At 62.9% G+C, this 55456-nt stretch carries 57 protein-coding genes, 2 tRNA genes and 1 pseudogene (1 of these 60 cut by a window edge); 35 read left to right on the plus strand and 25 right to left on the minus strand.

Annotated elements, in window-relative coordinates:
• The first annotated feature begins 276 nt into the window (after window positions 1-276).
• The 6 genes from NKH19_RS19320 (at window position 277) to NKH19_RS19345 (ending at window position 5546) form a co-directional block, all read left to right on the plus strand.
• Window positions 277-1716, plus strand: a complete 1440-nt coding sequence (locus NKH19_RS19320) for an FAD-binding oxidoreductase (RefSeq protein WP_352870601.1) — start codon at window positions 277-279, stop codon at window positions 1714-1716.
• Entirely contained in the window at window positions 1713-2456 is a 744-nt protein-coding gene (locus NKH19_RS19325; RefSeq protein WP_352870600.1) for a FadR/GntR family transcriptional regulator, read from the plus strand. The genes NKH19_RS19320 and NKH19_RS19325 overlap by 4 nt, the downstream gene beginning before the upstream one ends.
• Before the next feature lie 2 nt (window positions 2457-2458).
• The gene (locus tag NKH19_RS19330; RefSeq protein ID WP_352870599.1) at window positions 2459-2896 is read left to right on the plus strand and encodes a VOC family protein; all 438 of its coding nucleotides are present in this window, start codon (window positions 2459-2461) and stop codon (window positions 2894-2896) included.
• A 66-nt stretch (window positions 2897-2962) separates the two neighbouring features.
• Window positions 2963-4021 (plus strand): ABC transporter substrate-binding protein, encoded by a 1059-nt coding sequence (locus NKH19_RS19335; protein ID WP_352870598.1) that lies wholly within the window; start codon window positions 2963-2965, stop codon window positions 4019-4021.
• A complete protein-coding gene (locus NKH19_RS19340) occupies window positions 4021-4794 on the plus strand; it encodes an ABC transporter ATP-binding protein (RefSeq protein ID WP_352870597.1) in 774 nt (257 codons plus the stop codon). The genes NKH19_RS19335 and NKH19_RS19340 overlap by 1 nt, the downstream gene beginning before the upstream one ends.
• Complete coding sequence (locus NKH19_RS19345) at window positions 4791-5546, plus strand: ABC transporter permease (RefSeq protein WP_352870596.1); 756 nt, start codon at window positions 4791-4793, stop codon at window positions 5544-5546. Before NKH19_RS19340 ends, NKH19_RS19345 begins: the two co-directional genes overlap by 4 nt.
• Before the next feature lie 75 nt (window positions 5547-5621).
• On the opposite strand, the gene NKH19_RS19350 is transcribed toward NKH19_RS19345, so the two are convergent.
• Window positions 5622-6800 (minus strand): M24 family metallopeptidase, encoded by a 1179-nt coding sequence (locus NKH19_RS19350; protein WP_352870595.1) that lies wholly within the window; start codon window positions 6798-6800, stop codon window positions 5622-5624.
• Window positions 6801-6991: 191 nt separating this feature from the next.
• On the opposite strand from NKH19_RS19350, the gene NKH19_RS19355 reads away from it, so the two are divergent.
• From NKH19_RS19355 to NKH19_RS19380, 6 genes are all read left to right on the plus strand, one after another.
• Entirely contained in the window at window positions 6992-8158 is a 1167-nt protein-coding gene (locus tag NKH19_RS19355) for an ROK family transcriptional regulator (protein WP_352982642.1), read from the plus strand.
• Window positions 8155-8919: an ATP-binding cassette domain-containing protein gene (locus tag NKH19_RS19360; RefSeq protein WP_352982644.1), complete on the plus strand. Its 765-nt coding sequence runs from the start codon at window positions 8155-8157 to the stop codon at window positions 8917-8919. Before NKH19_RS19355 ends, NKH19_RS19360 begins: the two co-directional genes overlap by 4 nt.
• A gap of 41 nt (window positions 8920-8960) precedes the next feature.
• The gene (locus tag NKH19_RS19365; RefSeq protein WP_352870592.1) at window positions 8961-10001 is read left to right on the plus strand and encodes a sugar ABC transporter substrate-binding protein; all 1041 of its coding nucleotides are present in this window, start codon (window positions 8961-8963) and stop codon (window positions 9999-10001) included.
• Window positions 10002-10150: 149 nt separating this feature from the next.
• Complete coding sequence (locus NKH19_RS19370) at window positions 10151-11146, plus strand: ABC transporter permease (RefSeq protein ID WP_352870591.1); 996 nt, start codon at window positions 10151-10153, stop codon at window positions 11144-11146.
• 13 nt (window positions 11147-11159) lie between these two features.
• Window positions 11160-11945: an SDR family NAD(P)-dependent oxidoreductase gene (locus tag NKH19_RS19375; protein ID WP_352870590.1), complete on the plus strand. Its 786-nt coding sequence runs from the start codon at window positions 11160-11162 to the stop codon at window positions 11943-11945.
• 167 nt (window positions 11946-12112) lie between these two features.
• Window positions 12113-12340 carry a hypothetical protein gene (locus NKH19_RS19380; protein ID WP_352870589.1) on the plus strand — a complete coding sequence of 76 codons (228 nt, stop codon included), beginning with the start codon at window positions 12113-12115 and terminating at the stop codon, window positions 12338-12340.
• Between the two features lie 31 nt (window positions 12341-12371).
• On the opposite strand, the gene NKH19_RS19385 is transcribed toward NKH19_RS19380, so the two are convergent.
• A tRNA-Val gene (locus NKH19_RS19385) sits at window positions 12372-12447 on the minus strand.
• A 215-nt stretch (window positions 12448-12662) separates the two neighbouring features.
• Here NKH19_RS19385 and NKH19_RS19390 point away from each other — a divergent pair.
• Window positions 12663-12739 (plus strand) — tRNA-Asp (locus tag NKH19_RS19390).
• A gap of 125 nt (window positions 12740-12864) precedes the next feature.
• Here the strand turns inward: NKH19_RS19390 and NKH19_RS19395 are convergent.
• The 4 genes from NKH19_RS19395 to NKH19_RS19410 form a co-directional block, all read right to left on the minus strand.
• On the minus strand, window positions 12865-13182 hold the full coding sequence (locus NKH19_RS19395; protein WP_352870588.1) for a hypothetical protein: 318 nt from the start codon (window positions 13180-13182) through the stop codon (window positions 12865-12867).
• Between the two features lie 412 nt (window positions 13183-13594).
• Window positions 13595-14524, minus strand: coding sequence for a ribokinase (gene rbsK, locus NKH19_RS19400; RefSeq protein ID WP_352870587.1), 930 nt, complete (start codon window positions 14522-14524; stop codon window positions 13595-13597).
• Window positions 14525-14528: 4 nt separating this feature from the next.
• Window positions 14529-14981: an RbsD/FucU family protein gene (locus tag NKH19_RS19405; RefSeq protein WP_352870586.1), complete on the minus strand. Its 453-nt coding sequence runs from the start codon at window positions 14979-14981 to the stop codon at window positions 14529-14531.
• 27 nt (window positions 14982-15008) lie between these two features.
• The gene (locus NKH19_RS19410) at window positions 15009-16067 is read right to left on the minus strand and encodes an ABC transporter ATP-binding protein (protein ID WP_352870585.1); all 1059 of its coding nucleotides are present in this window, start codon (window positions 16065-16067) and stop codon (window positions 15009-15011) included.
• A gap of 288 nt (window positions 16068-16355) precedes the next feature.
• Between NKH19_RS19410 and NKH19_RS19415 the strand changes: the two genes are divergently transcribed.
• From NKH19_RS19415 to NKH19_RS19425, 3 genes are all read left to right on the plus strand, one after another.
• Window positions 16356-18032, plus strand: a complete 1677-nt coding sequence (locus tag NKH19_RS19415) for an ABC transporter substrate-binding protein (protein WP_352870584.1) — start codon at window positions 16356-16358, stop codon at window positions 18030-18032.
• 88 nt (window positions 18033-18120) lie between these two features.
• The gene (locus tag NKH19_RS19420) at window positions 18121-19242 is read left to right on the plus strand and encodes a carbohydrate ABC transporter permease (RefSeq protein WP_352870583.1); all 1122 of its coding nucleotides are present in this window, start codon (window positions 18121-18123) and stop codon (window positions 19240-19242) included.
• Window positions 19243-19287: 45 nt separating this feature from the next.
• Window positions 19288-20205 (plus strand): carbohydrate ABC transporter permease, encoded by a 918-nt coding sequence (locus NKH19_RS19425; protein WP_352870582.1) that lies wholly within the window; start codon window positions 19288-19290, stop codon window positions 20203-20205.
• A 30-nt stretch (window positions 20206-20235) separates the two neighbouring features.
• Here NKH19_RS19425 and NKH19_RS19430 read toward each other — a convergent pair whose 3' ends face one another.
• Both NKH19_RS19430 and NKH19_RS19435 read right to left on the minus strand, forming a co-directional pair.
• Window positions 20236-20979, minus strand: a complete 744-nt coding sequence (locus tag NKH19_RS19430; protein WP_352870581.1) for a creatininase family protein — start codon at window positions 20977-20979, stop codon at window positions 20236-20238.
• 3 nt (window positions 20980-20982) lie between these two features.
• On the minus strand, window positions 20983-21621 hold the full coding sequence (locus NKH19_RS19435; RefSeq protein ID WP_502910983.1) for an SIS domain-containing protein: 639 nt from the start codon (window positions 21619-21621) through the stop codon (window positions 20983-20985).
• 105 nt (window positions 21622-21726) lie between these two features.
• Here NKH19_RS19435 and NKH19_RS19440 point away from each other — a divergent pair, with 105 nt between their 5' ends.
• On the plus strand, window positions 21727-22749 hold the full coding sequence (locus NKH19_RS19440) for an aldo/keto reductase (RefSeq protein WP_352870580.1): 1023 nt from the start codon (window positions 21727-21729) through the stop codon (window positions 22747-22749).
• Window positions 22750-22894: 145 nt separating this feature from the next.
• Here the strand turns inward: NKH19_RS19440 and NKH19_RS19445 are convergent, their stop codons facing one another.
• The 4 genes from NKH19_RS19445 to clpP all read right to left on the minus strand — a co-directional run bounded on the left by NKH19_RS19445 (window position 22895) and on the right by clpP (window position 28383).
• Window positions 22895-23167: an HU family DNA-binding protein gene (locus tag NKH19_RS19445; protein ID WP_027143628.1), complete on the minus strand. Its 273-nt coding sequence runs from the start codon at window positions 23165-23167 to the stop codon at window positions 22895-22897.
• A gap of 298 nt (window positions 23168-23465) precedes the next feature.
• On the minus strand, window positions 23466-25877 hold the full coding sequence (gene lon / locus NKH19_RS19450; protein WP_352870579.1) for an endopeptidase La: 2412 nt from the start codon (window positions 25875-25877) through the stop codon (window positions 23466-23468).
• Window positions 25878-26182: 305 nt separating this feature from the next.
• Window positions 26183-27457, minus strand: a complete 1275-nt coding sequence (clpX, locus tag NKH19_RS19455) for an ATP-dependent Clp protease ATP-binding subunit ClpX (RefSeq protein WP_352870578.1) — start codon at window positions 27455-27457, stop codon at window positions 26183-26185.
• Between the two features lie 296 nt (window positions 27458-27753).
• Entirely contained in the window at window positions 27754-28383 is a 630-nt protein-coding gene (gene clpP / locus NKH19_RS19460) for an ATP-dependent Clp endopeptidase proteolytic subunit ClpP (protein WP_111545684.1), read from the minus strand.
• 330 nt (window positions 28384-28713) lie between these two features.
• Here clpP and NKH19_RS19465 point away from each other — a divergent pair, with 330 nt between their 5' ends.
• The gene (locus NKH19_RS19465) at window positions 28714-29304 is read left to right on the plus strand and encodes a hypothetical protein (protein WP_352870577.1); all 591 of its coding nucleotides are present in this window, start codon (window positions 28714-28716) and stop codon (window positions 29302-29304) included.
• 18 nt (window positions 29305-29322) lie between these two features.
• Here NKH19_RS19465 and NKH19_RS19470 read toward each other — a convergent pair whose 3' ends face one another.
• The gene (locus NKH19_RS19470; RefSeq protein ID WP_352870576.1) at window positions 29323-30426 is read right to left on the minus strand and encodes an NAD(P)/FAD-dependent oxidoreductase; all 1104 of its coding nucleotides are present in this window, start codon (window positions 30424-30426) and stop codon (window positions 29323-29325) included.
• Window positions 30427-30530: 104 nt separating this feature from the next.
• On the opposite strand from NKH19_RS19470, the gene NKH19_RS19475 reads away from it, so the two are divergent.
• Window positions 30531-31781 (plus strand): cytochrome P450, encoded by a 1251-nt coding sequence (locus tag NKH19_RS19475; RefSeq protein WP_352870575.1) that lies wholly within the window; start codon window positions 30531-30533, stop codon window positions 31779-31781.
• A gap of 156 nt (window positions 31782-31937) precedes the next feature.
• Here the strand turns inward: NKH19_RS19475 and NKH19_RS19480 are convergent, their stop codons facing one another.
• From NKH19_RS19480 to NKH19_RS19505, 6 genes and pseudogenes are all read right to left on the minus strand, one after another.
• Window positions 31938-32288 (minus strand): cupin domain-containing protein, encoded by a 351-nt coding sequence (locus NKH19_RS19480; RefSeq protein WP_352870574.1) that lies wholly within the window; start codon window positions 32286-32288, stop codon window positions 31938-31940.
• A gap of 2 nt (window positions 32289-32290) precedes the next feature.
• Window positions 32291-33571: an O-acetylhomoserine aminocarboxypropyltransferase gene (locus tag NKH19_RS19485; RefSeq protein ID WP_024504598.1), complete on the minus strand. Its 1281-nt coding sequence runs from the start codon at window positions 33569-33571 to the stop codon at window positions 32291-32293.
• Window positions 33572-33717: 146 nt separating this feature from the next.
• Window positions 33718-34239, minus strand: a complete 522-nt coding sequence (locus tag NKH19_RS19490) for a CoA-binding protein (protein ID WP_352870573.1) — start codon at window positions 34237-34239, stop codon at window positions 33718-33720.
• 52 nt (window positions 34240-34291) lie between these two features.
• A pseudogene (locus NKH19_RS19495) lies at window positions 34292-34453 on the minus strand (AAA family ATPase); the annotation flags it as partial.
• The gene (locus tag NKH19_RS19500) at window positions 34453-34875 is read right to left on the minus strand and encodes a VOC family protein (RefSeq protein WP_352870572.1); all 423 of its coding nucleotides are present in this window, start codon (window positions 34873-34875) and stop codon (window positions 34453-34455) included. The pseudogene NKH19_RS19495 and the gene NKH19_RS19500, both read right to left, overlap by 1 nt.
• Window positions 34876-34885: 10 nt before the next feature.
• A complete protein-coding gene (locus NKH19_RS19505; RefSeq protein WP_352881812.1) occupies window positions 34886-35707 on the minus strand; it encodes an enoyl-CoA hydratase in 822 nt (273 codons plus the stop codon).
• A gap of 150 nt (window positions 35708-35857) precedes the next feature.
• Between NKH19_RS19505 and NKH19_RS19510 the strand changes: the two genes are divergently transcribed.
• The 5 genes from NKH19_RS19510 to rpsI all read left to right on the plus strand — a co-directional run bounded on the left by NKH19_RS19510 (window position 35858) and on the right by rpsI (window position 38168).
• A complete protein-coding gene (locus NKH19_RS19510; protein WP_352870571.1) occupies window positions 35858-36307 on the plus strand; it encodes a PaaI family thioesterase in 450 nt (149 codons plus the stop codon).
• Window positions 36308-36357: 50 nt separating this feature from the next.
• Window positions 36358-36543 carry a type II toxin-antitoxin system HicA family toxin gene (locus NKH19_RS19515; protein WP_352870603.1) on the plus strand — a complete coding sequence of 62 codons (186 nt, stop codon included), beginning with the start codon at window positions 36358-36360 and terminating at the stop codon, window positions 36541-36543.
• Between the two features lie 20 nt (window positions 36544-36563).
• Window positions 36564-36962, plus strand: coding sequence for a type II toxin-antitoxin system HicB family antitoxin (locus tag NKH19_RS19520; RefSeq protein WP_352870570.1), 399 nt, complete (start codon window positions 36564-36566; stop codon window positions 36960-36962).
• Window positions 36963-37219: 257 nt separating this feature from the next.
• Entirely contained in the window at window positions 37220-37684 is a 465-nt protein-coding gene (rplM, locus tag NKH19_RS19525) for a 50S ribosomal protein L13 (protein WP_023759853.1), read from the plus strand.
• 1 nt (window position 37685) lies between these two features.
• Entirely contained in the window at window positions 37686-38168 is a 483-nt protein-coding gene (gene rpsI, locus NKH19_RS19530; protein ID WP_352870569.1) for a 30S ribosomal protein S9, read from the plus strand.
• A gap of 222 nt (window positions 38169-38390) precedes the next feature.
• Here rpsI and NKH19_RS19535 read toward each other — a convergent pair whose 3' ends face one another.
• Window positions 38391-39290 carry a LysR family transcriptional regulator gene (locus NKH19_RS19535; RefSeq protein WP_352982652.1) on the minus strand — a complete coding sequence of 300 codons (900 nt, stop codon included), beginning with the start codon at window positions 39288-39290 and terminating at the stop codon, window positions 38391-38393.
• Between the two features lie 91 nt (window positions 39291-39381).
• Here NKH19_RS19535 and NKH19_RS19540 point away from each other — a divergent pair, with 91 nt between their 5' ends.
• On the plus strand, window positions 39382-40254 hold the full coding sequence (locus NKH19_RS19540) for an aldo/keto reductase family oxidoreductase (protein WP_352982653.1): 873 nt from the start codon (window positions 39382-39384) through the stop codon (window positions 40252-40254).
• 68 nt (window positions 40255-40322) lie between these two features.
• Here NKH19_RS19540 and NKH19_RS19545 read toward each other — a convergent pair whose 3' ends face one another.
• Complete coding sequence (locus tag NKH19_RS19545; RefSeq protein WP_352870566.1) at window positions 40323-41381, minus strand: glycerophosphodiester phosphodiesterase family protein; 1059 nt, start codon at window positions 41379-41381, stop codon at window positions 40323-40325.
• A 244-nt stretch (window positions 41382-41625) separates the two neighbouring features.
• Between NKH19_RS19545 and speB the strand changes: the two genes are divergently transcribed.
• Together speB and argC are read left to right on the plus strand one after the other, a co-directional pair.
• Window positions 41626-42636 (plus strand): agmatinase, encoded by a 1011-nt coding sequence (gene speB, locus NKH19_RS19550; RefSeq protein ID WP_352870565.1) that lies wholly within the window; start codon window positions 41626-41628, stop codon window positions 42634-42636.
• 30 nt (window positions 42637-42666) lie between these two features.
• Window positions 42667-43593, plus strand: coding sequence for an N-acetyl-gamma-glutamyl-phosphate reductase (gene argC, locus NKH19_RS19555; protein ID WP_352982656.1), 927 nt, complete (start codon window positions 42667-42669; stop codon window positions 43591-43593).
• A gap of 175 nt (window positions 43594-43768) precedes the next feature.
• Here the strand turns inward: argC and NKH19_RS19560 are convergent, their stop codons facing one another.
• A complete protein-coding gene (locus tag NKH19_RS19560; RefSeq protein WP_352870562.1) occupies window positions 43769-44860 on the minus strand; it encodes a COX15/CtaA family protein in 1092 nt (363 codons plus the stop codon).
• A 196-nt stretch (window positions 44861-45056) separates the two neighbouring features.
• Between NKH19_RS19560 and NKH19_RS19565 the strand changes: the two genes are divergently transcribed.
• Entirely contained in the window at window positions 45057-45272 is a 216-nt protein-coding gene (locus NKH19_RS19565; RefSeq protein ID WP_023759866.1) for a DUF2842 domain-containing protein, read from the plus strand.
• Window positions 45273-45288: 16 nt separating this feature from the next.
• On the opposite strand, the gene NKH19_RS19570 is transcribed toward NKH19_RS19565, so the two are convergent.
• Window positions 45289-46347 (minus strand): polysaccharide deacetylase family protein, encoded by a 1059-nt coding sequence (locus NKH19_RS19570; protein ID WP_352870561.1) that lies wholly within the window; start codon window positions 46345-46347, stop codon window positions 45289-45291.
• A 90-nt stretch (window positions 46348-46437) separates the two neighbouring features.
• Between NKH19_RS19570 and NKH19_RS19575 the strand changes: the two genes are divergently transcribed.
• Window positions 46438-47661 (plus strand): GNAT family N-acetyltransferase, encoded by a 1224-nt coding sequence (locus NKH19_RS19575; RefSeq protein ID WP_352870560.1) that lies wholly within the window; start codon window positions 46438-46440, stop codon window positions 47659-47661.
• 3 nt (window positions 47662-47664) lie between these two features.
• On the opposite strand, the gene NKH19_RS19580 is transcribed toward NKH19_RS19575, so the two are convergent.
• Window positions 47665-48378, minus strand: coding sequence for a GntR family transcriptional regulator (locus NKH19_RS19580; protein ID WP_352870559.1), 714 nt, complete (start codon window positions 48376-48378; stop codon window positions 47665-47667).
• Between the two features lie 262 nt (window positions 48379-48640).
• On the opposite strand from NKH19_RS19580, the gene NKH19_RS19585 reads away from it, so the two are divergent.
• The 6 genes from NKH19_RS19585 (at window position 48641) to NKH19_RS19610 (ending at window position 54459) form a co-directional block, all read left to right on the plus strand.
• Entirely contained in the window at window positions 48641-49729 is a 1089-nt protein-coding gene (locus NKH19_RS19585) for an ABC transporter ATP-binding protein (protein WP_352982659.1), read from the plus strand.
• A gap of 33 nt (window positions 49730-49762) precedes the next feature.
• Window positions 49763-51052: an ABC transporter substrate-binding protein gene (locus NKH19_RS19590; RefSeq protein WP_352870557.1), complete on the plus strand. Its 1290-nt coding sequence runs from the start codon at window positions 49763-49765 to the stop codon at window positions 51050-51052.
• 86 nt (window positions 51053-51138) lie between these two features.
• Window positions 51139-52050: an ABC transporter permease gene (locus NKH19_RS19595; protein WP_352870556.1), complete on the plus strand. Its 912-nt coding sequence runs from the start codon at window positions 51139-51141 to the stop codon at window positions 52048-52050.
• A 1-nt stretch (window position 52051) separates the two neighbouring features.
• Complete coding sequence (locus tag NKH19_RS19600; protein ID WP_352870555.1) at window positions 52052-52870, plus strand: ABC transporter permease; 819 nt, start codon at window positions 52052-52054, stop codon at window positions 52868-52870.
• A 1-nt stretch (window position 52871) separates the two neighbouring features.
• Window positions 52872-53618, plus strand: coding sequence for an aspartate/glutamate racemase family protein (locus tag NKH19_RS19605; protein WP_352870602.1), 747 nt, complete (start codon window positions 52872-52874; stop codon window positions 53616-53618).
• 4 nt (window positions 53619-53622) lie between these two features.
• Complete coding sequence (locus NKH19_RS19610; RefSeq protein ID WP_352870554.1) at window positions 53623-54459, plus strand: GNAT family N-acetyltransferase; 837 nt, start codon at window positions 53623-53625, stop codon at window positions 54457-54459.
• A gap of 50 nt (window positions 54460-54509) precedes the next feature.
• Here the strand turns inward: NKH19_RS19610 and NKH19_RS19615 are convergent, their stop codons facing one another.
• Window positions 54510-55456, minus strand: the 3' portion of a protein-coding gene (locus tag NKH19_RS19615) for a GumC family protein (RefSeq protein WP_352870553.1). It continues 1330 nt past the right edge of the window; the window shows 947 of its 2277 coding nt (coding positions 1331-2277); the start codon falls outside the window, past its right edge; it ends in the stop codon at window positions 54510-54512.

A 55456-nucleotide genomic window follows, 5' to 3' on the forward strand; every position in this document is an offset into this window, starting at 1 on the left:
CAATCCGAGCCGACCAAGAGACCGATCCTCCCTCAATCAGATGGCCTTCATATATGAATAGATTTCCCCGGACAGCCCTGCCGTTCACGGGGAGAAATGCCCGGCAGGGCAATGAGGGGCGGCGCCTACTTCGACGCTTGGTGATCTGCCCAAAAATTGGAAACTGTCGTTAGACTGAAGCGATTGCCCTGAGACCAGCGGCTTGCCCGTTGACAGCATTTAAGTTGTAGGATGATATGTATAAGCATACACACCTGCAACAAAGCCGGCCCGACAATGACCATCCACGGCATCTCGCCCGACATTCTCGCAGCACTGGAGCGCGTCCTGGGACAGAGCGGCGTGGCCGCCGATGCCGCTGGCATGGAAAAGTATCTCGGGGACTGGTCCGGCGATCATCATGGCGGCGCCCTTGCCGTGCTGAAGCCGGCCTCGGTCGCCGAGGTTCAGGCCACTGTCCAGCTGTGCGGCACGCTCGGGCTGGCGATGATTCCGCAAGGCGGCAACACCGGGCTTGTCGCCGGCGCAATCGATATCGGCACGAGCCGAGGCGCGGCGGTCATCAGCCTGGAGCGGTTGAACAGGATCCGCCTCGTCGACGCCGACAATTTCATCCTGCAGGCTGATGGCGGCTGCATCCTGCAGCACATCAAGGATGCCGCCGAAGATCGGGATTGCGTGTTTCCGCTAGCGCTCGGCGCCCAGGGAAGCTGCCAGATCGGCGGCAACGCGGCGAGCAATGCCGGTGGCGTCAACGTACTGCGCTACGGAATGACCCGTGACCTCATTATCGGCCTGGAAGTGGTGCTGCCGGACGGCGAGCTGTGGAGCGGCTTTTCCGGCCTGCGCAAGGACAATCGCGGCTACGACCTGAAGCAGCTTTTCATCGGCAGCGAAGGAACGCTGGGCATCATCACCGGTGTCGAAGTCAAGCTGTTTCCGAAACCCGGCCGCATCGAGACGGCTTATCTGGGCCTTCCCTCGTTCGAAGCGGCCATCGCGCTGTTCCGGCAGGCCCGGCGCGGATGCTCGGACCTGATATCCGCCTTCGAGATCATCGGCTCGGAATGCGTGGAGCTTGCGCATCTGGTCGACCCGACCGTCGTCGCCCCGGTCGCCGCCCCCGTTCATGTGCTGATCGAACTGTCGTCGAGCACAGCCGTCGACCTGCGCACGCTGCTGGTCGATTTCCTGGCCGGCGCAATGGAAAACCAACTCGTCGCCGATGCCGTCCTGGCCGAGAGCAGCGCACAGGCCAGGGCTTTCTGGGCGATTCGCGAAGGGCTGGTCGAGGGGCAAGCCAAGCGTGGCTATCACGTGCGCACCGATCTTTCGGTGCGTATCTCCGATATTCCCACGCTGATCGCCGATGCCCGGCGGTTTGTTACGCGGGAGCATCCGGGCTGGGTTTCCCAGGCCTATGGCCATGCCGGCGACGGCAACGTCCATTTCAACGTGCTGCCGCCGCTTGGCCTTGCCGAGCCCGACGCGCGTGCCAGGGGCGCCGACATCACGGCCGGGCTGTACGAGGTCATCAATGCCCTTGGCGGCTCGATCAGCGCCGAGCACGGCATCGGCCGCACTCGCCAGCGCGTCTACTGGACGGGAATGTCTCCCGTCCACCGTCGGCTCGTCAGCGCGCTAAAGAATGCCATCGACCCTAGTGGGCTGATGAACCCCGGCTGCCTCTTTCCCGCGACGGAGACCTTGTCATGAAACAACGACTGGCTGCCATCGGCACTGTCGAGGCATTGCCGCGCCGGGTCGCGGCGTTCCTCAGCCGCGAGATCGAATCAGGCGACCTCAATCCGGGCAGTTTGCTGCCGACAGAACAGCAGCTCTCGGAGAAATTCGGCGTCAGCCGAAACGTGGTGCGCGAGGCGATCGCGCAATTGCGCGCCGATGGCATGGTGGAAGCGCGACAAGGCATCGGCTCCTTCGTGTTGGCACCGGAGCAGCGGGCAACGATCCGCATCGACCGCGAGGCGCTGAAGGAAGGGCAGAATATGGAGCGGCTCTTCGAGCTGCGCTGCATTCTCGAGGCCGAGTCGGCCGCGCTTGCCGCCGAGCGGCGCGAGCAGGAGCATCTCGACGCCATCAAGGCTGCGCTCGACCGCATGAGCGGCGAGGAGCGCTGGGAAGACGGCAGCATCGACGCCGATCTTCTGTTTCATCGCGAAATCGCCCGGGCGACAGGCAACAGCTACATCCACACCTTCATTTCCTTCGTCTGCGAACAGATTCGCCGCTCGATCTACTACGCGCGACAAACCAACCCGTTGCACGACCTGGTGGAAGTCAATGTCGGCGAGCATGTGCGCATCTATGAGGCGCTGGTCGCCGGCGACCCGGCAGAAGCCGAGGCGGCGATGCGCGCGCATATCATCGGCGCCGCCAATCGTGTCGGCGTCAGGCTGCCGACGTCGCGTGGCCAGCGCGCCGACGGAGGGAAATAGCCATGTCGCTCGGAACCGCATACCGGATTTCGGACGTATGTCTGCTTGTCGAGGACATCGAGCGAACGCTGGCATTCTATGTCGACAAGCTCGGCTTCCGCCTGCGCCGGCGCGCCGAAGGCTTTGCCGACTTCCATGGCGAGGGCGTGACGCTTGCCGCCTGGGAGATCGACCATATCAGCCAGCATACCGGCGTCTCGAAGCTGCGTTCGCCGCGCCACGCGCACAAGGTCTGCGTCGCGGTCAAGCTCGACGCACCCGGCGAGATCGACCGCCTGTATTCCGAGCTGACCGCCAAGGGCGTGCCCTTCCAGGGTCCGCCCGAGGATTACGTCTGGAACGCGCGCTGCGCCTATTTCACCGACCCGGACGACACGCTCTGGGAACTCTACGCCTGGCTCGACGGCGGCCCCGGCGACTACCACGACGAACAGCCGTAGACGACACCGCGCCAAGGGAACGGCGCGCAAGGAAGAGACAGACAAGTCTTGCAACAGGAGCGAAAAATGAGTGGGAACAATCATTACAACGTGAATCGCCGCAGCTTGATGAAATCCGGCCTGGCGGCCGCGGCCGCGGCCGCCGCATCGGCCGGCATGCAACTGGTGCTGACCCCCGGCGCGAAGGCGGCCGGAAAGGTCGTCATCCAGTATGACTGGCTGATGTCCAACGGCCAGATCGGCGACATTGCCGCCGTCGTCAACGGCTACTTCAAGGACGCCGGGCTCGACGTGGAATTCAGCCCGGGCGGCCCCAACGCCTCGACCGTGCCGCCGGTGATCTCGGGTGCGGCACAGCTCGGCCAGTTCTCCGAAACGCCGCAGCTTTTCGCGGCTCGCGCCAGCGGCGTACCGGTCAAGATCATCGCTTGCGGCTTCCGCACCGGCCCTTACGCCTTCACCTCGAAGGCGGCAAATCCGATCCGCGACATCGCCGACCTCAAGGGCAAGAAGATCGGCATCCAACCGACCGCGCGTTTCGTCATCGACGAGATCCTGGCCAAGAACGGCATGAGCCCGTCCGACGTCACCGTCGTCAATGTCGGCTTCGACAAAGGGCCGCTGGTGCGTGGCGATGTCGATGCGATCGGCGGTTGGATCACCAACACGCAGGCATTGAGCGTCGTCGGCGATGACCGCATCGACCTTCTGGTGCGCGATCTCGGCCTGAATTCCTACGCGGACGTCTACTTCGCCACCGACGCCGCAATCGAAAAGGATCCGGACACGCTGGCGAAATTCATCGGCGCCGTCGCCAAGGGCTGGGGCTGGGTGCACGCCAACCCGCAGGACGCCGTGAAGAAAATGGTCGCCGCCTATCCCGAAATGGACCTCGGCTGGGAAGAGAAGACCATCAACCTCGTGCTGAAACTCTCCTTCGATGCGGCAACCGCCAAGGATGGCTGGGGGACGTTCGACCCGGCATCGATCGAGGAGCAATTGGCACTGCTGGACAAGGTTGGGCAGTATCCGAACGGCCGGCCAGCCACCGCCGACGTCCACACCACCAAGATCCTCGAACTTTCGGCCACCGAGCGGCCGAAGCTCGACGCACCCGCCGCCTGATGGCGAGCGCGATCGAAGCCAGCAGGCTGGATGTCGGCTATGACGGCCGCCAGGCGGCCGTCAAAGTGCTCTCCGGCCTCGACCTCAGCGTCGAGACCGGATCCTTCCTGTCGATCCTTGGGCCTTCCGGCTGCGGCAAGTCGACCTTGCTCCGGGTGGTTGCCGACCTGCTCGATCCGCTCGGCGGCACGATCAGCGTGCTCGGCGACACGCCTCATGCTGTCCGGTCGCGCCGCGATGTCGGCTTCGTCTTCCAGGACTCGACCTTGCTGCCCTGGCGCACGGTGCGCGACAATGTGCGTCTGCCGCTTGGCGTCGGGCAAGGCAGCCTGACCCGCAAAATCGAGGACCGCAGTGACGAATTGCTCGATCTGATGGGGCTTGCCGGCTTCGGTGAGCGCCTGCCGCACCAGCTTTCCGGCGGCCAGCGCCAGCGCGTGGCGATCGCCCGAGCATTGCTTGGACAACCAAAACTGCTGCTGATGGACGAACCGTTCGGGGCACTCGACGAGATCACCCGCGACCGCCTCAACGACGAGCTGCTTGCTTTGTGGCGGCGCACGGGCACGACGATCCTGTTCGTCACCCATTCGATCGCCGAAGCCGCCTATCTCGGTGAGCGGGTCATCGTTCTGGCCGCCAATCCGGGGCGACTGGTCAAAGACCTGGACATGCGGCCGCTCAAGCAGGAGGGCAACCGCTGCTCGCGTGAGGACCCGTCAATCGTCGCCGCCATGGCCGACCTGCGCACCGCGCTGGAGCGCGCGTCGTGAGGCCGGCGCCGCTGTCTCCGCAGTTGGCAATCGCCCTGCCCGTTCTCGGCGCGGCGTCGCTGCTTGTCACCTGGCAGTATCTGCTGCCGCTTCTCGGCGTGCCGGCCTATATCGTGCCGACGCCGACGGCGATATCAGGCGTCTTCCAGAAGAATTTCGCGTTGCTCATCGACAATCTCAGGCCGACGCTGATCGAGGCGCTGGCCGGCTTCGTCATCGGCAATCTGGCTGCCGTCCTGCTGGCTGTCGTGTTCGTGCACAACCGCATCCTTCAGGCAGCCTATTTTCCGATCGTGCTGTTCTTCAACACCATTCCGATCCTGGCGCTGTCGCCGATCATCATCCTGATCTTCGGGCTCGGCATGACGCCGAAGATCGTCATCGCGGCGGTGATCTGTTTCTTTCCGACGCTGGTGAACATGATCCGTGGCCTGGATTCGGCCAGCGATAACGAGCACGAGCTATTTCGGGTGCTGTCGGCGACACGCTGGGAGATATTTTGGGACCTGCGCCTGCCGCGTGCGCTGCCGATGCTGTTCTCCTCACTCAGGATCGCCTCGGCGACGGCGGTCATCGGCGCCATCGTCGGTGAATGGATCGGCTCGGACAAGGGCCTCGGCGCGCTGATTATCCAGGCGAGCTTCAACTACCAGTCGGACCGGCTTTACGCGGCGATCGTTTTGTCATCGTGCCTGTCGATCGCGCTGTTTTGTGCCGTGGTGATGGTTGAGCGCCGGGTCATCAAATACTGAGCCGGCGAGCTGTTTTTTGCCGATCCGTGCTCTACGGCGCCGTGCGCAGGCAAACCGCCTGCCGTAGCCTCATCCTCAGGATTTGACGTGGATCTCCCGCGGGAACTTGGTCAGCGTCTCATTGCCGGTTTCGGTGACCAGGATGGTCTCGCTGATCTCGATGCCCCAGCCGTCCATCCACATGCCGAGGATGGAATGAACGACGTTGCCTGATTCGAGCACCGTCTTGTCGCCCGGCCTGAGGCTGATCGTGTGTTCGCCCCAATCCGGCGGATAGGCGACGCCGATGGAATAGCCGATGCGCGACTCTTTCTTCAGTCCATGGCGCTGGATGACCTTGCGCCAGACGCCCTCGACGGCTTCGGCTGATGTTCCCGGCCTGACCGCGTCGAGCACCGCATCCATGCCCTCGATCACCGCTTTTGCCGTATCCGAGACCTTTGTCGGCGTTTTGCCCAGTTGCAGGGTTCTTGCCAGTCCGGCGGCATAGCGGCGGCAGACGCCAGCGAGTTCCAAGGCAATCGTCTCGTTTTCGCCAAACCGCCTGTCGCTCCACATTATGTGCGGCGCGGAAGCATTCTCGCCACCGAGAATTGTCGGCGGAAGCGCGGTGATATCACCCGCGAAGTCAGGGCTGCCGGCGATCTGCGCCGCCTGGATGGCGGCGATGGCATCGCATTCGCGAACTCCCGGCGCGATCACCTCGAAGGCCCGCGTGACCGCCGCTTCGGCCAGGGTCGATGCCTTGCGCAAATAGGCGATCTCGGGCGGCGATTTGACCGCGCGGATCCAGTTCACCAACAGATCGGCATCTTGCCATTTCGCATTGGGAAGTCCGGCGACAAGCCGGGCATGTGCTTTCGGGGAGAAATAGTAGGCTTCGAGTTCGATGCCGATAGCGCGGTTCCCCCAGCCCTTCGCCACGATCCAGTTCGCGATCCAGTCCATCGGATGACGATCGACACGCTGAACGTGACCCTCCGGGAAGCCAACCACGTTCTCGGGCTTCATCCAGGCTGTCAGAAGACCGCCGGCCGCATCCATGGCGCGCCCGATCCAGACCGGCTCGACCTCCTCGATTGGAACGAGCACGACCTGGGGCGTGTAGAATGACCAGCCATCATAGCCGGTGATGTAATGCTGGTTGGCAACGTCGTTGACAACAAGGAGCTCGAGACCGCGCTTGGCCATCTCGGCGCGGATCTTGCGAAGCCGCTGTTGGTACTCGTCGCGGGCAAACGGCAATTCGATCATCCTTGCTCCATGCTTTGTCGGATCAACGGTCGCGGGTTCGCCCACCTTTGAGACGCTTTCGACATGGCGGCAATCGGCCAGCGTGGCGCGTGAGCAGGTCCTGAACCGGGTTACGTTTCGATTTATTTTTGAATTCCATTTGACTGAATAAATAACAGGTGCGAAGCTACCACCTCCTAAGGGCGCAAATCATGGCACTGCGGGGGACCAATCAGGAGTTCGGGCGGCCGTACAACCGGCGCATCGTGCTTGAGTCGATCCGCCTGCATGGGCCGATCGCTCGTGGCGAGATTGCCCGGCGCGTCGGCCTCACCGTCCAGACGGTGTCCACCATCGTTCGCGAACTGGAAGAACAGGGCTACATCCTGTCGCTGCGCGAAGAACCGAAGGGGCGCGGCCTGCCACCGGCGACCCTACGGATCAACCCCGAGGGCGGCTATGCCGTCGGCACTCACATCACCCCGCTCGGTATCAGTGCCGCCTTGATCAATCTGAGCGGCGACGTGATCGAGAGCACTTACCGCGAGGCGCCGAACGCGACGCCGGACCACGCCTTCGACCTCATCGCGACGATGGTGAATGAATTGACCGGACTGCGGGCTGGAGGACGGGTTCTCGGCGTCGGCATGGCCCTGCCCGGCCCGTTCGATGTCGAATCCATGAGTTTTGTCGGTCCGACCACCATGACCGGCTGGAAGGATGTGGCGCTGGGTGAGCGGCTGGCGGCTTCCACCGGGCTGCCGGCCTTCTTTGAAACCGACATGGCGGCCGCGGCCATGGGCGAGCGCCTCTACGGCCTCGGCGCGCAGTTTTCCGAATATTACTATCTCTATTTCGGCGTCGGCCTTGGCGGCGTCATGGTTCATGACGGCTCCGCGTTGCGCGGCGCCTGGGGCAATGCCGGCGAGATCGGGCACATTCCCGTCGTTCCCGGTGGCGAGGCCTGCCCGTGCGGCAACAGCGGTTGTCTCGAAAGATACCTCTCGCTCGAGGCGCTCCGGCGCTGGAACGGCAGCGAGGCCGAATGGGTGGCCGAAGTCGCACCGATCTTTCACAATGCCGTCGCCGTCATCGAGAACCTGTTCGACCCTGAAACGGTCATCCTTGGCGGGCTGGCGTCCACCGATCTGCTCGAAATGCTGGCTGGTTCGGCCGGAGGCCTGCACAACTCCGTTTCCGCACGGAAGGACCGCACGACGCCTCGAATCCTCGTCGCGCGCGGCGGGCAACATTCGGTGTTGCGCGGCGCCGCCGCCCTTGCGGTTTCTGGGGTGCTGTCACCGCGCTTCGGGCAGATGTTTGCTGCCGAACGCGAACGCGAGCGCGACCTTATCAAAGGCAGGGAGATTGCGGCATGAACGAACCCCTGCTGGTGCTCGACAACGTCACCAAGAATTATGGCGCTATCGAAGCGCTCAAGGGGATCAGCTTCTCGATCGGCAAGGGCGAGGTCGTGGCGCTGCTCGGCGACAACGGCGCCGGCAAATCGACGCTGGTCAAGATCATCGCCGGCGGACTGGAGCCGACCTCGGGCCGCATGCTGTTCGAGGGCAAGGAGTTCCTTGCCCGGTCGCCCGCCGAGGCCGAGGCGGCGGGCATCGAGACCGTCTACCAGGACCTGTCGCTGTGCACCAATGTCGACGTCGTCGCCAATTTCTTCATGGGCCGCGAGATCACCAGGAAGGTTCTTGGCATTCCCGTGCTCGACGAGCGCGCCATGGAAGCCGTCGTCGGAAAGGCGCTGGCCAGTGCCGGCACCCGCATTCCCTCGCTGCGCACCAATGTCGAGCACCTTTCGGGCGGCCAGCGGCAGGCCATCGAGCTCAACCGCTTCGTGCACTGGGGCGGCAAGCTGGTGCTGCTCGATGAACCGTTCGCAGCGCTTGGCGTCGAACAGACGCGGCGCGGCCTCGACATGATCCGCCAGGTGGCGAACCAGGGCATCGGCGTCGTCATCATCACTCATATCATGCAGCAGGCCTTCCAGGTCGCCGACCGGATCGTGGTGATCCGGCAAGGCGTCGTGGCGGGTGATGTCGCACGCAACAAAACAAGTCCCGATGCGGTGATCAACATGATCACCGGAGAGACGCTTGCCGGTGCCGGACCGACAGGCTGAGGGACAAAAGAGGGGTCCGGCGTAAAAGAGGAGCGAACGACATGAAGCGAATACTTCTTGCTGTCTTCGGTATCCTTGCACTGGCCTTTGCCACGCTCACGCCGGCATTCGCCCAGTCCAAGGGTATCGTCTACTATATGGTGCCGACCCTGCTGGACGAGTTCCAGACCGGCTCGGTGAGCGCGCTGGAGCTGTTCCTGAAGCAGACCGGCTACGAGATGAAGACGCTGAACGCCGACAACAAGACCGACGCCCAGCAATCGCAGATGAACGACGTCATCGCGCTGAAACCGGCGGCCATCATCCTGGCGGCGGTCGACTTCAATGCGCTGAAACCGTCCATCGAGGCCGCCCGCGCAGCCGGCATCCCGGTGGTCGAGTTCGACCGCCAGATCACGTCGACACCGTCCGACTTCACCTCTGTCGCCGGAACGGTCGAGATCGGCTACGTCGCCGCCGAGCAGGCCGAGAAGCTGCTGAAAGCCAAGAACGGCTCGGTGAAGGGCAAGATACTGCAGGTGCTCGGTGACCCCGGTGACCCCTACACGCTCGACATCCAGAAGGGCTTTGAAGAGAAGATGAAGGCGTTTCCGGACGTCAAGATCATCTCGCTTCCGGCCATGCAGTGGGAAGCCAGCAATGCCGGCACCATCGTTGCCGACCAGATGCTGGCGAACCCCGACATCGACCTGATCTTCAGCCATGCCGCGCACCTTTCGGTCGCTGCCGTCGCCTCGCTCGAGGCCGCCGGCAAGAAGCCGGGCGACGTCATGCTGATGAGCTCGAACGGCGCTCCGGTCGGCCTCGACCTGATCCGCAAGGGCTGGCTCAACGTCGAAGTCGAGCAGCCGCTCTACGCGCAGGCCGCGGCCGTCGCCATGTTCATGGACAAGATCGCCAAGAAGGAAGAGATCAAGCCCGGCGAGTATGAGGTGCTTGGCCTGAAATCGACCGTGACCAAGGAAGCCTGGGGCCCGAACATCAAGATCCCTGGTGCCGCCATCACCAAGGAGAACGTCGACAACCCGGCCTTCTGGGGCAACCAGAAGCCGCCGACGGACACCGTCAAGTCGGTCGACTAGTCATCCGAAAGCGCTCCGGGCCGTGGCGGCCCGGAGCCTGCCCTTTCACAACGCCGCGTCCGAAAGGACGCCGTGGCGAATTTGAATCCGCGCCTGGACCAGACGAAATCGAATTGATTTCGCGGGGCATGCGCCAACCGGATCAGCCCATGAACCCGCGCACACGCAAAGCCCTGGAGTTCGTTCTCGACAACCTCGTCTGGTTCATGCTGCTGTTCGTGCTGGTGGTCTTTTCCATCTTTGTTCCGAACTATTTCCAGCTCGGCATCTTCGCCAACATCATCGAGGCTTCCAGCGTGCTCGGCGTCATGTCGATCGGCCTGGCGCTGGTCATCATCGCCGGTCACATGGACCTGTCGGTCGAATCCGTGGCAGCGCTCAGCGCCATGGCGGTCGGCATCCTGTTCTGCTCGTCGGGCATCGGCATGGGCGTGAAATTGCATCCGGAATGGCTGATGGTTCCGGTTTCGCTGTTCGTTGCGCTGGCCGTCGGCGGCATCATCGGCGCCTTCAACGGCTACCTGGTGGTCAAGGTGAAGATGAGCGCCTTCATCATCACGCTGGCGTCCTACATCTGGGTGCGCGGCCTCGTGCTGGTGATTTCGGGCGGCCGCTCGGCACAGGATCTTGCGCCGGCCATCCGCTGGTTCGGCATCCAGCGCCTGATCGGCCTGCCGCTGACCGCCTGGATCGCGGTCGCCTGTTTCGTCGTCTTTTCGCTGATCATGGCCAAGACGCCGTTTGGTCGGCATCTCGTGATGATCGGCGGCAACGAGACCGCAACCTTCCGTGCCGGCATCCGCGTCAACCGCAATCTCGTCATCGCCTTCGTACTCGCCGGCGCCATCGCCGGCCTTGCCGGCTGGCTGCTGGCGATCCGCACCTCGGGCGCCACCGCCAATCTCGGCGTCGGCCTGCTGTTCAACGCCTTCGCCGCCGTCGTCATCGGCGGCGTCAGCCTGAAAGGCGGCGTCGGCACCCTGCCCGGCGTCTATGCCGGCGTGCTTTTGCTCTCGGCCATCAACACGGCGATCAACCTGATGGGCCTGCCGGCCAACTTCACCCAGGTCATCCACGGCCTGCTGGTGCTGGCCGCCGTGCTGCTCGACGCTTTCAAGCAAACCATCCGCCAAAGACTCGCATGACAGGACGGCTCGCATGACCGGACGACTGAAAGACAAGGTGGCGCTGATCATCGGCAGCGCCCGCGGCATCGGCAAGGGCATCGCCCTGCGCTTTGCCGAGGAAGGTGCAAAGCTTGTGCTCGCCGACACCGAGGTCGAGGCGGGGCAAGCGACCGCGCACGAACTCGGCGTCCCTTTCATCCGCACCGACATCTCGCAAATGAGCGACGCCGAGGCCGCCGTGGCGCTGGCGCTAAAGCACCATGGCCGCCTCGACATCATCGTGCAGAATGCCGGCATCTATCCCTGGCAGCTGATCGAGCACACCAGCGCCGACGACTGGGACCGTGTCATGGCGGTCAATCTGCGCGGCACCTTCAATGCCAGCCGCGCGGCCCTGGTGCCGATGAAAGCGCAAGGCTTTGGCCGCATGCTCTACACCTCGTCCATCACCGGCCCGCACGTCACCAGCCCGGGCCATGGCCATTATTCGGCCAGCAAGGCCGGGATCAACGGCTTCATCCGTGCGGCGGCGCTGGAATTTTCCGGCTACGGCGTCACCGTCAACGGCGTCGAGCCCGGCAACATCCTGACCGAGGCGATCGAGCTGCATCGTGGCGCCGCCTATATCAAGAACATGGAGGACTCCATCCCGCTCGGCCGCCTCGGCAGCCCGCGCGACGTGGCCAACGCCTTCCTGTTCCTCGCCTCCGACGATGCCAGCTACATCACCGGCACGACCATCGTCGTCGATGGCGGGCAGTTGCTGCCGGAAGGCAATGATTTTCGGCTCTTGCCGCCGCGATCACCGCAGGAATGACGATGGACTGCTGAGTCTCCTGACGAGGAACGGGAATGAGAGCTGTAACTTCAAGTGGCAGACTTATCGCCCGCGCACTAGTTGTCAAATATCCCCAAAGTTGCAGTGGAACAACTTCGCATCTCAAAGGTTGTTCATCAAGTGCTGACCAACGGGGATATTTGGGAATGACCGACGAAATCAGAACCAGTCATATTTACCAGCGGACTCATGCTTTGGCAGAGGACGGCGTCCACCACTCGCCTGCCGAGATCGTTGCCACATTGCTGGCCGAGGGCTATCCGGAAGCAGCCGAGCTGTTGAACTCCAAAAACATCCATGCCGACCTGCGCCGGGTTTGCGATGCCGCGGCTGATGGACAGCCAGCCACTCCGCACCGCGCGCTTCGCCATTGACGCGGGCCGTGGATGGATTGTGTGATTGGAATGGTGGGCGATGACGGGCTCGAACCGCCGACATCTTCGGTGTAAACGAAGCGCTCTACCAACTGAGCTAATCGCCCGCTCCGGGCCGGACCTTTAAGCGGTCGGGATCGGCTTCGCAAGGCCAAATGAATGTGGGACACCCTGGTTGGACGCCGGTTTTGCCAACAAAACGCCGGCTGTCAAAAAACCTTCTCCTGTTTGCTGTTATGCTGTCCTGTCGCGCTTGACACCCGGTGGCGAACCCCTTATCCAGCGCCCAACGACGAACACGGCTGACACGTGTTCGCCATGCGCGGGTGTAGCTCAGTTGGTTAGAGTGCCGGCCTGTCACGCCGGAGGTCGCGGGTTCGAGCCCCGTCACTCGCGCCATTTAACTTGCTGATAGTTAAATGGTTTTCGCGCTAAGTGGGCTTTGGCCTTGTCAGGCAATCGGACCATGTAAGCAGGCTGCGAAGAATTCGCGGACGACTGCAGCCGCTTGAAGCGCGCGCCCCCTAGATGCGCGCAGCGCCATTCTCCCGGCTGCCAAAATGCCGTGCCGGTGATGCAGCCGGTCGATCGTCACTTGGCCTTTGGTCTGATCCGAAGCCTACCTCGATGATTCCGACCAGTGCGCGAACAAATTCAACCATATCGTTTGCCGTAATGGCGGCCTTGTCGGGACTTTGCCCAATGCGTTCGGCGGCTGCGCAACATGACAGGCGGATGAGATCGTAGTGTGAATCCCTTTCATCCTCCGGCATCGCCGCTAATTTCATGGCTCGGCGATGAATCAATCGCAGCAATTGTTCGAGAGCTGCTCCGACACTCATGCGTTTGCTCCGCATTGGTCGACCGTCCCACCGGAAACGTCGACGAGGAGGTGTTTCCCCCATCCCCCGTGATGTGGAAGGCTGCATCACGGCTGTTAATATATTGTTTATTGCTAATATAATGACGCTCCGCGGAGCTGTCCTGCCACCGGGAGCACTCGATCTCGCCAGCAAGCTCGTCCTGGGCCTCGCTATCGGCCTGGGCGTTGGCCTTGGAATGGCAATCGCGGGCTAGGCGGTTTGGCGCATTTAGACACACGGTGGCGGAAGCCTATCCGTGGATTGGTCTTGACCGATTTCTCATTGGACTCGGATTTACGGGCCAAGATGGCGACATCAGACGGGGCTCCGCCTCCAGAATATGGCTACCACCAAGCGCTCTTTGACAATCTTGCCATGCGCTGCCCTAACCTCATCCCCTCGCCAGCAGCGCCTCGACCTCCTGCAGCGTCGGCATCGACGGCGCGGTTCCTGGTCGCGTCACTGAAATTCCGGCGACCGCACAAGCAAAGCGCACGGCTTGCAGCGGCTCCACACCTCGCGAAAGGGCCGCGGCCAGCCCGCCATTGAAGGCATCCCCTGCCCCGGTGGTTTCGACCACCGGGGCAGCGCTGATGGCGGGAACATGGTCGGAGCGGTCCTTCGAGTGCAAAAGCGCGCCCTTGTCACCCAGTGTGACGATGACCGTGCCGACGCCCTTTTCAAGCAGACTGTCCGCGGCGCGGCGCGCCTCATCGACCGAGGAGACCTTCATCCCGGTCAGTTCCTCCGTCTCGGTCTCGTTGGGCGTGAGATAGTCGCAGAGCGTGTAGATGCGGTCGGGAAGCTTTGCCGCCGGGGCCGGGTTGAGGATCGTCGTCACCCCTGCCCCACGCGCGATCTCCAGCGCCCGCATGGCTGCTTCGATCGGCTGTTCGAGCTGGGTGACAAAGACGCCGGCACCGCCGATCAACCCGGCATTGGCTTCGATATCGGCCGGCGAGATCAGCATGGCGGCACCGGGGCTGACGATGATGGCGTTGTTGCCGGTCGTCTCCTCGACGAAGATGTAGGCGGCACCGGTATAGCTTTCCGGCGTGTCGATGACGGCATTCTTGACGCCCGCCCGCGCCCAGGTCTGCCTGGCCATGTCGGCGAAGGGGTCGACGCCGAGGCGGGTGAGGAAGGTGACGTCGGCGCCAAGCCTGCCGGCGGCGACCGCCTGATTCGAGCCCTTGCCGCCCGGACCCAGCGTGAAGGATGTACCGAGGAGGGTTTCCCCCATGCGCGGCTGCCGTTGTGCCCTGTAGGCGGTGTCGGCGACGAAGACGCCCAATATGACGACCGGCTTGCCCGAAGCCATGCCGCTACTCCGCATCCGGCGGAACGACGCCCTTGCGGAAGGCGAAGCAGCCATAGAAGCGGCGCTCGCCGGTCTGGATGACGCAATAGGCTTGTTTGGCGCGCTCGTAGAAGGCATAGCGCTCGACCGCTATCATCGGCCACGACTTGCCCTCGGCCGCGTCGACTTCCTTCTGCACTTCCTTCTGCACGGGCGGAATCTCATCCGGCTTGCCGACGATTTCCATGCGCGCGGCCGAGTCGTCGACGAACGTGTCCAGCGGGTAGAGCGACAGCACCGCCTTTGCAACCTCGGCGGCCGACGCATCGATGCGCAGCAGGCGGCCGAGCGCGGTCTGGCGCGCCACCGAATCGGACGGAAAATTGGTGTCGGCGATGATCAAATCATCGCCATGGCCCATTGCCCGCAATGCCTGCAGCACGTCGGCATTGAGCAGCGGGTTGATGCCTTTGAGCATGATATTCCTCGTGAAGTCCGGTTGAGATCAGAGACGCTTGCCGGTCTCGGCGTCGAAAAGGTGGACCTGGTCGAGCCGCGGCTTCAGGGTGAGCGTGTCGCCCGGCTTGAAGTCGTGGCGCTCGCGAAACAGCGCCACCATCTCGCCTTCGCCGAAGCGCAGGAAGACCAGCGTTTCCGAGCCGGTCGGCTCAACCACCGAAATCTTCGCCGGCACGCCATCGGGATGAATTTCGAGATGCTCCGGCCGCACGCCATAGACGATGGCCTGGCCGTCCTGTGCGGCATTGTCCGATGCAACCGGGAACAGCGTACCCGCGATGTCGACACCCGGCTTGGCGCCCTTGCGCATGACGCCCTTGAGCAGGTTCATCGAAGGCGAACCGATGAAGCCGGCGACAAACAGATTGGCCGGCCGGTCGAACAGTTCCAGCGGCGCGCCGACCTGCTCGATGCGACCGTCGCGCATGACGACGATCTTGTCGGCCATGGTCATGGCCTCGATCTGGTCGTGGGTGACGTAGATGGTGGTGGTCTTCAGCCGCTGGTGCAGTTCCTTGATCTCGGTGCGCATCTGCACGCGCAGCTTGGCGTCGAGATTGGAGAGCGGCTCGTCGAACAGGAACACCTGCGGATTGCGCACGATGGCGCGGCCCATCGCCACGCGCTGGCGCTGGCCGCCGGAAAGCTGGCGGGGATAGCGCTTCAGATAGGGATTGAGGTCGAGGATGTCGGCGGCGCGCTTGACCCGCTCGGCGACCACGGCCGGATCGGTTTTCCGCAGCTTGAGCGCAAAGGCCATGTTCTGCTCAACCGTCTTGTGTGGATAGAGCGCATAGTTCTGGAACACCATGGCGATGTCGCGCTTGGCCGGCGGCAGATGATTGACGATACGGTCGCCGATGGCGATCGTGCCGGCGGAGACGGTTTCCAGCCCGGCCACCATCCTGAGCAGCGTGGACTTGCCGCAACCCGAAGGGCCAACCAGCACCACGAACTGTCCGTCCGATATGTCGACGCTGACTTCGTGCAGAACCTTGACGGTTCCGAATGCCTTGGCCACCTTGCTGATCGCGACTTGCGCCATATCTCCCCCGTCGGTTCCATTAACCGTAGGCGCAGAAGCTAACCAACGCGACCGGTCAGGGCAAGTCGGTCTCTTATAGATAAAAACCCGTTCTCGTTGACACGGCGTTTGGTTGTGAGAATAGTGGCAGGCGCTGGTCAAAATGTCGGTACCCGATCCGCAATCGGAACTTCAATCGACGCAGGGTGGGGTCCTGCTAATTCGTTTCCGAACCGGGAGCATCGTTGGCGCTCCAGCGTCCGACAGTTGGTCAATTTATTCACACTGAAGTTCTGGGAGGAATAGGCGATGAGAACAGGTCTTTACGAGAAACTGGTTCGTGCCGGCGCCACAAGGCGTGACATATTGAAGGGTGCGGCCAGCATGGCCGCGATTGCAGCCGCATCGGGCGCCGGGCTCGGCGCCTTGACGCGCCCGGCTTCCGCCGCAAGCGAACTTCGCTCCAAAATCCTGCAGATTCCCGGCGTCGGCAAAGGCCAGCCGACGGATGCTGATTTCCAGAAGGTCGGTGAACTCTGCCTCGAGGCCACCAAGGCCAACGTGAAGGAAGGCGAATTCGCCGGCGTCGAGCTGACCTTCATGGGTCTCAACAACCAGAACCTGCATAATGTTCTGTTCCGCGGCTTTCTAAAGCCATGGGAGGCCTATACCGGCGCCAAGATCAGCTGGATCGACCTGGCGCAGGCCGATTACAATCCGCGCCTGCAGCAGGCTATTGCCACGAACACCATCGACTTCGATATCGTCGAGATGGGCGCGCCCTTCGAAGGCGACGTCTGCGGTAAGGGCCTGACCTCCGAGATGCCGGACTGGGTCAGGAAGCAGATCGATATGGATGACATTGTTGCCTATCTGAAGCCGCCGGTCGGCACCTGGAATGGCAAGCAATATCGCGTGACCGTCGACGGCGACACGCACAACTTCAACTACCGCACCGATGTGTTCTCCGACTCTGATCTGGCAGCAGCCTGGAAAGCCGATAGCGGCGACAAGGCAGGCCTGACGGAATGGGGCGTGCCGAAGACCTGGCAGCAGGTGCAGGCCGTGACCAAGTTCCTCAAGGGCAAGCAGATGAAGGGCCAGGACGTCTACGGCTACCTCGACGCGCCCAAGCCATGGGGTGGATTCGGCTTCTACTTCCTCGGCAGCCGTGCCAGTGCCTATGCCAAGCACCCTGATGACAAGGCGTGGCTGTTCGACGCCGATACAATGAAGCCGCGCGTCAACAACCCGGCCTGGGTGCGGGCGATCCAGGACGTGATCGACGCGCTGCCTTCCGAACCGCAGGATCAAATCAATGCCGACCCGAACCAGACCTGTTTCTCCCAATTCCTGGGCGGCACTGGTTCGATGCTGGCTTGGTGGGGAGACGCTGGCTCGAATGCGAAGACTAGCGACTCCTCGGTCGTCGGCGATGTCACCGGCTTCTCGATCCTGCCGGGCTCGGACGATGTCTACAACTCCAAGACAGGCAAATGGGACAAGCTCGCCAGCGGCCCGAACTATGCGCCGAACTGCGCCTATCTCGGCTGGGGCGTCTATGTCATGGCCCGCGTCGACAGCGACGAGAAGAAGAAGAAGGCGGCATGGTCCGCCGCTGCCCATCTCGGCGGCAAGGACCTGTCACTCTGGTGCGCCGCATATCCGTCGGGCTTCCAGCCCTACCGCAATTCCCACTTCGATATTCCGGAATGGGTGGCTGCCGGCTATGACGAGGCCTTCATCACCTCGTATCTCAAGTCGGAAGCCGACAGCTACAACCATCCGAACGCGGCGATCGAGCCACGCATCCCCGGCATCTTCCAATACTACAGCGCCGCCGAGGACATTCTGGCCAACACCTTCGCCGGCAAGATGAAGGCGCAGGAAGGCGCCGACGCGATCGCGGCGGCCTGGGAGAAGCTGACCGACCAGATCGGCCGCGACAACCAGGTCAAGCTCTACAAGGCTTCGCTCGGCATGTAGGCTGGCCTATGAACCGTGGTCCGGCGGAAACGCCGGACCATTTTAGACCGGCTCCGGCTCCTTGAGAGCCTTCAAACGGGCGAGATTTGTGGCAGACCAGACTTCGACCGCAAACCAGTGGCCGGCAGACGCCGGCACTTCCGATCTGATTTCTCCAGGCCGCAAACGGCTCGGCTGGGTCCTGATGGCCGTTGCAACGCTCGGCCTGCTGGCGACGATCGTGATGGAAATCCTCTACAAGGGCAGCGCCGATACGATCGGCTTCGAGACCTGGCGCCCCGTCGTCTACGCCTATGTGCTGTGGGGCGTGGCTATCGGCATCGGCCAGGTGATGACGCGGGGCGAGGACGGCCAGCGTGCCCTGTTCCTGCTGCCGGCGCTGCTGTTCACCATAGCCATGGTGATCTTCCCGACGCTGTTCGGTTTCTACATCGCGCTCACCGACTGGAACCTCAGTTCCTTCAGTGGCCGCAGGTTCAATGGGCTCGACAATTTCTGGCAGATGCTGGGCGATCCCTACTACCGCAATGCGCTGGTCAACATGGTGCTCTATGTGCTGGCGGTAGCGGTCGAGTATGTCATTGCCTTCGGCCTGGCGCTGCTGCTTAACGCACAGATCGGGGCACGAAAATTCTTCCGCGTCGTTTTCCTGTTGCCGCTGATGCTATCGCCGGTCGCCGTGTCGTGGATGATCGGCAAGTCGCTGATGGAATACCGGTTCGGGCCGGCGGCGACGCTGGCGCGCCATCTCGGCTGGGAGAATCCGGCCTTCTTCAGCGACCCGATCATCGCGCGCATCGCAATTATGGTGCTGGATGCCTGGACGTTCATTCCGTTCATGATGATCATGCTGCTGGCCGGCTTGCAGGCGATGTCGCGCGAGGTGCTGGAGGCCGCGCGGGTCGACGGAGCCAATGTGTGGCAGACCTTCTGGCAGGTCACCTTCCCGCTGATGCTGCCGGTGTCGGTGACGGCGGTGATCCTGCGGATCATCTTCAAGCTGAAGCTTGCCGACATCATCATTACGGTGACATCGGGCGGCCCGGGCGGCGCTACCGATTCCGTGTCGAGCTTCATCTACCGCGAATACCGCGACCGCTCGAATGTCGGCTACGGAACCATGCTGGCGATGGCCTATCTGGTGATCATCATCGTGTTCGTCACGTGGCTGTTGAAATTCGCCAACCGTTTTGTCCGCAATGTGAATTGAAGCAGGATGGGTCAATTGAAGCAAGATCGGGTGAATTGAGCTAAGATGAGTGTTCAGACCACCGAATATGTCGCCTCGGAGATCCGGTCGCCGGCGAGCTTCCTCGTCAGCCGCGTTTTCATCTATGGGGCGCTGGCCTTCTGGGCGTTCATCTGCCTGTTCCCGATCTACTGGACGATCACGACCTCGTTCAAGACCGCGGTGGACGTCACCCAGGGCCATCTCATCCCCTTCGTCGACTTCCAGCCGGACTGGAAGGGCTGGCGTTCGCTCGGCCTGTCGCCGGACTCGATCTTCCAGACCTCGACGGTGCGCGACGAGTTCCTCAAGCGCTTCATGAATTCGGTGATCACCTCGGTCGGCGCGTCGAGCCTCGCCATCGTCATCGGCAGCCTCGCCGCCTACGGGCTCACCCGCTACCGCTATCATTTCGCCTGGTTCAAGAACGAAGACATCTCGTTCTTCTTCCTGTCACAGTTGATCCTGCCGCCGGTGGTGCTGGCGCTGCCTTTCCTGGTGCTCTACCGGGAGGTCGGCCTGCTCGACACGCGCGTCGGGCTGATCCTGCTCTACACGCTGATGGTGCTGCCGATCGTCATCTGGATCATGCGCGACCAGTTCAACTCGATACCCGTGGAGCTTGAGGAAGCCGCACTCGTCGACGGGCTGTCGATCTGGGGGGCGTTCTTCCGCATCGTCATGCCGATCGCGCTGCCCGGCATGGTGGCTGCCTTCATCCTGGCGATGGTGCTGTGCTGGAACGAGTATTTCTTCGCCGCCCTTTTGACCTCGACCGACGCCAAGACAATTCCGGTCATGGTGGCGAGCCAGACCGGCTCGCAAGGCATCAACTGGTGGTCGATGGCGGCGCTTGCCACGGCGGCCATCGCGCCTCTCGCCGTCATAGGCATTGCGCTCGAGCGCTATCTGATCATGGGCATGACCGCTGGAGCGGTCAAATAGCGGCGCCTTGTGGGAGAAGGAAGAACCGCGCTAACTCCTCAAGATCGTGCGCAGGTGATCCATGATCATGGCGACGCCCCTTTGACCGAGTTCCGCCGAAGCATCGCTGGCACTCGCCGTGTACCAGCTTTTGTTGTCTTCGAAGCGACCCGCATCGACAGCCTCCGGGCATAGCGCCAGCATCAGCGAGGTCTCGCCGATGCCGGCATGATCGAACGGGTACTTGCCGTTCATGTCGGGCGACATCAGCGGATGCACCTGCACCCAGTTGAAGAAATTATCGCCCTCGGCGTGCTCGGCATAGTAGCCGGCCATCGCCTCCGAGCCCCACCAGCCCTCGCCGCGCTCCTTCTCGAGGAAGCGGAAGATCGCCTGGCGGCCGGCGGTCTTGAACGCCAGATCGGTCGGCATGCCGGCGGCGAAATTCTCGGTCTGATGGTGGATGATGGCGTGGATGTTGCGAAAGCCGATGCGCAGCAAGCTGTAGAACAGCTCCTCGCCGAACGGCGCCAGCGCATTGCCGCCGACCTGCACCGAGCCGCTGCCTTCCGGCGGCGCCACCGCATAGCTCGCAGCACCGTAATAGAAGGGCGGCAGGATGACGATGTCCCTCTCCTTTTCGAACAGCTCCAGCGTCTTGATGACGGCCAGCGTGTCCATGCCGACGGCCATGTGCTCGCCATGGTATTCGAGCACGCCGAGCGGCAGGGCGACCGGCCAATTCTCGGCGATCGCCCTGCGGATCTGGTGTGGCAGCATCAATTCGTAGCGCATGATCTATTCCATGTTGGTGTGGCGGGCACGCATCGCGTCAGGCGACGCGCCGATCAAATCCTTGAGCTTCAGCACCATCACCTCGAACAGCAGGAACAGCGCGCCCTCGAACATCGAGCCCATCGGCAGGACCGATGTCTTCCGCGCCCCCTGATCGTTGGCCATGGTCTGCGCGGGAATGAGCAGCGTGAAATCGGCGCGCTTCGCCGCGCTGCTTTCGGCTTGGGCGGTCAGCAGCAGGTTGGTCGAGCCTGCATCGTGCGCGACCTGCATGAGGGTCAGCACGGTCGAGGTCTCTCCCGGCCCCGAACTGGCCAGGAAGACATCGCCCGATCCCAAGGGCGGCGTGTTCATGTCGCCGACCACCGAGACCGGCAGGCCGAGATGATAGAGCCGCATGGCAAAACCCTTGACCTGCAAGGCCTCGCGCCCGCAGCCATAGACGACGATCCGAGGGGCGCCGGCCAGCATCTTGCAGGCAGCATCGATCCGGTGCTCGTCGACGCGCGCCAGCACGCCGCCGAGTTCGGCTAGCGCGGTCTCGAACAGGCCTTTGCTCTTGTCGCTCACCGCAAACCTGCCATCGAAAAACACCCTGGGATTTGCCGCCCTTGTCGCCACGAACAGCTTGATTTCGTTCATGCTAGCAACCGCGAAAATGCGTGTCCAACGCCGCGCGGCGCTTTTGCCAAGCCACAGGCATGATAGTGTCATTTCAGACAAATCAAGCGAGGCAAACGGCAGGATATGAAGACACGGCATTTCGACCGCATCGGCAATGGCGGCATCAGTTTCACCGAACTCGGCTTCGGTACGGCGCCGCTCGGCAATCTCTATCGTGCCGTCTCGGACGAGGATGCCAATGCCACGCTGGACGCCGCCTGGGCGACCGGCTGCCGCTACTACGACACCGCGCCGCTCTACGGGCTTGGCCTGTCGGAAACGCGGCTCAACCCTTTCCTGCGCGGCAAGAAGCGCGACGACTATGTGCTGTCGAGCAAGGTCGGCCGCATCATGCGCGCCTGCCCGCCGGAAGAGCGCACCGGCATCGGCAAGTTCTTCGACACGCCGTCGCGCCGCGAGGTGTACGACTACAGCTATGACGGCGTCATGCGCTCGTTCGAAGCCTCGCTGGAGCGCCTCGGCGTCGACCGTATCGATATCCTGTTCGTGCACGATGTCGACATCTTCACCCATGGCAGCAAGGAAGCGTCCGACCGGCGCATCGAGGAATTCATGCGCTCGGGCTACTACGGCTTGCTCTCGCTCCGCGACCAGGGCGTCATCAAGGCGTTCGGCGGCGGCATCAATGAGTGGCAGGTTGCGCAGACGCTGGCCGAGCGTGGCGACTTCGACCTGTTCCTGCTTGCCGGGCGCTATACGCTGCTGGAGCAGGAGGCGCTGACATCCTTCCTGCCGCTCTGCCAGGCACGCGGCATCGGCATCGTTCTCGGCGGGCCCTACAACTCCGGCATCCTCGCAACGGGACCGAAGCCCGGCGCTTACTACAACTATTCCGAAGCGCCGAAGGACATCCTCGACCGGGTCGCCGGTATCGAAAGCGTCTGCAAGCGCCATGGCGTGCGGCTGATCGAGGCCGCCCTGCAATTCCCGCTGCTGCACCCGTCGGTCGTCTCGGTGATCCCCGGCGGCCAACGGCCGAGCGAGGTCGAGAGCAACCGCTCGCTGCTCGATGCGAAACTACCCGCGGCGCTTTGGGCAGATCTCAAGAAGCAAGGCCTCATGCGACCCGAGGCGCCGACCGCATGACCGGCCGCCATTCGCTTCGGCGTCCGGCACAAAAATGAAAAGCCGGGCAAGCCCGGCTTTTCTGGTCGCATGTACCTGTGTAGGGCACAAAAATGAAAAGCCGGGCAAGCCCGGCTTTTCTGGTCTCTGAAAAGAAAAAAGGCGCTTAGTTGACTGCGTCCTTGAGGCCTTTGCCGGCCGAGAACTTCGGCACGGTGCGCGCCGGGATCTGCACTTCGGCGCCGGTCTGAGGATTGCGGCCGGTCGACGCCGCACGCTTTGACACGGTGAAATTGCCAAAGCCGACAAGCCGGACATCGCCGCCCTTCTTCAGTTCGCCGCTGATCACGGAAAATACCGCATCGACCGCCGACTGCGCGTCACCCTTCGAAATGCTCGCGGCATCGGCGACAGCGGACACCAGTTCGTTCTTGTTCATAAAAATTCCCTTCCATGAGAACACCGGAACTATCGACTCATCCGGCAGGAAACGGACTTTAGAAAGAAGCGTTGCCGCAACCAAGTCGAAAAGGCAGGAAAAAAGCGGAAAAAGCCCGGAAATGCTGGGTTTTTCACATGAAAAAGCCGGGCGCTGGGCCCGGCTCTCTGTTTGTGCACTGCAACCTTGGCGAAAACCAACGCATGGCCCCGAAAACCGCGGTCGGTTTTCGGAAAGGACCATGCGCAAGTCCAGGTATTAGAGCGTCCTCCGCGCGTCCAGGTAGGCGCGCGACGCTCTAATGCGCAAGCGTCTTTCCGGCATCGTCCGTGGTGTCGGTCGTGGCCGGAGGATTGACCGGTTCGACCCATTCGATCGGCTCCGGCATACGTACCAGCGCGTGGCGCAACACCTCACCGACCCGTGCGACCGGAATGATCTCCATGCCGTTCTTCACGTTGTCCGGAATCTCCGCCAGATCCTTGGCGTTGTCTTCCGGGATCAGCACCTTCTTGATGCCGCCACGCAATGCGGCAAGCAGCTTCTCTTTCAGGCCGCCGATCGGCAGGACCCTGCCGCGCAGCGTGATCTCGCCGGTCATCGCCACATCCGCCTTGACCGGAATACCGGTCAGAACGGAGACGATTGCAGTCGCCATCGCCACGCCGGCCGACGGTCCGTCCTTGGGCGTCGCACCTTCCGGCACGTGCACGTGGATGTCGCGCTTGTCGAACAGCGGCGGCTCGACGCCGAAATCGATGGCACGGGAGCGGACATAGGAAGCCGCCGCCGAAATCGATTCCTTCATCACGTCGCGCAAATTGCCGGTCACCGTCATGCGGCCCTTGCCGGGCATCATGACACCTTCAATCGTGAGCAACTCGCCGCCGACTTCCGTCCAGGCGAGCCCGGTAACGACACCGACCTGATCGTCAGCCTCGACCTGGCCGAAGCGGAAGCGCGGAACACCGAGGTAGTCGGCGAGGTTCGCCGCCGTGATGTTCACCGTCTTCTTCTTCGTCTTCAGGATCTCGGTCACCGCCTTGCGGCCGAGCTTCATCAGCTCGCGCTCCAGACTCCTGACGCCCGCTTCACGGGTGTAGGTCTGGATGATGGCGCGGATCGCGTCCTCGCCGACGGAGAACTCCTTCGGCTGCAGGGCATGGTCGCGCACCACCTTCGGCATCAGGTGCCGCTTGGCGATCTCGATCTTCTCGTCCTCGGTGTAGCCGGCGATACGGATGATCTCCATGCGGTCCATCAAGGGCGCGGGGATGTTCAGCGTGTTCGCCGTCGTCACGAACATCACGCTCGACAGGTCGTATTCGACCTCGAGGTAATGGTCCATGAACGTCGAGTTCTGCTCGGGATCGAGCACCTCGAGCAGCGCCGATGACGGATCGCCACGGAAGTCCTGGCCCATCTTGTCGATCTCGTCGAGCAGGAAGAGCGGGTTGGACTTCTTCGCCTTCTTCATCGACTGGATGACCTTGCCGGGCATCGAGCCGATATAGGTGCGGCGATGGCCACGGATCTCGGCTTCGTCACGCACGCCGCCCAGCGCCATGCGGATGAATTCGCGACCGGTCGCTTTGGCGATCGACTTGCCGAGCGAGGTCTTGCCGACGCCGGGAGGGCCGACAAGGCACAGGATCGGCCCCTTCAGCTTCTTCTGGCGGCTTTGCACGGCAAGGTACTCGACGATGCGGTCCTTGACCTTGTCGAGGCCGAAATGATCGGTGTCGAGCACGTTCTGCGCGAAAGCCAGATCCTGCTTGACCTTGGAGTTCTTGCCCCACGGGATCGACAGGATCCAGTCGAGATAGTTGCGCACGACGGTCGATTCCGCCGACATCGGCGACATCGTCCTGAGCTTCTTCAACTCGGCTTCCGCCTTTTCGCGGGCCTCCTTGGAGAGCTTGGTCTTCTTGATGCGCGCCTCGATCTCGGCGGCTTCGTCGCGGCCGTCCTCGCCCTCGCCGAGCTCCTTCTGGATCGCCTTCATCTGCTCGTTGAGGTAGTATTCGCGCTGCGTCTTCTCCATCTGGCGTTTGACGCGCGAGCGGATGCGCTTCTCCACCTGCAGGACGGAGATTTCGGCCTCCATGAAGCCCATCGCCTTTTCCAGACGCTCCTTCACCGAGAGCGTGGCCAGCATTTCCTGCTTTTCAGGGATCTTGATGGCGAGATGCGAAGCGACCGTGTCGGCGAGCTTGGAATAGTCGTCGATCTGGCTGGCGGCACCCACCACTTCGGGCGAGATCTTCTTGTTCAGCTTGACGTAGTTCTCGAAGTCGGTGACGACGGAACGAGCCAGCGCCTCGACCTCGACCTCTTCCTCTTCCGGCTCGACCAGCGCCGAGGCACGGGCCTCGTGGAAGTCGGGACGGTCGGTGAACGAGACGATTTTCGCGCGCGAGGCGCCTTCGACCAGAACCTTGACGGTACCGTCGGGCAGCTTCAGCAATTGCAGCACATTGGCGAGCGTGCCGATGTCGAAGATGGCATCGGGCTCGGGATCGTCGTCGGCGGCATTCATCTGGGTGGCAAGCAGGATCTGCTTTTCCTGACCCATCACCTCTTCCAGCGCCTTGATCGATTTTTCACGCCCGACGAAGAGCGGAACGATCATATGCGGGAATACCACGATGTCGCGCAGTGGGAGGACCGCGAAGACGCCGTCGCTGGGTGCCTTGGATATTTTGGCCATTGTCCAACCTTTCATGTCGCGGCCGCCAATCAGCCAACCGCGAATCTTATATTAACGACCGGGGATCGTTCCGCCTACCACCGTTTGTGACGGGAGTTTTACAGCACAGAAATCGGGCACCACGGCCTTCTCCAATTAGTTGGATGCACGACCCACAAAGATCAAGGGGCGGGTACAAATCCGTACCTCCAACGTACCGCAAGTGACACATTTGCGACGCTAGGACCGGGCGCCCCCGCAAAACCCCGCGCGACAGCAAAACGGCGCCTTGCGGCGCCGTTTCAGAATTCCGCCGCGGGCTCATGTCAGGCGCTGACATTGCCCTTCTTTTCCTTCTGCTCGGAGTAGATGTAGAGCGGCCGGGCGCTGCCGGTCACCACCTCCTCCGAAATCACCACTTCGCGCACGCCTTCGAGCGCCGGAAGTTCGAACATCGTGTCGAGCAGGATCGCTTCCATGATCGAGCGCAGGCCGCGCGCGCCGGTCTTGCGATCGATGGCGCGCTTGGCAATCGCCGAAAGGGCGTTCTCGTGGAAGGTCAGGTCGACATTCTCCATCTCGAACAGCCGCTGGTACTGCTTGACCAGCGCGTTCTTCGGCTCGGTCAGGATCTGGATCAGCGCCGGCTCGTCAAGGTCTTCCAGCGTGGCCAGAACCGGCAGACGGCCGACAAACTCGGGGATCAGACCGAATTTCAAGAGATCCTCGGGCTCGACAAGGCGGAACACATCGCCGGTGCGGCGATCCTCGGGCGAAGCGACGACGGCGCCGAAGCCGATCGACGTCTTGCGGCCGCGATCCGAGATGATCTTGTCCAGACCGGCGAAGGCGCCGCCGCAGATGAACAGGATGTTGGCGGTGTCGACCTGCAGGAACTCCTGCTGCGGATGCTTCCGGCCGCCCTGCGGCGGTACGGAGGCAACGGTGCCTTCCATGATCTTCAAGAGCGCCTGCTGCACGCCCTCGCCCGACACATCGCGGGTGATCGAGGGGTTGTCCGACTTGCGCGAGATCTTGTCGATTTCGTCGATGTAGACGATGCCGCGCTGGGCCCGCTCGACATTGTAGTCGGCCGACTGCAACAGCTTGAGGATAATGTTTTCGACGTCCTCGCCGACATAACCGGCTTCGGTCAGCGTCGTCGCGTCAGCCATGGTGAAGGGCACGTCGATGATGCGGGCGAGCGTCTGCGCAAGCAGCGTCTTGCCGCAACCGGTCGGACCGATCAGCAGGATGTTGGACTTGGCCAGCTCGACATCGTTGTTCTTGCCGGCATGCGCGAGGCGCTTGTAGTGGTTGTGGACCGCCACCGACAGCACGCGCTTGGCGTAAGGCTGGCCGATGACGTAGTCGTCGAGAACCTTGAGGATCTCCTGCGGTGTCGGCACGCCCTCGCGCGACTTCACCATCGAGGTCTTGTTCTCCTCGCGGATGATGTCCATGCAGAGCTCGACGCACTCATCGCAGATGAAGACCGTCGGACCGGCGATCAGCTTGCGCACCTCGTGCTGGCTTTTGCCGCAAAACGAGCAGTAAAGCGTGTTCTTGGAATCGCCGCTGTTGTTGCCGACCTTGCTCATTTTCATGTCCTTTCATGGCCGCCCGCCGATGGTCTGGCTGAAAGGGCGCATATTCTATTTATCGCGGGAATCCGCCGCCGCCAGTGTGTCCCGGCTCCCGCAACGCTTCCGTACGAAACACAAATCAGAAAACGTGGCAACGATTCGCGACAACCCCGCATAAAGCTAAGCCGCCGAAACTCAACATAGGCTTAACGTAGGCAATCCTGTCCCCCGAGGGAACAGCCAATTGTGGCCGAAATGCCGCAAGACGCACCAAAAGCGCGTGATGGCGCCATCCAACTGCCAACTGGCCTTTATGCCACAGCGCTTTCTGCCGCTTCGCGCGACGAAATGACCTTGTCGATGAGGCCGAAATCCCTGGCTTCGTCGGCGGTCATGAAATGGTCGCGGTCGAGCGTCTTCTCGATCTCTTCGTAGCTCTTGCCGGTGTGCTTGACGTAGACCTCGTTAAGGCGACGCTTCAGCTTGATGATGTCCTGGGCATGGCGCTCGATGTCGGACGCCTGGCCCTGGAAGCCGCCGGAAGGCTGGTGAACCATGATGCGGGCGTTCGGCGTGGCAAAGCGCATGTCCTTGTGGCCGGCGGTCAGGAGCAGCGAGCCCATCGAGGCCGCCTGGCCGATGCAGAGCGTCGACACGGCCGGCTTGATGAACTGCATGGTGTCGTAGATCGCCATGCCCGAGGTGACGACGCCGCCCGGCGAATTGATGTAGAGGTTGATTTCCTTTTTCGGATTCTCGGCTTCGAGGAACAAAAGCTGCGCGCAGACCAGCGTCGCCATGCCGTCCTCGACCGGACCGGTGATGAAAATGATACGCTCCTTGAGGAGGCGCGAGAAAATGTCGTAGGCCCGCTCGCCGCGATTGGTCTGTTCGACCACCATCGGAACGAGGTTCATGTATGTTTCGACGGGGTTCTTCATCAGATATCTCTTATCTCGCGGTGGGATTCCGGCGCCGGGAATGCTGGCGGATCGGGCAGAATCGGTTCTGGATCGTTATTCCGTAAATAGGATGCCGGCTCATCCTTGTGCAAGGCCGACCCCTCCTAGCCATCTGGGTAAGTCGAATCAAGGTTACATTTCACGGGATTCATCGACCCGTGCCGCGATCGTTCGGCGGCGTCCTCACCATCGTAGCAATTTCTTAACCGCATCGCTTAACGAAATAAGGCAAATCCACTTTCCTCCGACATCTCTTCCCCTACAATCCAACGTTGAACCGTCATTGTGCCGTTCAACAGGGGGAGTGTCATGCCTGGGAAAACCGCATGCTTCACCATTGCCGGGCTGACCATGCTCGGCACGATTTCGCAGACGGCGGCCGGCGGCCGCGCCGTCGAATGCTATGAACCCGTCCGAACGCCTGATGTCTACGACACGGTCTATGAAGACGTGCTGGTCAGCCCACCCGGCCAGCAGGTCGTCGACTATGTCCCTGCCATCTACGGCACCCGCGAACGGGTGGTGATGACCGTTCCGGCACAGGTGACTTACGAGGTCGTGCCCGCCGTCACCCGCACCGTCTACCATACGGTCCGGGTCGATGGCGGCTATTCCTGGGAATGGCGCGTCATCCACGGCCGTAAGGTGCTGTGCAAGATCTGGCACAAGGCACGCTATGAGCGCGTCGCCGAAACCGTCGTAATCCAGCCGGAGCGCACGCGCCGTGTCGTCACCCCGGCACAGTACGACAGCATCGCCGAGGAGGTCCTGGTGCGGCCAGAGCAAAGGCGCATCATCGATGTTCCCGCCTCCTACCAGACCGTCGCGCGTCGCGTGCTGGTCCGCGAAGGCTCATCGGGCTGGCGGCGCGTGCATATTCCGAGGCATTGCCAGGATTAGGTTGGACGCCGGCGGCGTTCAGGCCAGCTCCGCCCGCAACCATGACTTCAGGCCGGCGATATCGCCATTGCCAACGGCGGCGGCAACACGCCGGCCAACCGCCGCGCCGAACTTGTAGCCATGGCCGGAGCAGGCCGAAACGATCAGGCATTTTCCTCGCTCATGGGCGAAGAACTTCTCGTCTGATGTGAAGGTGTAGGCGCAGGTGACAACCTCGGTCACCCTGTATTCCTCGATCCGGGCGATCGGCGGCGAGAACAGGTTGCGGATCGCTTCGCCCTCGCCCGGCACTGCCTGACGGTTCCAGTCGGCATCGCTGGTCGGCACCCTGTGCAGCCCCGAACCGAACTTCATGCCGGCGCCGCCCGAAGGCGGGATCACATAGCCGTCGACCGCGCCGCCGATATCGAGGACGACCGGCGCCGCCTGCCAAGCGGCCTCGAGGTCGGCCGGTGGTTCGACATAGGCGAGCGCGGTTCGAAAGGTCTTCAATTCGCCGTCCAGTTCCGGGAACAGTTTCAGCACCCAGGCCCCTGCCGTGACGACGATGCGGTCGGCCTGCATCGTCTCACCGCTTTCGAGCACGATATGGCCGGCCTCGGAGTCGATCGCGGTAACTTTGCTGTGTTCGTACACATTGGCGCCGTTGGCGCGCAGCCACTTTGCCAGTCCCGCCGCGATCTTGCGGCAATGCAGCGCGCCGCCTTCGGTCGAAAAATAGGCGTAGCGGAAAGAACCGGCTTCGAGAAACGGCCAGCGTTTCACGGCCGCGTCCGGCTCCAGCAATTCGAAAGGAAAATTGCCTTCTTCCAGGCCTTCGCGGTATTCCTCGGCCTCGTCGCCAGGCTCGCGCGAAATGCAGACAAATCCGCGCGCATCGAGATGGCTTTCGCCGAGATCGGCCCACATCTCGTCCCAGGCCTGATAGGCTTCGGTGATCAGCCGGCCATAGCCGGTTCCGGCCCGGTAGGCGCGGCGGATGATGCGGTGATGGTCGCCCGACGCTGCCAGCGGATTGGGGATCGGCCCCTGTTCGACGATCGACACGCTGTGGCCGGCCTTGACCAGCGACCAGGCGGTGGAGAGACCGGCGATACCCGCGCCGACAACGATGACATTCATCAAATCAGTCTTTCCGCAGCCGTGTCGGCTGGCTCAACGCATTGAGTTGCGGGCGCCAACATACGGTCTGGAACCCGGCTGGCAAGCCGCGCTATTGGTCTGGCATGAGCAAATTGACGCCACCCGCCCTGGCCTTTGATCCAGCCACTCGACGCCTGCGATTGGACCCGCACGAGCCGGCCTTTTTTCAGAACCCCTATGAGGCCTATGCCTTTCTGCATGGCGCATCGAATGCATTCTTCTGGGAAGAATTCGGCTTCTGGTGTTTTGGCGGCTTCGACGACGTCAACCGGCTGCTGCGCGACCGCCGCTTCGGCCGCCAGAACCCGGCCGGCATCCCAGACAGTCGCGGCATCGGTCAAGACCGAGGCCATCTCAGCGCTTTCGACGGCATCGAAGCCAATTCGATGCTGGAACTGGAGCCACCGGTGCACACGCGGCTTCGAACGCTGGTCAACCGTGCCTTCGTCTCGCGCCAGGTCGAACGGCTGCGGCCACGTGTCGAAGCGCTGGCCAACGAGCTGATCGACCGTTTCAAACCTGGCAAAGCCGTCGACCTGCTGCCCGCCTTCGCGGCGCCGCTGCCGATCACCATCATTGCCGAAATGCTCGGCGTGCCGGTCGAGATGGGGCCGCAACTGCTCGACTGGTCGCATAAGATGGTTGCCATGTACATGCATGGCCGCACGCGCGAAACCGAGGAGACGGCCAACCGCGCCGCGGGCGAATTTGCCGATTTCCTGCGCGGTTACGTCACCGAGCGGCGCAAGAACCCCGGCGACGACCTGCTGTCCCTGCTGATCTCGGCGCAGGAGGACGGCCAAAAGCTGTCGGAGGACGAGATGGTGTCCTCGGCGATCCTGCTGCTCAATGCCGGCCATGAAGCGACGGTGCATCAGACCGGCAACGCGGTTCGCTCGATCCTGGCGCAAGGCGGCGATCCGCGCCGCTTCTTCAGTTCACCCGAAGCGACCGCGGCAACGGTCGAGGAATGCCTGCGTTTCGATGCGCCGCTGCATATGTTCACGCGCTACGCCTATCAGGAGATCGAAGTCTCGCCCGGCATCGTCGTGCAGCCGAGCCAGACGATCGGGCTGCTGCTCGGCATGGCCAACCATGACCCGCGCATCTTTGCCGAACCGCAGACCTTCCGGCCCGATCGTGTGGACCAGAAGAACGTATCCTTCGGCGCCGGCATCCATTTTTGCATCGGTGCGCCGCTCGCCCGGCTCGAATTGCAGGTATCCTTGAAAACCCTGTTCGAACGGCACCCAAAGCTCCATCTTGCCGAAAGCCCAAGCTTCCGCGACACTTACCACTTCCATGGATTGGAAACGCTCGCGGTCGGTTTCTGACGGGTTCTGGGGCTGCCTCAGCTACCCTGCTCCGGCGCATCGATTCCTGCCTCGATGAATTGAATTGCTGGGTAGCGATTGGCACCGGCAGATGATGGCGGAATACGGGTTTTCGGGCAGCAACATCGATCGCGTCGGCTGATCCAGCTTCGATGACTACAGCTTGATCACATACTCCTTGCGAGTCGTTTCAAGCACTTCCCAGCTGCCCCTGAAGCCGGGCCTCAGGACAAAACAGTCGCCGGTCTTGACGGTGCGCGCCTGCCCACCATCCTCCGCGATCACCGAAACGCCGGACAGTATGTGGCAGAACTCCCACTCGTCATAGACGATGCGCCACTTGCCGGGGGTCGATTCCCAGATGCCGGCATAGAGGCCGCCCTCCCGCTCCTCGACGTTCCAGGTGCGGAATTTCGGATCGCCCGAGATCAGGCGATCCGGCGCCGGTGCGCCCTGTTCAGCGTCGACAGCGTCGACGCCGATGGCGAGAAACTTCAACTCGGTCATGATCAGACCTTGGCAAGCGCCTGTTCGAGGTCGGCGACGATGTCGTTGACGTCCTCGATGCCGATCGACAGCCGTACCGTGTCCGGTCCTGCGCCGGCCTTGACCTTCTGTTCGTCGGAAAGCTGGCGGTGCGTGGTCGATGCCGGGTGGATGACCAGCGACTTGGTGTCGCCGACATTGGCGAGGTGCGAGAACAGTTCGAGCGCCTCGACGAATTTGACGCCGGCGTCATAGCCTCCCTTGAGAGCGAAGGTGAACACGGCGCCCGCGCCAAGCGGCGAATATTTCTTCTGCAGCGCGTTGTTCTTGTCGCTGGGCAGGCCTGGGTAATTAACCGAGGCAACCTTGGGGTGGTTGGACAGCCACGCAGCGACCGTCACGGCGTTGTCGCAGTGGCGCTGCATGCGCAGCGGCAAGGTCTCCAGGCCGGTCAGGATGAGGAAGGCGTTGAACGGCGAGATCGCCGGGCCGAGATCGCGCAGGCCGAGCACGCGCGCGGCAATGGCGAAAGCGAAATTGCCGAAGGTTTCGTGCAGAACGAGGCCGCCATATTCGGGGCGCGGTTCCGACAGCATCGGGTACTTGCCCGACTTCGACCAGTCGAAGGTGCCGCCATCGACGATGGCACCGCCGATCGAATTGCCGTGGCCGCCGATGAATTTGGTCAGCGAGTGGACGACGATGTCGGCGCCATGCTCGATCGGCCGGATCAGGTAGGGCGAGGCCAGCGTGTTGTCGACGATGAGCGGCAGGCCGTGCTTGCGCGCGATGTCGCCGATCTTCTCGATATCGACAAAGGTGCCGCCCGGATTGGCCAGGCTCTCGATGAAGATCGCCTTGGTCCGGTCGTCGATCTGGCTTTCGAAGGTCGAGATGTCGTTGGTGTCGGCCCAGCGCACCTCCCAGCCATAATTCTTGAAGGCATGGCCGAACTGGTTGATCGAACCGCCATAGAGCTTGTTGGCGGCGACGAAATTGTCACCCGGCTGCATCAGATTGTGGAACACGATCACCTGCGCCGCATGGCCGGAGGCGACCGCAAGAGCCGCAGTGCCGCCTTCGAGTGCCGCCATACGCTCTTCCAGCACCGCCTGCGTCGGATTCATGATGCGGGTGTAGATGTTGCCGAAGGCTTTTAGTCCGAACAGCGAGGCGGCATGGTCGGCATCGTCGAAGACGAAGGAGGTCGTCTGGTAGATCGGCGTGGCACGCGCGCCGGTCGCCGGGTCGGGCTTGGCGCCGGCGTGGACGGCGAGCGTATTGAAACCTGGCGTGCGGGTCACTGAAAACCTCCCTTTTTGAAACTCTTGAAATCGCCGGGCATTCTTGGCGAAGCCCGGGCGCGAATGCAAAGAAGAAAATGCCCTTCGGCAAGCGATCTACGGCCGAACGACGAGAAAATGCACCGGCCCGCGGAATAATTTTGCTTCTATTTCTGCCGCACGCCAAAACTCTGGAATCCGGAGCGCATCAGCGGCTTCTTCGACGACAGCACGCCGGAGTTGACGCCGGTCCAGCCGATCTCGCCGGACAGTTTGCCGTATTCGATCTTGGGGCAGCGGTTCATCACAACCTTGATGCCCGCAGCCTCGGCGCGCACGGCCGCCTCGTCATGGCGGACGCCAAGCTGCATCCAGATCACTTTCGGCAAGGGGTCGAGCCGCAACACCTCGTCGACGATGCCGGGCACCGCCGCTGGCGCGCGAAAGATGTCGACCATGTCGATCGGCTCCGGAATGTCGGCCAACCTAGCATAGGTCATCCGGCCGAGGATTTCCTTGCCGGCCTGGCCGGGATTGATCGGGAACACCTGATATCCCTTGGCCAGCAGATATTTCAGCACGAAATAGCTTGGCCGCACATCATTGGCGGATGCGCCGACCATGGCGATGGTCTTCACCGAGTTGAGGATGCCGGCGATGTAGGTGTTGTCGTAGCTATCGTGGTTCATGGCTCGTCCTCATACAACGCCTCGGCGAGAAAGCCATCCGGGTCGCATCATCGATAATGGTGATCGGCGTGGTGAATTCGAGTTCGAAGTCGTGGCCGCGAAACAGCGGCAGGTTCCAGGGGTATTTTTCCCAATCCTCGACCCGTGCGGGGTCGAGCAGGATGCGCTTGAGATAAGGTGCCTTGAGCCGCGTCAGCTGCTTGCGATGGGCCATCAGCCAGGCAGCGAAATCGTGCCGTCTTCCGCGATCGGAAAGGCCGGATTGTGCGCCACTTCCCAGACATGCCCGTCGGCATCGGCGAAATAGCCGTACCAGCCACCCCAGAAGGCGCGCCCAGCCGGCTTGACGATGCGGCCGCCGGCTTTCTCGGCCTTGGCAAGCACCTCGTCGACTTCAGCGTCGGAGCGGGTGTTGTAGGCGAGGTAAACAGCGGACGGCCCCTTGGCGAAGGCGATGCCGGAATCCTCTTCGGCGCTTTCGCGCGGGAACAGGCCGAGAATGACGCCGCCCATCTGGAAAAAGGCGACACCTTCGGTAATGCCGGCGTGACGGGTCAGCCCCATCGCTTCGTAGAAGCGCACCGCGCGGTCGAGATCGTCGGTGGCGATGGTGATGATGGAGATTCGCGGTTCCATGGTGATGCTCCTATTCGTCCGCCCACTCCGGCTTGCGCTTGCCGATGAAGGCGCCGATTCCTTCCTCCGCGTCGCGCGCAAGCATGTTCTCGACCATGACGCGGCCGGTATAGGCATAGGCATCCGCCAGCCCCATTTCGGCCTGCGCGTAAAAAGCCTCCTTGCCGGTTTTGACCACCAAAGATGATTTGGAAGCAATGGTTTGCGCATATTTGGTGACAATCTGATTCAGATATTCGCGCGGCACGACGCGGTTGACCAGACCGAACTCCTTGGCGGTCGCCGCATCGATCGTCTCGCCGGTCAACAGCATCTCCATCGCATGCTTGCGCGAAACGTTGCGCGACAGCGCCACCATCGGCGTCGAGCAGAACAGGCCGATGTTGACGCCCGGCGTGCAGAAGGTCGCCTCATGCGATGCGATCGCCAGATCGCAGCTGGCGACCAGTTGCAGCCCGGCGGCGGTGGCTAGGCCATCGACTTCGGCAATCACCGGCAGGGGATGACGCACGATCGCCTGCATGAGCGCGGCACAAGCCGCGAACGTCTCTTCGAAGAAGGCCTTGCCGCGATCGGCATCGGCGCGTCGCGCGGTCATTTCCTTGAGGTCATGGCCGGCGCAGAAAACCTTGCCGGCCGCCGACAAAACGATGACGCGAACGGCCTTGTCGGCCCTGGCGCGCTCGAACTCCGCCGTCAGCGCCGCCATCACCGCCAGCGACAGCGCATTGGCGGGCGGATTGGCGAGGGTCAGGCGCAGCACGCCCTTGTCCAGTTTTGCGGCAACCGGACCGTCGACGGCAGCAGGCTTGATGGCAAGGATTTCGGCCATGGATGAGGTCTCCGCGATTCCGCTCGGGGCAGGCACAGTATCTAATACCGGATCGGGTTTCGTCCAACACCGATCGCTTGCGCCAAGGGAGGAAGGTTGCCAGAAATGCCGTGCGCGCTGATACAGGCATGCACAAAACGAGAGGCCGACATGCCCGCCCATTCCAATCTTAAGCCGGTACTGACCGCACAAAAAGTCAACGCGCTGATGGAGACCGTCTATCCGCAGCTCAACGAGCAGTTCAGATATTACGAGACGATCGACGTGTTCCCGGGCGGCTGTATTGTCCGGCTCAATGCCGGCGAGCGGCATCTGCGTCCCGGCGGCACGGTGTCCGGCCCCTCGCTGTTCACGCTGGCCGACATCGGTGGGTATGTCTGCGTGCTGTCGCATGCCGGACCGGATGCGCTCTCGGTCACCACCAATCTCAACATCAATTTCGTCCGCAAGGCCGAGGCCGGGCCGATCGATGGCCACTGCCGCATCCTGAAGCTGGGAAAGAGCCTGATGGTGTTCGACATCGACATCGTCGCCGGCCCGGACGGACACACGATCGCGCACGCCATGGGCACCTATTCGATCCCGCCGAAGCGATCCTGAAGATTGAATTTTCCTTCGATGTGTATATATATGCGCATAGGTGACTTTTGCTGGAACGTGACAGCCGTAAGATCGTAAAGCGTCTCAGGGAGGAGGGGTTCGAGCTGATTTCCGTGCGCGGCTCGCACCACAAATTCCGGAAGGGCGGGATCGTGTTGATTGTTCCGCATCCCGAGAAAGATCTGCCAACCGGCACTGCTCGCGCGATCGCCAAGCAAGCTGGTTGGATCAAATAGGCTGACGCCCGGAGACCGCAATGAAGAACTATTTCGCCTTGGTCGACAAAGACCCCGATAGCGCTTTCGGCATCCGCTTTCCCGACATTCCCGGCTGCTTTTCGGCTGCGGACGCGGCGGAAGACATCTTGCCCAATGCCGTTGAAGCCTTGCAATTGTGGGCGGAGGATATGCCCGTTCCCGAACCGTCCAGCCACGAAGCGATTGTCGCCCGCCCCGATATACGCAACGCGCTTGCCGAAGGCGGTTACTTGGTCTCGGTGCCGCTCATCGACAATGACAGCGCGGTCGTCCGGGCGAACGTCACTTTCGAGCGCGGTGTTTTGCGGGCGATCGACGCCGCCGCCCGTGAGCGCGGCATTACACGATCAGCCTTCCTTTCCAGCGCCGCTCGGAGGGAAATCGAGGCAAAGCACTGAGACTGCCCCAGACAAGCGGTCGCAGATCGGTGTGGTAAAATAATACCTTTTTCCCAAGCCTTTGTTTTTGCTGCGCTTTGCCTGGTATTCTCCTTTTCACGTGCCTTGACGCCACAACCACCCTCGCCTATAAGCCCTCACGAAGCAGCGGCCCGCAAAGGCCGCCGTTTTGTTATTGGCGGCGGGCAAGCGCTTTTCGCCAATCCAAGCAACAAGAAACGCCTTCCCCGTGAAGGTCAGAACCGAGAGCAGAAAACATGACAACCTTTTCGCAGAAGCCTGCGGATGTGGTGAAGAAGTGGATCCTGATCGACGCCGAAGGTCTCGTCGTCGGTCGTCTCGCCACTGTCATCGCCAATCATCTTCGCGGCAAGCACAAGCCGACCTTCACCCCGCATGTCGACGACGGCGACAACGTCATCGTCATCAATGCCGACAAGGTGGTGTTCACCGGCAAGAAGTTCACCGACAAGGTCTATTACTGGCACACCGGCCACCCCGGCGGCATCAAGGAGCGCACCGCGCGCCAGCTGCTCGAGGGCCGTTTCCCCGAGCGTGTCGTCGAGAAGGCCGTTGAGCGCATGGTGCCGCGTGGCCCGCTCGGCCGTCGCCAGATGAAGAACCTGCGCGTCTATGCAGGTGCCGAGCATCCGCATGTCGCCCAGCAGCCCCAGGTTCTCGACGTGGCCAAGCTGAATTCCAAGAACAAGAAGGTCGCATAAGATGGCTGAGCTTTCCTCGCTCGCAGAATTGGGCACCGCCACCGGCAACACCAATACGCAGCCGGCCGCCCCCGTCCACGTCCAGAAGCTCGACAAGTCGGGCCGCGCCTATGCCACCGGCAAGCGCAAGAACGCCATCGCGCGTGTCTGGGTGAAGCCCGGCTCGGGCAAGATCATCGTCAACGACAAGGAATTCGCGACCTATTTCGCGCGCCCGGTCCTGCAGATGATCCTCAACCAGCCGATCATCGCCTCGAACCGTTCGGGCCAGTACGACATCGTCGCCACTGTCGTCGGCGGCGGCCTCTCCGGCCAGGCCGGCGCCGTGCGCCACGGCATCTCCAAGGCGCTGACCTACTACGAGCCGACGCTGCGCGCCGTGCTCAAGAAGGGTGGCTTCCTGACCCGCGACAGCCGCGTCGTCGAGCGCAAGAAGTACGGCAAGGCGAAAGCCCGTCGCAGCTTCCAGTTCTCGAAGCGCTAAGCCACCGCCGCTTCAGACAATCGAAAGGCCGCCTCCGGGCGGCCTTTTGCCGTTGGGGCTCGGCAGTCACCCCACCCGCGCCTTCGGCGCGACCTCGCCATCAAGGGGAGGTAGAAGAGCGCGGCGCTATAGCTCCCCTCGATGGGACCTCGATGGGGAGGTCGGCGCGTAGCGCCGGGGCGGGGTGATGGCGCGGGCGCAGGTCATGCCTGGCGCCAGCTCTCAGGTTCTGCCGCCCTTGATGAAATCGATGAACGCTCGTAGCGGGGCCGGCACCAGGCGCCGACCGGGATAATACAGAAACGGTCCGGGAAAACTCGGCCACCACGGTTCGAGAATGGGCTCAAGCGCGCCGCTGTCGAAGTAAGGGCGAAGCCAGCCCTCGAAGAGGCCGATGACGCCGGTGCCGGCGATGGCCGCATCGACGGCAAGATCGGTCGCCCCGCCGATCCGCACGATCAATGGCCCCGTCGGATCGACCCGGACCACCTCACCGTCGCGCTCGAATTCCCAAGGCAGCATCGCACCGCTGGCAAAGCGGCCGCGCACGCAAGAATGGCTGAGCAGATCGCTCGGGTGTTCGGGCCGCCCATGGCGATCGAGATAGGCAGGGCTGGCGGCGGTGGCGAAATGCTGCACGCGCGGCCCGATCGGCACCGCGATCATGTCCTGCTCCAGCCGCTCGTCGTAACGGATGCCGGCGTCGCACCCGGCCGCGAGTACGTCGACAAAGTTCTCGTCGGCGATCACCTCCAGCCGGATGCCGGGATAGGCGGCGAGGAAATCCGGCACGATGTCGGGCAATATCAGCCGCGCCGCGCTCACCGGCACGTTGAGCCGCAACGAGCCCGCCGGCCTGTCGCGAAACCCGTTCACCACGTCCAGCGCCGCCTCGACCTCCGACAGCGCCGGGCCGAGCCGTTCCAGCAGGCTGAGGCCCGCCTCGGTCGGGACAACGCTGCGCGTCGTGCGGTTGAACAGCCTGACACCGAGCTGTGTCTCGAGGCGACGCACCGCCTCGCTCAAACCTGAGGCGCTGCCGCCGCTGGCCCGCGCGCCGTCGCGTATGCCGCGGGCGCGCGCCACCGCCACGAAGGCGTTCAGATCACTGAGGTCCATCATTGTTCGCAATTCCGCACAGCCCGTGTGGATAGTAGCCGATTATCATAGGATTGAGCAGGGCCTATCTCTGCCTCCTCAAAGGAGATCAATCATGTCCAACATTCAACAGGCCGGCACCTTCACCCTTGGCAGCCACACCGTAAAGCGGCTCGGCTATGGCGCCATGCAGCTCGCCGGACCCGGCGTGTTCGGGCCGCCGAAGGACCATGACGCGGCATTGGCCGTGCTACACGACGCCGTGGCGCAAGGGGTCGATCATATCGATACCAGCGACTTCTACGGTCCGCACGTCACCAACCTTCTGATCCGTGAGGCGCTATCACCCTACCCTGACGATCTGGTCATCGTCACCAAGATCGGCGCCCGCCGCGGCACGGATGGATCGTGGTTGCCGGCCTTCTCTCCCCAAGCGTTGTCCCAGGCGGTGCATGACAATCTAAGCAATCTCGGGCTCGAAGTGCTGGATGTGGTCAATTTGCGCATCATGTTCGACCCCCACGGTCCCGCCGAAGGATCGATCGAAGCGCCGCTCACCGTGCTGGCCGAGCTTCAACAAAAGGGGCTTGTCAGGCATATCGGACTGAGCAACGTGACGGCTGCGCAAATCGAGGAAGGACGTAGGATCGCCGAGATCGTCTGCGTGCAGAACCAGTACAATCTGGCGCATCGCGACGACGATGCCTTGATCGATGATCTTGCCCGCGACGGTATCGCCTATGTGCCGTTCTTTCCGCTCGGCGGCTTCAACCCGCTGCAGTCTTCGACGCTGTCCGATGTGGCGAAGCGCCTCGGCGCCACCCCGATGCAGGTCGCGCTCGCCTGGCTGCTGCACCGCGCGCCCAATATCCTGCTGATCCCCGGTACATCGTCTGTCGGGCATCTCAGGGAGAACCTCGCTGCTGCCGAACTGATGCTTTCGGACGACGTGCTCAGGAAATTGGATGGCATAGCGATGGCTGCTTGAGGGCGGGCGACCCACTGGGGAGCAAGGCCTTCCTGTTAGGGCTCGGCAGTCACCCGGCGCCAGCGTTCCTAATTGATACTTGCCGTATTCGCCGGCTCAACCGGCCGCGCCTTGTCGGCATAGGGAACACGAAAACCGTTGACCGCCAGCCAGTCGATGGCTGCCTTCGGTTCGTCGGTCTGGATGATGGTGGCGCCGCGATCGGCCCAAAAACCCCAGCTTTCGCGCGGCAGGCTGGCCTGCACAGCCAGTTCGTCGCCGCGGCCGCCGGCCAGGAAGCCGCCCGGCTTGTTGACGATGGCGTAGGTATCGGCCCAGATGTGCCAATTGCCCCTCGCCGCGGCCGCGCGCATGCGCGTGCTGAACAGCGGTCCGCCGGCCTCGGTCAGCGTCTCGGCGCCCGCCCGCCAGTTGATCAACTCGATCGCGCGCGGTGAGAAGGCGTGGTCGACCGTCTCGGCGAAACCGGCATCGTGCACCGCGTCATCGGCGATGATCGGCATGAACTGGAAGCCGCCGCCGATGGCGCCCATGGCGGCCTTGACCGTTGAAATCCGGGTGGAGTTCCACAGGTTCTCCTTGACGATGACCTGCTCGGCCATGCCGAGATCGCGAGCGACCGCGATCATGCCCGAGAGATCGCCAACGTCGAGCTTGTTATCCAGGTTGATGAGGATCCTGTCTCGGGTCGCCATCAGCATCTCGCGCAACGTCGAAACCGTTTCATCGGTGACGACGCCGGTGCCCTCGACCACCAGCCGGCAGGTCTTCAGTTCGGCCAGCGTGCGCTTGACCACCTCGCCCTTGCAGGTCGTGGTGCGGTCAAGCCAGCTGTCATGCATGACGACGAACTCGCCATCCTTCGAGCGCCTGATGTCGACCTCGACGATCTCCGCGCCCATGGCGATCGAGCCTTCCACGGCGGCAATCGAATTTTCCGCATAGAGCGTCTTGCCGGCCTGCATGCTGCCGGCGCGATGCGCGGCCACCATCACGTGGTCGCGCCACTGGTTGGCATGCTCGAAGCGGTCGAGTATCTGTCTGGCGCGGGTCTCGCCGGCCAAGGCCTGGCCAGCGGCGGCCGCAAGTGCCGCGGAAAACAAAAGGCTCAGCCAGAGGGTCCGCATCGAGAATCGCTCCTTGCCGGATCGAAACCCGGATAGGCGATGCCCGTGACATCTCGGTGAACGAAGCCGGCTAGCGGAACGCGTCAGATGCGTTTCGAGAGCCGGCGGAACCAAGCCATGGCCGGCATATCAATGAGGCGCCACGTGCACTCGCGCAGCACCATTCCGTCTCGCCAAGCTGTGACTGGCATCTTCCGTGCCGCTTCTGTAGTTGTTGCACCCCGATGAAAAACGAGGATCCGTAATGGCGAACAACAACATCGACAACGCCTTCACCGCCCGTTCCAAGACGGGCGCCGCATTCGAGCCGACCTATTCCGGCGCGCTGTCGTTCATGCGGCGCAAATACACGAAGGACGTGAAGGGCGCGGACGCGGTGGTGTGGGGCATTCCTTTCGACGCCGCCGTCACCAACCGGCCCGGCGCCCGTTTCGGGCCGCAGGCGATTCGCCGCGCCTCTGCGATCCTCGACAACGACCCGCAATATCCGTTTTCACGCGATCTGTTCGAGCATCTGGCGGTCGTCGACTATGGCGATTGCCTGCTCGACTTCGGTAATCACCAGAAGACGCCCGGTACGATCGAACGCGAAGCGGCGAAGATCCTCAAATCAGGGTCCTTCCTGCTGACGCTCGGCGGCGACCATTTCGTCACCTGGCCGCTGCTCAAGGCGCATGCCGCCATCCATGGCCCGCTCGCCCTGGTGCAGTTCGACGCGCATCAGGACACCTGGCCGGACGACGGCAAGCGCATCGACCATGGTTCCTTCGTCGGCCGCGCCGTCAAGGAAGGCATCATCGATCCAGATCGCTCGATCCAGATCGGGATCCGCACTCATGCGCCCGACACGTTCGGCATCAAGATCCTCTATGGCCATGAAATCGAGGAGATGCGGGCGTCCGATATCGCCTACGCCATCGTCGACCGCACCGGCGGCAAGAAGACCTATCTCACCTTCGACATCGACTGCCTCGATCCGGCCTATGCGCCGGGAACCGGCACGCCGGTTGCCGGCGGGCCGTCGTCGGCGAAGATCCTGTCGACGCTGCGCCAGCTCACCCAGATCGATATTGTCGGCGCCGATGTCGTAGAGGTTGCGCCGGCCTATGATCACGCCGATATAACGGCGATCGCCGGCTCGATGGTGGCCATGCAATATCTCGGCCTGCTGGCGGAGCGGAAGGCCCGGCTTGAAGAGTTGAACAACAACGGCAGCCACAACGGTGCCGCGGTGAATCAAGGTCAGGGCATATAGTCTTGAAATATCAGGGAATTTGATCGATCCATGAAACCGAAAATCTTCATCGACGGCGAACACGGCACCACCGGTCTGCAGATCCGGGCGCTGCTTGCCGAGCGCGGCGACCTGGAGATCATCTCCATTCCGACCGAGCGCCGCAAGGAAACAGCCGCGCGCGCCGAGTTCCTCAATGCCGCCGATGTCGCGATCCTGTGCCTGCCCGACGATGCGGCGAAGGAGAGCGTCTCGCTGATTGCCAACGACACCACCAAGGTCATCGATGCGTCGACCGCGCATCGCGTGGCGGAAGGCTGGGCGTATGGTTTCGCCGAAATGGACAAGACGCAGGCGAAGACAATTGCCTCGGCAAAGCGCGTCGCCAACCCCGGCTGCTGGCCGCAGGGACCGATCGCCACGCTGCGGCCGCTGGTCACCGCCGGCCTGCTGGCGGCGGACTTCCCGATCACCGTCAACGGCATTTCGGGCTATTCGGGCGGCGGACGGCCGATGATCGAGGACTATGTCGCCAAGGGCGAGGACGCCTCGGAATTCCTGCCCTATGGCCTCACCTTGCAGCACAAGCACGTGCCGGAACTCAGGGCCTATGCCAGGCTGTCGCATGATCCGATCATGCAGCCGGCGGTCGGCAATTTCGCGCAAGGCATGATCACGGTCGTGCCATTGCAACTCGGCGGCCTCGACCATGTGCCGACGGGTGCGGAGCTGCAAGCGGCGATCGCCGACCATTTCGCCGCCATCAAGGGCGGCGTGGTCGAGGTGGCGCCCTATGTGCACCTGGAGCGCATGCCGGAGATCGATCCGGAAATCTATAACGGCACCAACCGGATGAAGGTCTACGTCTTCGCCAACGACAAACGGGCGCAGGCCCTGCTGCTGGCGGTCTATGACAATCTCGGCAAGGGTGCCTCGGGTGCCGCCGTCCAGAACATGGACCTGATGCTCGGCCTCTGATGGATGCGCCAGCCTTTCCGGCGCGCTGGAAGGTCAGCGCGCCCGAATTCATTGCCGAGACGGCCACGGCATGCTGCTCGTTTGAACATGTCGTCTTCTCGACGTCGAATTCCGCCTGCCGCAACGCCGCGGCGGACGGTGCGGATTGAATTCTGACTGGCCGATCGGCTCGGGATCAGCTCCTGAGCGCGATTTCGTGCCGCAAGGGATAGGCGCCCTTGGTGCCGCGCCAATGCGCTGATGCAAAGCCCAACACGATGAGCGCAAACCCCTGATGGGTCAGCGCCATATGCAGCGGCACATGCATCAGCAGCGTGCCGATGCCGATCGAGGCCTGCACCAGCACCAGCAGAAACAGCAACGTCGCACGGCGGGCATGGGTTGAGCCTGGCAGCCTCCGGCGCGTGGCGATCACGTGCCACAGGGCCACGATGAACACCGTGTAGGCACCGAGCCGATGCACGAACTGCACCGTCTTCGGGCTTTCGAAGAAGTTGCGCCATGCCGGCTCGAGCAGCAAGAGATCGCCCGGGATGATCTTGCCGTCCATCAGCGGCCAGGTGTTGTAGCTCAGGCCAGCATCGAGCCCGGCGACCAGGCCGCCGAGATAAATCTGGATCAGCGCCAGAAACACGATGAAACCGGCCAGCCTCTGCGTCGACCGATCGGCGGCGGGTTCGGAATGCGGCGCCAGTCCGCGCGCCACGACCATGGTCGCGGTGAAGATCAGCGCGGCGAGTGTCAGATGGGTGGCCAGACGGTACTGGCTGACCGAGACCCGGTCGATCAGTCCCGAGGCCACCATCCACCAGCCGATGGCGCCCTGCAGGCCGATAAGCAGGAGGATGCCGGCGAGTTTCGGCCCCAGGCCACGCTCTATGCGGCGCGTTGTCCAGAAAAACAGCAGCGGCAAGGCAAAGACCAGGCCGACGCCGCGCGCCAGGATGCGGTGCGCCCACTCCCACCAGAAGATCGACTTGAACGCCTCAATGCTCATGCCCTTGTTGAGCTCGGCATATTGCGGGATCTGCTGGTAGAGCTGGAATTCCTCTTGCCACTCGGCGTCGTTGAGCGGCGGTATGACGCCATGGATCGGCTTCCATTGCGTAATCGACAGGCCGGAATCGGTCAGCCTGGTGGCGCCGCCGACCAGCACAAGCGCAAACAGCATCACCACCACCACATAGAGCCAGCCGCGCAGCAGCGCCCGATTGTGGAGGTCGCGGTCGCGGGCCACAAATGGCGCGGCAGCTGGTATGGCAGCCATGGTCTTGTCCCGGCAGGTTGGTTTGGCGGATTGGTGGACCATCGCTCTCGTGCTGGCAAGGCCATGCGGCGCGGCACGCCGTCGCGCCGCGTCTCACCGGTTGCACAGCTTCGCGCCAGGGCCTATGCGAGGCCAACACTCAGAGGTTGCCCGGTCCCTTGTCCGAGTTGCCGGCATCCTCGACAGGAGACCAATCATGCCCCTGCGCCTGAAAAAGCTGATCGGAATGTTTCTGCTGATTGCGCTGGTCATCATCTATGCGCTGGTCGCATCGATCTTCGCGGTCGCCCAGCTGTCGGAGTCGGGCCCGTGGGTGCATTTTCTGTTCTTCCTGCTCAGCGGCCTGCTCTGGGTGCTGCCGGCGATGGGCATCATCAAATGGCTGATGCTGGAGCCGCGGGCCAAGCGCTAAGCGGAACCCGTCACCGTCAGATGGTAACGAGCATCTTCCCTGCATTGGCGAGCGGCGTCGTCACGCCCGACAGCATGGTACGGATGTGGGCAAGGCTCTGGTAGCGGCCATTGACTGAAATGCGCGGCAAGGCATGCAGGAACCCGGCATGTTCGGCGCGCAGCACGCCGTGGCGCGTCGTTACGGCGGAGGCGTAGCCGGCGTCGCGGGCAAAGCCGACTTCCCGGCAGCCCACAGCACTTGCATAGCCATAGGGGTAGGCGAAATGGCCGGGCTTTTCGCCCAGTTCGGCCTGCAACATGCCGCGCACGGCGCCGGTCTCGTGCCGGGCATCGGTTTCGGAGAGCCGCTTCAGATTGCTGTGACTGATCGTATGGGCGCCGATCGTCACCAGCGGATGCGCGGCGATGCTGCGGATTTCGTCCCAGTTCATCAATGTCCGCAAGCGCGGACCGTCGGCGTCAACACCATTTGAGCTAGCCAGGTCGCGCAGCACCGCTTGCAGATCCTCCTCGCGGACTTCGGAGGTGAGATAGGCGTGCAGGCGTGCATTGGCTTGCAGTTTCTTCGCGGGTGTCGAGCAATCGATCGTCAGGGGACCGTTCGGCCCTGTCAGCGACAAGGTATTCCGCGCGTTGACGATGTCCTCGACCACATCCCACCACAGGTCGGCGGTGCCGTTGATCAGCCCGGGCGCGACATAGATGGTGATCGGCGCGCCGTGCTTCTCCAGCACTGGCAGCGCCTCGGTCATGTTGTCGCGATAGGCGTCGTCGGCGGTGATGGTTGCGAACTGGCCACCCTTGCCGCCTGCCTTGATGCGCTCAACGGCTTCGTCCATGGAGACAAAGACATAGCCATGCGCCTTCATGTCGGCGATCATGGCATCGAGGAAACCGGGCGCGATATTGAGATGCCGGTTGACGCTGTGCGGCTTTTCCGGCGTCGCGGTGACGCGGTGCAGCATCAGGATGGCGCCAATGCCGCCGATGAACGGCTTGGCCAGCGGTGCAAGACCGGTATAGCGGGCGACGTTCAGCGCCAGTTTCCGGATTGCCTCCCCGCCGTCGATCATTCATTCACCTTTTGCGCCTAGGCTGATCCAAGCACGGAATGCGCCTGCGCGAACCCCAAATCGCGATCAATACGCCCTAAGGATTGAGGTATGGTTGACGCTTCAGCGTCATTTGACGGCAATCGGCTTGCGGCGACCGAGGCGTCGTCGCGCGCCTTGCCACGGGAACATGCCGGCCTGTCGATTTCAGTGGTGTCCACGGACGGGCTCGCAGCCTATGCCGAGTTCTGCCGCTCGGCCCTGTTCGCACCGGCGCAGAGTGCTGCCTGGGTCTTGAACTGGGCCGCCGAGGCCGGATCGGACCTGCTCGTCACCACGCTGAGCGCCGAAGGCAGGCCGGTCTTTTCGCTGGCGCTGGAAGTCACGGCCAGCGGTCCATTCCGCGTCGCCCGCTTCATGGGAGGGCGCCACGCCAATGGCAACTTCGTCGCCGGCGATGCGGACTGGCTGGCCAGGGCGGATATCCAGGCCGTCCGATCGATGCTGGCGGCCATCGCCAGGGCACGCCCGGACATTGATCTCGTCGCACTGGAACGATTGCTGCCCGATCTCGACGGCGTCGCCAATCCCCTCGCCTCGCTTGACCATTTTGCCAGCCCCAATCTGTCGCTGGCCGTCGACCTTGCCGGCGGCTTCGATGCGCTGCTTTCTCGCGCCAGCGGCAAACGCAAGCGCAAGAAGCACCGTTCTCAGATCCGGAAGTTCGAGGCCGTCGGCAGCCATCGGCGCATCGAGGCGCGTACGGCGGACGAGGTGACCAGGCTGCTCGACGCCTTTTTCGAGATGAAGGAATTCCGCTTCCGCAAGATGGGCATCACCAACGTCTTCGGCGGCGAGCAGGTGCGCGGCTTCTTCCGCGCGCTGTTCGTGCAAGCGCTTGCCGAGGACAAACCTTCCTTCGTGCTGCACGGGCTCGAGGTTGCCGGCAAGCTGCGCGCCATCACTGGATCGAGCCGCTCGGGCAAGCGCCTGATCTGCGAGTTCGGCGCGATCGCCGAGGACGATCTCGGTCACGCCAGCCCCGGCGATTTCCTGTTCTTCGACAACATCCAGGAAGCCTGCGAGAGCGGTTTCGAGGTCTATGATTTCTCCGTCGGCGACGAGCCATACAAGCGGCTGTGGTGCGATATCGAAACCCAGCATTTCGAGGTGCTGATCCCCTTGACTATGAAGGGCCGCGTGCTGTCGCTGACGCTCAGGCAGGGCGCAGGGCTCAAGGCCTTCATCAAGAACAGCCCGACGATCTGGAAGCTGACCAAGATGCTGCGCCGCAAGGCGGTGGGACAAGCAGTGCCTGCCGAGGACGAAAGCTAGCTCTCAGAAATTGAGGGCTTCCCTCAGCGCCGGGCCGGCCCTGACGCGCAAATCCAGATCGGCCTCGATATGATCGATGTGGTGCAGCATCAGCCGGCTCGCCCGCCCGCAATCGCCGCTCTCCAGCGCGCCGACAATTTCCGTGTGTTCGCTGTGCCCACAGGCCGATATGCCAGACCGCCCGTAAAGCGCGATGACCAATGACGAGCGCGCCACCAGTTCCTCCATGAAGCGCTGCAGGATGGCATTGCCGGCGACGGCGGCGAGCAGCAAGTGGAAATCGCCCGACGCCTTGATTTCGGAACGCCGCGCGGTCGGGCCGCGCTCAGCGATGAAGCGGCCCTCCTCGTCGAGCTGCGCCTTGAATGCGGCAATGTCGGTAGCGGTGACACGGCCGCAGGCGGCGATGGCAATGCCCGGTTCGATCAGTCGGCGCGAGGCGAACAGTTGGCGCGCCTCCTCCGGCGATGGGTTGGCGACGAAGGCGCCACGATTTCGCTCGGTGCGCACCAGCCCTTCGAAGGACAGCATCTGCAGCGCCGCGCGCGCCACGGTACGGGAGACGTCGAACAGTGTGCCGACCTCACCTTCCGACAGCTTGGTGCCCGGCGCCAGCCGGCGGTCGACGATGGCGTCGCGCAACTGGTCGCGGATCGCCCGGGCACGATCCTGCGTGGCGCTGTCGGTGGCGGAATAGATCTGGTCGGCAATGTTCATGGCGGGAATTCTTTCCGTCCCCTTCTAACGCGACTCTTGACGCCTGCACGAGAGGCAAAGTGGACACGAAGGCAAAAAAGATTGCATACGATTTGGGTAGAGATCGCCGACAATCGCCCATAATTTGTGCAATGCACAAACAGCCCGCCTGATAGGCGCCGTCCAAAAATCCTGATTTTCCCGACGATTCAAGTGCTTGGCCAGTCATCTCGCGATTGGCACGCATGATGCTTTGGTTAATGCGACCAAATGGGGAAGCCTGATGTCCAAAGCCGCCGAAATCGACATTGTGTCCGTTTCGAAAGTCTATGGAACGACGACCGCCGTCGAGGGCATCAGCCTCAAGATCCCGGCCGGCACCTACTGCTGCCTGCTTGGCCCTTCCGGCTGCGGCAAAACCTCGACGCTGCGCATGATCGCCGGCCATGAGAGCATTTCCAGCGGCGATGTCCGCCTCGGCAATGTGGTGGTGACGGACTTGCCGCCGGCCAAGCGCGGCACGGCGATGATGTTCCAGTCCTATGCGCTGTTCCCGCATCTCGACCTGATCGACAATGTCGCCTTCAGCCTGAAGATGAAGGGCGTCGACAAGGAAAAGCGTCGTGCCAAGGCGCTCGACATGCTGAAGCTGATGCAGATGGAGGCCTATGCGACGCGCCGGCCCGCGCAGCTTTCCGGCGGTCAGCAGCAGCGCGTAGCACTCGCTCGCGCATTGATCACCGATCCAGAGGCGCTGTTGCTCGACGAGCCGCTTTCCGCGCTCGACCCGTTCCTGAAGATCCGCATGCGGGCCGAGCTGAAGAAGCTGCAGGCGTCACTCGGCATCACCTTCGTCCACGTCACCCACAGCCAGGAGGAGGCGATGGCGCTCGCCGACCTGATCGTGGTGATGAATGACGGCCGCATCGAACAGGCAGCGGCGCCGCGCGACGGGTTCGAGCGGCCGGCCACCGCCTTCGTCGCGCGCTTCATGGGCGACCACAATGTCATCTCCGGCCGGGTCACCGGTGAACGCGACGCCATGGTCGCCTTCGACGTTAATGGCGGCGGCTCGCTTGCCGCCAGTGGCCGGCCACAGGACGTGGGAGCGCCGATCGACATCGCCATCCGCACCGACCATGTGCGCATCGGCGAGGCGCCCTCGCCCGGCCTCGGCTTCACCGGCATCGTCTCCAACATCGAATATCGCGGCGCCACGGTGAAGCTGTCGGTCACCGGCGCCGGCATCGACGATTTCACCGTCATCATCGACGATTCCGACTTCTTCGCCAAACCCGTCGCCATTGGCGACGCCGTACCGGTCGCCTGGGATTCCGAGGATGCCATCGTCCTCGGTCGCCTGCATTCATGACGTCAACCAAGCAAAACAAGATAGGGGAATAGGATGACAAACACTACGCAAACCAAGGCGGGTATTTCGCGCCGCTCGCTGCTGAAGACGGGTGCCGCTGCCGTCGGTCTTGCCGCCGGCTCTGGTGCCATATCAGGCTTTCCGACCATTTGGGCGCAATCCAACATCACGCTGCGCCAGTTCGGCACCGGCGTGTCGAACCTCAACGCCATCGCCGACAAGTGCAAGGCCGATCTCGGCATCACGCTCGAGATGACGGCGACAGATTCCGACGCCGCTGCCCAGCGCGCCGTGACCCAGCCCGACAGTTACGACATCGCCGACATCGAATACTGGATCTGCAAGAAGGTGTTCCCGAGCGGCGTCCTGCAGCCGATGGATGTCAGCAAACTGAAGTACTATGAGGAACTGGTGCCGCTGTTCAAAACCGGCAAACTGACGCCCGACAGCGTCATCGCGCAGGGCACGGCGCCGCACACAGTCGGTTATGTCGACGCGCAGGACTCAAAGACCTTCGCCAAGGCACCGACCAACTGGTTCACCATGGTGCCCACTATCTACAACGCCGACACGCTGGGCATCCGCCCCGACCTTGTCGGCCGCGACATCACCACCTGGGCCGACATCATGGACCCGGCCTTCAAGGGCAAGACCGCGATTCTCAACATCCCCTCCATCGGCATCATGGACGCGGCGATGATCATGGAAGCCACGGGCAACATCAAATATGCCGACAAGGGCAACATGACCAAGGAGGAGATCGACAAGACGATCGACTTCCTGATCAAGGCCAAGCAGGCCGGCCAGTTCCGCGCCTTCTGGAAGTCCTTCGACGAGAGCGTCAATTTGATGGCGTCGGGCGAAGTCGTCATCCAGTCGATGTGGTCACCGGCCGTCGCCGCCGTGCGCTCCAAGGGCATCGCCTGCCGCTTCCAGCCGCTCAAGGAAGGCTACCGCTCATGGGGTGGCGGCCTCGGCCTTGCCGCCCATCTCAAGGGCGCCGAGCTCGACGCTGCCTACGAATACATCAACTGGTACACGTCGGGCTGGGTCGGCGGCTATCTCAACCGCCAAGGCTATTACTCGGCCAACATGGTCTCGGCCAAGAAGTTCATGACCGAGGACGAGTGGGGCTACTGGATCGAAGGCAAGCCGGCCAAGGGCGACATCAAGGCACCGGACGGCACGGTCATGGAGAAGGCCGGCGCGGTGCGCGACGGCGGCTCGTTCGAGGAGCGCATGGGCAAGGTCGCCTGCTGGAACTCGGTCATGGACGAGGACCGCTACATGGTGAAGCGCTGGAACGAGTTCATCGCGGCGTAAGGAACAAGCGCCCCTTCTCTACCCCTTCTCCCCTTGCGGGAGAAGGGAACGCGGCTCAGCCGCATCGCGAAAAACCGAGAGCATTAATGACAGTCGCGATCGAACGTCCCGCAATCGCCGCCGCGAAACAAGTCCGACAACGACGCTTCTTCGTCAGCGCCGTCACGCCCTACCTCCAGTCGGCGCCTCTGGCGCTGATCCTTGGTGCGTTCCTGCTCCTGCCCATCATCATGATCGTCGTCGTGTCCTTCTGGGATTACGACTTCGCCGCCATGTATCCGGATTTCCTGACCACAAACTATTCCGATGTTCTGGGCTCGTGGGTTACTTGGAAGACCTATCTCAATACCATCAAATTCGCCGCCATCGTCTGGGCGCTGACCTTGTTCATCGGCTTCTGGGTCGCCTATTTCCTCGCCTTCCACATCCGCACCACGGCCATGCAGATGGTGCTGTTCCTGGTCTGCACCGTGCCTTTCCTGACCTCCAACATCATCCGCATGATCTCGTGGATTCCCGTGCTCGGCCGCAACGGGCTGATCAACTCGACGCTGGTGCATCTGGGGCTGGTGCCGAAACCGATCGAATGGCTGCTCTATTCGGAATTCGCGGTCGTGCTCGCCATGGTGCATCTCTATACGCTGTTCATGGTGACGCCGATCTTCAACACGCTGATGCGCATCGACCGCTCGCTGGTCGAGGCCGCGCGCGACGCGGGCGCCTCCGGCTGGCAGGTGCTGTGGAACGTCATCATTCCACTGGCCAAGCCGGGCATGGCGATCGGCACCATCTTCGTCGTCACGCTCGTCATGGCCGACTTCTCCACCGTGCAGGTGATGTCGGGCGGCCAGAGCGCTTCCGTCGCGCTGATGATGAAGAACCAGATGTCGCTGCTGCAATATCCGGCCGCCGCGGCCAATGCGGTGGTGCTGCTCGTGCTGGTGCTTTTGATGGTCGCCGGCATCCTGCGCGTCGTCGACATCCGCAAGGAGCTCTGACGTGAGCCACGAAAAACGCACTGTCGGTTTCTACGTGCTGGCGGTCTTCTTCACGCTGTTCGTGCTGTTCCTCTACGGCCCGCTGTCGGCGATCCTGATCCTCTCGTTCCAGGGCGAGACCGGTGGCCTCACTTTCCCGCTCAACGGCGTGTCGCTGCACTGGTTCGCCAATCTGTTCGAGCGCCAGGCCGTCGGCGACTTCGGCGGCAGCTTCAAGCGCTCGCTGGTGCTGGGCGTCATGGTGATGATCGTCACCGTAGTGGTGTCCCTGCTGGCGGGCCTCGCCTTCCGCCAGAAATTTCGCGGCGCCACAGCGCTGTTCTACCTGGCTGTCGCCAGCCTCGTCGTGCCCTCGATCATCATTTCACTGGGCATCGGCGTGGTCTTCCAGCAGATCGGCTTTCGTCCGGCCTGGTACACGTCCGCCTTCGGCGCGCATCTGACCTGGACCTTGCCGTTCGGCGTACTGATCATGTTCGCCGTCTTCAACCGCTTCTCGCCGGCCTATGAGGAGGCCGCACGCGACCTCGGCGCCACCTCCTGGCAGACCTTCGCCCATGTCGTGCTGCCGATGATCGCGCCGAGCCTGATCGGCGTTGGCCTGTTCGGCTTCACGCTGTCCTACGACGAGTTCGCGCGTACGCTGATGACCTCAGGCACCTTCAACACGCTGCCGCTCGAGATCTACGGCATGACCACCAATGTCACGACGCCTGTCCTCTACGCGCTGGGCACGGTGACCACGGTGTTTTCGTTCCTGGTGATCCTGGCAACGTTGGGCGCCATCCTCTATGTCGGCCGCCGCCGGGCGAGCGCGTGACGTGCAGATACTGGTGGTAAACCCAAACACGACGGCGAGCATGACCGAGACCATCGCGGCCGCCGCACGCGCCGTCGCCGGCGCCTGGACGGAAGTGGTTGCCGTCACCTCGTCCATGGGACCGGTATCGATCGAAGGCTATTATGACGAGGCACTGGCCGTGCCGGGCCTGCTGATGGAGATCGCCGCCGGCGAGCGTGCCGGCGCGCAGGCGGCCATCATCGCCTGTTTCGACGACACCGGCCTTGATGCGGCACGCGCCATGGCCGGTATCCCCGTTATCGGCATCTGCGAGGCGGCGCTTTCCATCGCTGCTTTCATTGCCCAGCGCTTCACCGTGGTGACAACCACCGAACGCTCGCTTGTACCTGTCGAGGGGCTGGTGCATCGCTACGGCATGGCGGGACGCGTCCGCGTGCGCGCCGCGGACATCCCCGTGCTTGCGCTGGAGGACCCGGCATCCGGCGCGGTCGGAAAACTGCGCGACGAAATCGCCCGAGCGATCGGAGAGGATCGCGCCGAGGCCATTGTGCTCGGCTGCGCCGGTATGGCCGACCTTGCACACCGGCTGCAAGCGGAGTTCCAACTGCCGGTTATCGACGGCGTCGGTGCAGCACTCAAGCAGGCCGAGGCGCTGATCTCGCTCGGCCTGTCGACATCGAAGCGCGGCGCCTATGCAAGCCCGCTGGCCAAGCCCTATCGTGGTGTGCTGAAATCCTTCTCACCCGGAATAGCCGCCGCGGAGTGAGTGCATGAAGCCGACCATCCGGACGCTTTCGCTGCAGGAGCTGGCTGTTCTCGTCGACTGGGCGGCCGCGGAAGGCTGGAATCCTGGCCTTGAAGACGCGGCGATGTTCCAGGCCGCGGACCCTGAAGGCTTCATCGGCGCCTTTGTAGGCAACGAAATGGTCGCGGCAATCTCGGCGGTGGCCTATGGAAGCGAGTTCGGCTTCATCGGCCTCTACATCTGCCGGCCGGACATGCGCGGCAAAGGCTACGCAAAGGCGGTGTGGAACGCCGGAATGACGAGACTTGCCGGCCGCACAATCGGCCTCGACGGCGTCGCCGAGCAGCAGGCGAATTACCGGCGCAAGGGCTTCAGCCCGGCCTACGAGACCATCCGCTATAGCGGCCGCAAGGCAGGCCCATCGGGCAGAGCCAACGGACTGAGGACGGTGAAGACTGAGCTCGTGCCCGACATCATCGCCTATGACGCGCATTGCTTTCCCGCGCCCCGACGTGCCTTTCTGCAGCGCTGGCTGCGGCCGCCACATCACGGGCTGGCGGCGATCAGTTCACGCGGCATCAACGGCTATGGCGTGGCGCGCCGGTGTCGATCCGGCTTCAAGATCGGCCCGCTGTTTGCCGACGACATGGAAATCGCTCTGCGATTGCTGGACGGACTGGCTGGTGCCTGCGAGGGCGGCGACCTGAGCGTCGACGTTCCAGCCACCAAACTGGACTTCATTGCAGCGCTTGATGCGGCCGGCTTTGCGCCGACCTTCACCACCACCCGCATGTACAAGGGCCCAGCCCCGAAGCTTGGGCCGCAGCGGTTGTTCGGCGTAACGACCCTGGAACTGGGATAGAAATCAGACGGGTCTCTGAACAGGTCTCCGCCAAACGATCCAAGGCTCGCTCAGGCGGCGGCGGTGCGCCGTCCCGGCACCGGATTGCCGGGCGGTTCGTGGCCGAGCGGCGTCACCAGCGTCACGTCGGGATAGCCGCTTTCGATCAGCCTGACCGCGGCCTTTGTTACTTCGTCGTCCGGCTCCAGCATGGAGAGAAAGACCTCGGTGGCATCGCCGGTCAGACGGCTGATGCCCTGCGCGTCGGCTGGTCCGCACTCGACCACGACCAGATCATAGGCGGTTGTCAGCGACTGCATGATGATCGGCAGCCGGTCGGCGGCTCGCATGGCGCGGACCGGATCGGCGGTGCCGACGGGAATGACGTGACAGTCCGAGTAGAGATCGGCGTGGATGACGTCGCTGAACTGCGCTTCCGAAGCGAGCAGGTTGGTGATGCCGGGGAAAAGCCCACTGTCCAGCATCGGCCGTGAGGCCGCCCCCGACGCGGTGAGGTCCAGCAATAGGACGCGCAGGCCGGCGTCGGCGACCTCGCGTGCCACCAGGACCGCGGATGCGGCGGCCTCGTCGCCCTCTGGCGACACGAATATGGCGCGCGCGGCACCGCTGGCGATCAGCTTTTCGGCAGCCTTCTCGACGTCGATCTCGCCCAGCGTCGAACGCACCGGTTCGGGCTCGACAGCCGTCTGCTCGGCTGCCGCTGCCTCGGCCATTGCGACCATATCGGGCGCTTCGGCCCCATAGGGCATCGCGGCCGTGTAGGGCTCGGCCTCCGCTGCAGCCGGACGTTCCGCCATCTCCTGGCGAGCGACGGGATCCTGGCGGACTGAAGGCTCATGGCGGACAACCGGCATTGCGACCCTATCAGGCGCCTGCGCCACATGGGGCATCGCGACCTCATCGATCCGCTCGAAGCGGGAACCGGTCGCCGGACGCATCGCACGGCCGGAAAACAGCTCCTGCAGAAGCGTCACAATGACCATGATCAGCAGCGATG

The organism is Mesorhizobium sp. M1338, from assembly GCF_040318045.1.
Classification (GTDB): domain Bacteria; phylum Pseudomonadota; class Alphaproteobacteria; order Rhizobiales; family Rhizobiaceae; genus Mesorhizobium.

Bases quoted from the DNA above. Each gene is read 5' to 3' on its own strand.
- NKH19_RS19320 (WP_352870601.1), top strand. From the start codon at position 277: ATGACCATCCACGGCATCTCGCCCGACATTCTCGCAGCACTGGAGCGC.
- NKH19_RS19325 (WP_352870600.1), top strand. From the start codon at position 1,713: ATGAAACAACGACTGGCTGCCATCGGCACTGTCGAGGCATTGCCGCGC.
- NKH19_RS19330 (WP_352870599.1), top strand. From the start codon at position 2,459: ATGTCGCTCGGAACCGCATACCGGATTTCGGACGTATGTCTGCTTGTC.
- NKH19_RS19335 (WP_352870598.1), top strand. From the start codon at position 2,963: ATGAGTGGGAACAATCATTACAACGTGAATCGCCGCAGCTTGATGAAA.
- NKH19_RS19340 (WP_352870597.1), top strand. From the start codon at position 4,021: ATGGCGAGCGCGATCGAAGCCAGCAGGCTGGATGTCGGCTATGACGGC.
- NKH19_RS19350 (WP_352870595.1), bottom strand. From the start codon at position 6,800: ATGATCGAATTGCCGTTTGCCCGCGACGAGTACCAACAGCGGCTTCGC.
- NKH19_RS19355 (WP_352982642.1), top strand. From the start codon at position 6,992: ATGGCACTGCGGGGGACCAATCAGGAGTTCGGGCGGCCGTACAACCGG.
- NKH19_RS19360 (WP_352982644.1), top strand. From the start codon at position 8,155: ATGAACGAACCCCTGCTGGTGCTCGACAACGTCACCAAGAATTATGGC.
- NKH19_RS19365 (WP_352870592.1), top strand. From the start codon at position 8,961: ATGAAGCGAATACTTCTTGCTGTCTTCGGTATCCTTGCACTGGCCTTT.
- NKH19_RS19370 (WP_352870591.1), top strand. From the start codon at position 10,151: ATGAACCCGCGCACACGCAAAGCCCTGGAGTTCGTTCTCGACAACCTC.
- NKH19_RS19375 (WP_352870590.1), top strand. From the start codon at position 11,160: ATGACCGGACGACTGAAAGACAAGGTGGCGCTGATCATCGGCAGCGCC.
- NKH19_RS19380 (WP_352870589.1), top strand. From the start codon at position 12,113: ATGACCGACGAAATCAGAACCAGTCATATTTACCAGCGGACTCATGCT.
- NKH19_RS19395 (WP_352870588.1), bottom strand. From the start codon at position 13,182: ATGAGTGTCGGAGCAGCTCTCGAACAATTGCTGCGATTGATTCATCGC.
- rbsK (WP_352870587.1), bottom strand. From the start codon at position 14,524: ATGGCTTCGGGCAAGCCGGTCGTCATATTGGGCGTCTTCGTCGCCGAC.
- NKH19_RS19405 (WP_352870586.1), bottom strand. From the start codon at position 14,981: ATGCTCAAAGGCATCAACCCGCTGCTCAATGCCGACGTGCTGCAGGCA.
- NKH19_RS19410 (WP_352870585.1), bottom strand. From the start codon at position 16,067: ATGGCGCAAGTCGCGATCAGCAAGGTGGCCAAGGCATTCGGAACCGTC.
- NKH19_RS19415 (WP_352870584.1), top strand. From the start codon at position 16,356: ATGAGAACAGGTCTTTACGAGAAACTGGTTCGTGCCGGCGCCACAAGG.
- NKH19_RS19425 (WP_352870582.1), top strand. From the start codon at position 19,288: ATGAGTGTTCAGACCACCGAATATGTCGCCTCGGAGATCCGGTCGCCG.
- NKH19_RS19430 (WP_352870581.1), bottom strand. From the start codon at position 20,979: ATGCGCTACGAATTGATGCTGCCACACCAGATCCGCAGGGCGATCGCC.
- NKH19_RS19435 (WP_502910983.1), bottom strand. From the start codon at position 21,621: ATGAACGAAATCAAGCTGTTCGTGGCGACAAGGGCGGCAAATCCCAGG.
- NKH19_RS19440 (WP_352870580.1), top strand. From the start codon at position 21,727: ATGAAGACACGGCATTTCGACCGCATCGGCAATGGCGGCATCAGTTTC.
- NKH19_RS19445 (WP_027143628.1), bottom strand. From the start codon at position 23,167: ATGAACAAGAACGAACTGGTGTCCGCTGTCGCCGATGCCGCGAGCATT.
- lon (WP_352870579.1), bottom strand. From the start codon at position 25,877: ATGGCCAAAATATCCAAGGCACCCAGCGACGGCGTCTTCGCGGTCCTC.
- clpX (WP_352870578.1), bottom strand. From the start codon at position 27,457: ATGAGCAAGGTCGGCAACAACAGCGGCGATTCCAAGAACACGCTTTAC.
- clpP (WP_111545684.1), bottom strand. From the start codon at position 28,383: ATGAAGAACCCCGTCGAAACATACATGAACCTCGTTCCGATGGTGGTC.
- NKH19_RS19465 (WP_352870577.1), top strand. From the start codon at position 28,714: ATGCCTGGGAAAACCGCATGCTTCACCATTGCCGGGCTGACCATGCTC.
- NKH19_RS19470 (WP_352870576.1), bottom strand. From the start codon at position 30,426: ATGAATGTCATCGTTGTCGGCGCGGGTATCGCCGGTCTCTCCACCGCC.
- NKH19_RS19475 (WP_352870575.1), top strand. From the start codon at position 30,531: ATGAGCAAATTGACGCCACCCGCCCTGGCCTTTGATCCAGCCACTCGA.
- NKH19_RS19480 (WP_352870574.1), bottom strand. From the start codon at position 32,288: ATGACCGAGTTGAAGTTTCTCGCCATCGGCGTCGACGCTGTCGACGCT.
- NKH19_RS19490 (WP_352870573.1), bottom strand. From the start codon at position 34,239: ATGAACCACGATAGCTACGACAACACCTACATCGCCGGCATCCTCAAC.
- NKH19_RS19500 (WP_352870572.1), bottom strand. From the start codon at position 34,875: ATGGAACCGCGAATCTCCATCATCACCATCGCCACCGACGATCTCGAC.
- NKH19_RS19505 (WP_352881812.1), bottom strand. From the start codon at position 35,707: ATGGCCGAAATCCTTGCCATCAAGCCTGCTGCCGTCGACGGTCCGGTT.
- NKH19_RS19510 (WP_352870571.1), top strand. From the start codon at position 35,858: ATGCCCGCCCATTCCAATCTTAAGCCGGTACTGACCGCACAAAAAGTC.
- NKH19_RS19520 (WP_352870570.1), top strand. From the start codon at position 36,564: ATGAAGAACTATTTCGCCTTGGTCGACAAAGACCCCGATAGCGCTTTC.
- rplM (WP_023759853.1), top strand. From the start codon at position 37,220: ATGACAACCTTTTCGCAGAAGCCTGCGGATGTGGTGAAGAAGTGGATC.
- rpsI (WP_352870569.1), top strand. From the start codon at position 37,686: ATGGCTGAGCTTTCCTCGCTCGCAGAATTGGGCACCGCCACCGGCAAC.
- NKH19_RS19535 (WP_352982652.1), bottom strand. From the start codon at position 39,290: ATGATGGACCTCAGTGATCTGAACGCCTTCGTGGCGGTGGCGCGCGCC.
- NKH19_RS19540 (WP_352982653.1), top strand. From the start codon at position 39,382: ATGTCCAACATTCAACAGGCCGGCACCTTCACCCTTGGCAGCCACACC.
- NKH19_RS19545 (WP_352870566.1), bottom strand. From the start codon at position 41,381: ATGCGGACCCTCTGGCTGAGCCTTTTGTTTTCCGCGGCACTTGCGGCC.
- speB (WP_352870565.1), top strand. From the start codon at position 41,626: ATGGCGAACAACAACATCGACAACGCCTTCACCGCCCGTTCCAAGACG.
- argC (WP_352982656.1), top strand. From the start codon at position 42,667: ATGAAACCGAAAATCTTCATCGACGGCGAACACGGCACCACCGGTCTG.
- NKH19_RS19560 (WP_352870562.1), bottom strand. From the start codon at position 44,860: ATGGCTGCCATACCAGCTGCCGCGCCATTTGTGGCCCGCGACCGCGAC.
- NKH19_RS19565 (WP_023759866.1), top strand. From the start codon at position 45,057: ATGCCCCTGCGCCTGAAAAAGCTGATCGGAATGTTTCTGCTGATTGCG.
- NKH19_RS19570 (WP_352870561.1), bottom strand. From the start codon at position 46,347: ATGATCGACGGCGGGGAGGCAATCCGGAAACTGGCGCTGAACGTCGCC.
- NKH19_RS19575 (WP_352870560.1), top strand. From the start codon at position 46,438: ATGGTTGACGCTTCAGCGTCATTTGACGGCAATCGGCTTGCGGCGACC.
- NKH19_RS19580 (WP_352870559.1), bottom strand. From the start codon at position 48,378: ATGAACATTGCCGACCAGATCTATTCCGCCACCGACAGCGCCACGCAG.
- NKH19_RS19585 (WP_352982659.1), top strand. From the start codon at position 48,641: ATGTCCAAAGCCGCCGAAATCGACATTGTGTCCGTTTCGAAAGTCTAT.
- NKH19_RS19590 (WP_352870557.1), top strand. From the start codon at position 49,763: ATGACAAACACTACGCAAACCAAGGCGGGTATTTCGCGCCGCTCGCTG.
- NKH19_RS19595 (WP_352870556.1), top strand. From the start codon at position 51,139: ATGACAGTCGCGATCGAACGTCCCGCAATCGCCGCCGCGAAACAAGTC.
- NKH19_RS19610 (WP_352870554.1), top strand. From the start codon at position 53,623: ATGAAGCCGACCATCCGGACGCTTTCGCTGCAGGAGCTGGCTGTTCTC.